54 protein-coding genes (1 of these 54 running past the window's edge) are annotated in these 57,671 nt (G+C 35.6%); 24 read left to right on the top strand and 30 right to left on the bottom strand.

Annotated features, from left to right (window positions below):
• The 3 genes from hisS to ACTJIP_RS11615 all read right to left on the bottom strand — a co-directional run.
• Positions 1-1,103, bottom strand: partial view of a histidine--tRNA ligase gene (gene hisS / locus ACTJIP_RS11625; RefSeq protein WP_077416863.1) — the 5' portion only. The gene continues 250 nt to the left of window position 1, outside the view; the window shows 1,103 of its 1,353 coding nt (coding positions 1-1,103); it begins with the start codon at positions 1,101-1,103; the stop codon falls past the left edge of the window.
• 123 nt (positions 1,104-1,226) lie between these two features.
• Positions 1,227-1,682, bottom strand: a complete 456-nt coding sequence (locus ACTJIP_RS11620) for an HRDC domain-containing protein (protein ID WP_228408807.1) — start codon at positions 1,680-1,682, stop codon at positions 1,227-1,229.
• A gap of 14 nt (positions 1,683-1,696) precedes the next feature.
• The gene (locus tag ACTJIP_RS11615) at positions 1,697-2,029 is read right to left on the bottom strand and encodes a single-stranded DNA-binding protein (protein ID WP_077416859.1); all 333 of its coding nucleotides are present in this window, start codon (positions 2,027-2,029) and stop codon (positions 1,697-1,699) included.
• A 511-nt stretch (positions 2,030-2,540) separates the two neighbouring features.
• Between ACTJIP_RS11615 and ACTJIP_RS11610 the strand changes: the two genes are divergently transcribed.
• The 12 genes from ACTJIP_RS11610 to ACTJIP_RS11555 all read left to right on the top strand — a co-directional run bounded on the left by ACTJIP_RS11610 (position 2,541) and on the right by ACTJIP_RS11555 (position 11,014).
• Complete coding sequence (locus ACTJIP_RS11610) at positions 2,541-3,446, top strand: arginase family protein (RefSeq protein ID WP_440704600.1); 906 nt, start codon at positions 2,541-2,543, stop codon at positions 3,444-3,446.
• Positions 3,447-4,049, top strand: coding sequence for an HPP family protein (locus tag ACTJIP_RS11605; RefSeq protein WP_047385329.1), 603 nt, complete (start codon positions 3,447-3,449; stop codon positions 4,047-4,049).
• 4 nt (positions 4,050-4,053) lie between these two features.
• Positions 4,054-4,398, top strand: coding sequence for a hypothetical protein (locus ACTJIP_RS11600; protein WP_047374313.1), 345 nt, complete (start codon positions 4,054-4,056; stop codon positions 4,396-4,398).
• Between the two features lie 24 nt (positions 4,399-4,422).
• On the top strand, positions 4,423-5,331 hold the full coding sequence (locus ACTJIP_RS11595) for a TIGR01777 family oxidoreductase (protein WP_180563887.1): 909 nt from the start codon (positions 4,423-4,425) through the stop codon (positions 5,329-5,331).
• Between the two features lie 4 nt (positions 5,332-5,335).
• Complete coding sequence (locus tag ACTJIP_RS11590; protein ID WP_219072796.1) at positions 5,336-5,926, top strand: Crp/Fnr family transcriptional regulator; 591 nt, start codon at positions 5,336-5,338, stop codon at positions 5,924-5,926.
• A 52-nt stretch (positions 5,927-5,978) separates the two neighbouring features.
• On the top strand, positions 5,979-6,338 hold the full coding sequence (locus ACTJIP_RS11585; protein ID WP_219072797.1) for a DUF4406 domain-containing protein: 360 nt from the start codon (positions 5,979-5,981) through the stop codon (positions 6,336-6,338).
• On the top strand, positions 6,325-6,906 hold the full coding sequence (nudK, locus tag ACTJIP_RS11580) for a GDP-mannose pyrophosphatase NudK (RefSeq protein ID WP_077416849.1): 582 nt from the start codon (positions 6,325-6,327) through the stop codon (positions 6,904-6,906). The genes ACTJIP_RS11585 and nudK overlap by 14 nt, the downstream gene beginning before the upstream one ends.
• Before the next feature lie 130 nt (positions 6,907-7,036).
• Complete coding sequence (locus tag ACTJIP_RS11575; RefSeq protein ID WP_180563889.1) at positions 7,037-7,708, top strand: DUF2306 domain-containing protein; 672 nt, start codon at positions 7,037-7,039, stop codon at positions 7,706-7,708.
• A 269-nt stretch (positions 7,709-7,977) separates the two neighbouring features.
• The gene (locus tag ACTJIP_RS11570; protein ID WP_180563890.1) at positions 7,978-8,358 is read left to right on the top strand and encodes a VOC family protein; all 381 of its coding nucleotides are present in this window, start codon (positions 7,978-7,980) and stop codon (positions 8,356-8,358) included.
• A gap of 209 nt (positions 8,359-8,567) precedes the next feature.
• Positions 8,568-9,332, top strand: a complete 765-nt coding sequence (locus ACTJIP_RS11565) for a hypothetical protein (RefSeq protein ID WP_077418048.1) — start codon at positions 8,568-8,570, stop codon at positions 9,330-9,332.
• Positions 9,333-9,524: 192 nt separating this feature from the next.
• Entirely contained in the window at positions 9,525-10,421 is an 897-nt protein-coding gene (locus tag ACTJIP_RS11560) for a retropepsin-like aspartic protease (protein ID WP_440704599.1), read from the top strand.
• A gap of 146 nt (positions 10,422-10,567) precedes the next feature.
• Entirely contained in the window at positions 10,568-11,014 is a 447-nt protein-coding gene (locus tag ACTJIP_RS11555) for a KTSC domain-containing protein (protein ID WP_047385336.1), read from the top strand.
• A gap of 352 nt (positions 11,015-11,366) precedes the next feature.
• On the opposite strand, the gene ACTJIP_RS11550 is transcribed toward ACTJIP_RS11555, so the two are convergent.
• The 4 genes from ACTJIP_RS11550 to ACTJIP_RS11535 all read right to left on the bottom strand — a co-directional run bounded on the left by ACTJIP_RS11550 (position 11,367) and on the right by ACTJIP_RS11535 (position 17,669).
• Positions 11,367-14,555 (bottom strand): efflux RND transporter permease subunit, encoded by a 3,189-nt coding sequence (locus ACTJIP_RS11550; protein WP_077416842.1) that lies wholly within the window; start codon positions 14,553-14,555, stop codon positions 11,367-11,369.
• A gap of 7 nt (positions 14,556-14,562) precedes the next feature.
• A complete protein-coding gene (locus ACTJIP_RS11545) occupies positions 14,563-15,624 on the bottom strand; it encodes an efflux RND transporter periplasmic adaptor subunit (protein ID WP_077416840.1) in 1,062 nt (353 codons plus the stop codon).
• A gap of 9 nt (positions 15,625-15,633) precedes the next feature.
• The gene (locus ACTJIP_RS11540; protein ID WP_077416838.1) at positions 15,634-16,986 is read right to left on the bottom strand and encodes a TolC family protein; all 1,353 of its coding nucleotides are present in this window, start codon (positions 16,984-16,986) and stop codon (positions 15,634-15,636) included.
• An 89-nt stretch (positions 16,987-17,075) separates the two neighbouring features.
• Complete coding sequence (locus tag ACTJIP_RS11535; protein ID WP_034695556.1) at positions 17,076-17,669, bottom strand: TetR/AcrR family transcriptional regulator; 594 nt, start codon at positions 17,667-17,669, stop codon at positions 17,076-17,078.
• Positions 17,670-17,848: 179 nt separating this feature from the next.
• Between ACTJIP_RS11535 and ACTJIP_RS11530 the strand changes: the two genes are divergently transcribed.
• Complete coding sequence (locus ACTJIP_RS11530; protein ID WP_175627248.1) at positions 17,849-21,874, top strand: T9SS type B sorting domain-containing protein; 4,026 nt, start codon at positions 17,849-17,851, stop codon at positions 21,872-21,874.
• A gap of 38 nt (positions 21,875-21,912) precedes the next feature.
• Here the strand turns inward: ACTJIP_RS11530 and ACTJIP_RS11525 are convergent, their stop codons facing one another.
• Positions 21,913-22,737, bottom strand: a complete 825-nt coding sequence (locus ACTJIP_RS11525; protein WP_180563894.1) for a CvfB family protein — start codon at positions 22,735-22,737, stop codon at positions 21,913-21,915.
• A gap of 136 nt (positions 22,738-22,873) precedes the next feature.
• Between ACTJIP_RS11525 and ACTJIP_RS11520 the strand changes: the two genes are divergently transcribed.
• A complete protein-coding gene (locus ACTJIP_RS11520; protein ID WP_077416831.1) occupies positions 22,874-23,320 on the top strand; it encodes a hypothetical protein in 447 nt (148 codons plus the stop codon).
• A 29-nt stretch (positions 23,321-23,349) separates the two neighbouring features.
• Here the strand turns inward: ACTJIP_RS11520 and ACTJIP_RS11515 are convergent, their stop codons facing one another.
• The 11 genes from ACTJIP_RS11515 to recQ all read right to left on the bottom strand — a co-directional run bounded on the left by ACTJIP_RS11515 (position 23,350) and on the right by recQ (position 33,969).
• A complete protein-coding gene (locus tag ACTJIP_RS11515) occupies positions 23,350-24,141 on the bottom strand; it encodes an SDR family NAD(P)-dependent oxidoreductase (protein ID WP_219072803.1) in 792 nt (263 codons plus the stop codon).
• Positions 24,142-24,173: 32 nt separating this feature from the next.
• Positions 24,174-24,755: a TetR/AcrR family transcriptional regulator gene (locus ACTJIP_RS11510; RefSeq protein ID WP_440704598.1), complete on the bottom strand. Its 582-nt coding sequence runs from the start codon at positions 24,753-24,755 to the stop codon at positions 24,174-24,176.
• A 59-nt stretch (positions 24,756-24,814) separates the two neighbouring features.
• Positions 24,815-25,735: a helix-turn-helix domain-containing protein gene (locus tag ACTJIP_RS11505; protein WP_440704597.1), complete on the bottom strand. Its 921-nt coding sequence runs from the start codon at positions 25,733-25,735 to the stop codon at positions 24,815-24,817.
• 17 nt (positions 25,736-25,752) lie between these two features.
• Positions 25,753-26,577 carry an SDR family NAD(P)-dependent oxidoreductase gene (locus ACTJIP_RS11500; RefSeq protein ID WP_180563896.1) on the bottom strand — a complete coding sequence of 275 codons (825 nt, stop codon included), beginning with the start codon at positions 26,575-26,577 and terminating at the stop codon, positions 25,753-25,755.
• Positions 26,578-26,705: 128 nt separating this feature from the next.
• Entirely contained in the window at positions 26,706-27,560 is an 855-nt protein-coding gene (locus tag ACTJIP_RS11495; RefSeq protein WP_077416821.1) for a DUF4476 domain-containing protein, read from the bottom strand.
• 121 nt (positions 27,561-27,681) lie between these two features.
• Complete coding sequence (gene lpdA / locus ACTJIP_RS11490) at positions 27,682-29,085, bottom strand: dihydrolipoyl dehydrogenase (RefSeq protein ID WP_077416819.1); 1,404 nt, start codon at positions 29,083-29,085, stop codon at positions 27,682-27,684.
• 130 nt (positions 29,086-29,215) lie between these two features.
• The gene (locus ACTJIP_RS11485; protein WP_139348529.1) at positions 29,216-29,602 is read right to left on the bottom strand and encodes a cupin domain-containing protein; all 387 of its coding nucleotides are present in this window, start codon (positions 29,600-29,602) and stop codon (positions 29,216-29,218) included.
• A gap of 50 nt (positions 29,603-29,652) precedes the next feature.
• Positions 29,653-29,997, bottom strand: coding sequence for a hypothetical protein (locus ACTJIP_RS11480; RefSeq protein ID WP_077416817.1), 345 nt, complete (start codon positions 29,995-29,997; stop codon positions 29,653-29,655).
• A gap of 66 nt (positions 29,998-30,063) precedes the next feature.
• A complete protein-coding gene (locus ACTJIP_RS11475; protein WP_077416816.1) occupies positions 30,064-31,143 on the bottom strand; it encodes a glycosyltransferase in 1,080 nt (359 codons plus the stop codon).
• Between the two features lie 94 nt (positions 31,144-31,237).
• A complete protein-coding gene (locus tag ACTJIP_RS11470; protein WP_219072808.1) occupies positions 31,238-31,687 on the bottom strand; it encodes a hypothetical protein in 450 nt (149 codons plus the stop codon).
• A 77-nt stretch (positions 31,688-31,764) separates the two neighbouring features.
• The gene (recQ, locus tag ACTJIP_RS11465; protein ID WP_077416812.1) at positions 31,765-33,969 is read right to left on the bottom strand and encodes a DNA helicase RecQ; all 2,205 of its coding nucleotides are present in this window, start codon (positions 33,967-33,969) and stop codon (positions 31,765-31,767) included.
• Positions 33,970-34,127: 158 nt separating this feature from the next.
• On the opposite strand from recQ, the gene ACTJIP_RS11460 reads away from it, so the two are divergent.
• From ACTJIP_RS11460 to ACTJIP_RS11440, 5 genes are all read left to right on the top strand, one after another.
• Positions 34,128-35,087: a KpsF/GutQ family sugar-phosphate isomerase gene (locus ACTJIP_RS11460; protein WP_077416810.1), complete on the top strand. Its 960-nt coding sequence runs from the start codon at positions 34,128-34,130 to the stop codon at positions 35,085-35,087.
• A gap of 134 nt (positions 35,088-35,221) precedes the next feature.
• Complete coding sequence (gene tatC, locus ACTJIP_RS11455; protein ID WP_180563900.1) at positions 35,222-36,049, top strand: twin-arginine translocase subunit TatC; 828 nt, start codon at positions 35,222-35,224, stop codon at positions 36,047-36,049.
• Between the two features lie 229 nt (positions 36,050-36,278).
• On the top strand, positions 36,279-39,239 hold the full coding sequence (locus ACTJIP_RS11450; RefSeq protein ID WP_180563901.1) for a reprolysin-like metallopeptidase: 2,961 nt from the start codon (positions 36,279-36,281) through the stop codon (positions 39,237-39,239).
• A 136-nt stretch (positions 39,240-39,375) separates the two neighbouring features.
• A complete protein-coding gene (locus tag ACTJIP_RS11445; protein WP_077416804.1) occupies positions 39,376-41,007 on the top strand; it encodes a M1 family metallopeptidase in 1,632 nt (543 codons plus the stop codon).
• Between the two features lie 132 nt (positions 41,008-41,139).
• On the top strand, positions 41,140-42,996 hold the full coding sequence (locus tag ACTJIP_RS11440; protein ID WP_180563902.1) for a M61 family metallopeptidase: 1,857 nt from the start codon (positions 41,140-41,142) through the stop codon (positions 42,994-42,996).
• A gap of 120 nt (positions 42,997-43,116) precedes the next feature.
• Here ACTJIP_RS11440 and ACTJIP_RS11435 read toward each other — a convergent pair whose 3' ends face one another.
• The 4 genes from ACTJIP_RS11435 to pepE all read right to left on the bottom strand — a co-directional run bounded on the left by ACTJIP_RS11435 (position 43,117) and on the right by pepE (position 47,307).
• Complete coding sequence (locus tag ACTJIP_RS11435; protein WP_077416800.1) at positions 43,117-44,283, bottom strand: sensor histidine kinase; 1,167 nt, start codon at positions 44,281-44,283, stop codon at positions 43,117-43,119.
• Positions 44,284-44,290: 7 nt separating this feature from the next.
• Positions 44,291-45,664 carry a D-alanyl-D-alanine carboxypeptidase/D-alanyl-D-alanine endopeptidase gene (gene dacB / locus ACTJIP_RS11430; RefSeq protein WP_180563903.1) on the bottom strand — a complete coding sequence of 458 codons (1,374 nt, stop codon included), beginning with the start codon at positions 45,662-45,664 and terminating at the stop codon, positions 44,291-44,293.
• Positions 45,665-45,760: 96 nt separating this feature from the next.
• Positions 45,761-46,615 (bottom strand): hypothetical protein, encoded by an 855-nt coding sequence (locus tag ACTJIP_RS11425; protein ID WP_077416796.1) that lies wholly within the window; start codon positions 46,613-46,615, stop codon positions 45,761-45,763.
• Positions 46,615-47,307, bottom strand: coding sequence for a dipeptidase PepE (gene pepE / locus ACTJIP_RS11420; RefSeq protein ID WP_077416794.1), 693 nt, complete (start codon positions 47,305-47,307; stop codon positions 46,615-46,617). The genes ACTJIP_RS11425 and pepE overlap by 1 nt, the downstream gene beginning before the upstream one ends.
• Positions 47,308-47,502: 195 nt before the next feature.
• Here pepE and ACTJIP_RS11415 point away from each other — a divergent pair, with 195 nt between their 5' ends.
• Positions 47,503-48,039 (top strand): tetratricopeptide repeat protein, encoded by a 537-nt coding sequence (locus tag ACTJIP_RS11415; RefSeq protein ID WP_440704596.1) that lies wholly within the window; start codon positions 47,503-47,505, stop codon positions 48,037-48,039.
• A 252-nt stretch (positions 48,040-48,291) separates the two neighbouring features.
• Here the strand turns inward: ACTJIP_RS11415 and ACTJIP_RS11410 are convergent, their stop codons facing one another.
• Entirely contained in the window at positions 48,292-48,780 is a 489-nt protein-coding gene (locus tag ACTJIP_RS11410) for a YdeI/OmpD-associated family protein (protein ID WP_077416790.1), read from the bottom strand.
• A 244-nt stretch (positions 48,781-49,024) separates the two neighbouring features.
• Here ACTJIP_RS11410 and fsa point away from each other — a divergent pair, with 244 nt between their 5' ends.
• Positions 49,025-49,678, top strand: a complete 654-nt coding sequence (fsa, locus tag ACTJIP_RS11405) for a fructose-6-phosphate aldolase (RefSeq protein WP_047385358.1) — start codon at positions 49,025-49,027, stop codon at positions 49,676-49,678.
• A 71-nt stretch (positions 49,679-49,749) separates the two neighbouring features.
• On the opposite strand, the gene ACTJIP_RS11400 is transcribed toward fsa, so the two are convergent.
• The 5 genes from ACTJIP_RS11400 to ACTJIP_RS11380 all read right to left on the bottom strand — a co-directional run bounded on the left by ACTJIP_RS11400 (position 49,750) and on the right by ACTJIP_RS11380 (position 54,577).
• Positions 49,750-50,616 carry a GLPGLI family protein gene (locus ACTJIP_RS11400; protein WP_440704595.1) on the bottom strand — a complete coding sequence of 289 codons (867 nt, stop codon included), beginning with the start codon at positions 50,614-50,616 and terminating at the stop codon, positions 49,750-49,752.
• Positions 50,617-50,636: 20 nt separating this feature from the next.
• A complete protein-coding gene (locus ACTJIP_RS11395) occupies positions 50,637-51,203 on the bottom strand; it encodes a sugar O-acetyltransferase (protein WP_077416786.1) in 567 nt (188 codons plus the stop codon).
• Between the two features lie 97 nt (positions 51,204-51,300).
• On the bottom strand, positions 51,301-52,191 hold the full coding sequence (locus ACTJIP_RS11390) for a GLPGLI family protein (RefSeq protein WP_440704594.1): 891 nt from the start codon (positions 52,189-52,191) through the stop codon (positions 51,301-51,303).
• Positions 52,192-52,262: 71 nt separating this feature from the next.
• Positions 52,263-54,206 carry a M56 family metallopeptidase gene (locus ACTJIP_RS11385; RefSeq protein WP_440704593.1) on the bottom strand — a complete coding sequence of 648 codons (1,944 nt, stop codon included), beginning with the start codon at positions 54,204-54,206 and terminating at the stop codon, positions 52,263-52,265.
• A gap of 5 nt (positions 54,207-54,211) precedes the next feature.
• The gene (locus ACTJIP_RS11380; RefSeq protein ID WP_047385363.1) at positions 54,212-54,577 is read right to left on the bottom strand and encodes a BlaI/MecI/CopY family transcriptional regulator; all 366 of its coding nucleotides are present in this window, start codon (positions 54,575-54,577) and stop codon (positions 54,212-54,214) included.
• 336 nt (positions 54,578-54,913) lie between these two features.
• Between ACTJIP_RS11380 and ACTJIP_RS11375 the strand changes: the two genes are divergently transcribed.
• Positions 54,914-55,495: a hypothetical protein gene (locus ACTJIP_RS11375; protein ID WP_440704592.1), complete on the top strand. Its 582-nt coding sequence runs from the start codon at positions 54,914-54,916 to the stop codon at positions 55,493-55,495.
• Between the two features lie 352 nt (positions 55,496-55,847).
• Here ACTJIP_RS11375 and ACTJIP_RS11370 read toward each other — a convergent pair whose 3' ends face one another.
• Positions 55,848-56,294, bottom strand: coding sequence for a GNAT family N-acetyltransferase (locus ACTJIP_RS11370; RefSeq protein WP_180563907.1), 447 nt, complete (start codon positions 56,292-56,294; stop codon positions 55,848-55,850).
• A gap of 173 nt (positions 56,295-56,467) precedes the next feature.
• On the opposite strand from ACTJIP_RS11370, the gene ACTJIP_RS11365 reads away from it, so the two are divergent.
• Both ACTJIP_RS11365 and ACTJIP_RS11360 read left to right on the top strand, forming a co-directional pair.
• Positions 56,468-57,181 (top strand): 2OG-Fe(II) oxygenase, encoded by a 714-nt coding sequence (locus ACTJIP_RS11365; RefSeq protein WP_077416776.1) that lies wholly within the window; start codon positions 56,468-56,470, stop codon positions 57,179-57,181.
• A 50-nt stretch (positions 57,182-57,231) separates the two neighbouring features.
• Positions 57,232-57,489, top strand: a complete 258-nt coding sequence (locus ACTJIP_RS11360) for an Ada metal-binding domain-containing protein (RefSeq protein ID WP_077416774.1) — start codon at positions 57,232-57,234, stop codon at positions 57,487-57,489.
• The last annotated feature ends 182 nt before the right edge of the window (positions 57,490-57,671 follow it).

The raw sequence follows: 57,671 nt of genomic DNA, 5'->3' as shown, positions 1-57,671 counted from the left end.
GCAAACAAATATTCGATCTTGGATGATGCTTCTTCAGGGAAAAGGTTCAATTCTTCCATTACCAGATAAATCCTGTCTAATCCGAATGAAATTCCTATCCCCGGAATATTTTTAACTCCAAATACTTCTGTAAGGTTATCATATCTACCTCCACCACCGATGGATCCCATAGCAACCTCATCTGCTTTCACTTCAAAGATAGCACCGGTATAATAATCCAGTCCTCTTGCCAGGGTAATATTGAATACAAGATTTTGCATATCAACACCAAGGCTCAGAGACTGTGTAAGAACATATTCAAGTTCTTCTACTCCTTTCAGACCAATTTCATTTCCTGCAAATTTTTCTTTCAGTTGAAGAAGGTTTTCCAGCGCATCGTCAGACTGGCTGAACAGGAAATCCAGCTTGTCAATAGATTCCTGAGAAATTTCTCTTTCCAGTAATTCTTTTACAACGCCTTCTTTACCAATTTTATCCAGCTTATCTAATGCTACAGTGAATTCAATCAGTTTATCAGTAATTCCCGCATATTCTGCCAATCCGGAAAGGATCTTTCTGTTGTTCATATGAATCGTAACAGGAACTTTCAGGTCTGCAAATGATTTTAAATATAGCTGAACCAGCTCTACTTCCTGCAATAAGCTTTCACTTCCTACCACATCCGCATCACACTGATAAAACTCACGGTATCTTCCTTTCTGAGGCCTGTCAGCTCTCCAAACCGGTTGGATCTGAGAACGTTTGAATGGAAATGTCAGTTTCCCGTGATTCATTGCCACAAATCTTGCAAAAGGTACAGTAAGGTCATAACGAAGAGCTTTTTCTGAAATCTGAGAAATAAGTTTCTGATGGTTTTTATTATCCCAGTCTTCCTGATTCACTTCAGAAGTATAATCTCCTGAATTTAAAATCTTAAAAATCAAACGGTCTCCTTCTTCTCCGTATTTCCCTGTCAAGGTAGAAAGATTTTCAAAACTTGGAGTTTCCAATGGCTGAAACCCGAATAATTCAAAATTATTCTGTAAAATATTGATGATATATTTTCTTCTGGAAACTTCCTGTGCCGTAAAATCTCTCGTCCCTTTTGCTAAACTTGGCTTCATTTTTTGTATGTCATTTTGATAAATGCAAAAGTACGGAATTGCATGGACTTTACACAGCATAAAAAGCTGAAGAAACAATCTTCCCCAGCTTTTTGCTGTTGTATTATCAATTATTCTGAAAAATCAGACGCTTTCAAGAATCTCAAGGATCTCTTCACCATAATTTTCAATTTTATGCTTTCCAAATCCTTTGATCTCCAGCAATTCTTCTTTCCTGGCAGGTTTATACTTGGCTACAGATATCAGCTCTTTATTGCTGGCGATGAAATATGTGGGAAGATTCTGTTCCCGGGCTTTTTCAGACCGCCAAAGCTTCAGTGCATCCAGTATCTTTTCTTCATCTGTATTCAGGAAATCATTCTCTGCAGAATATTTCACTGCTTTTGGTTCTTTAACTGTATTTTTTGTCAGTTTTAAATCTTCAAAATACAATATTACAGACCAATACCGCTCATCACTTACAAAAGCTGTTTCTACTTTCATAATCTCATTGGCTTCCAGGAAATCATCCAGCATTTTCTGATCTATATAGAGAAATTCTTCTGGAAGTCTTATTTTAAAAACTTTTACTTTCATCATTTGTGTTTTTAGAATTATTTTCCTCCTAATAATAGAATCTCGTCTACACGAATTTCTGTGACATAACGCTTCATCCCGTCTTTATCATCATAGGATCTGTAGGTAAGCTTTCCTTCTATGGCAATTTCTTTTCCCTTGGAAACATATTTTTCAAAAATTTCGGCCGTTTTCCCAAAAGCAATAAGATTGTGCCATTGCGTTTCTTCTACTTTTTCTCCTTTCGCATTCGTATAATGATCACTTGTTGCCAAGGATACGCTTGCTTTTATATTTCCGTTGTCGAAGTTTACCATTTCAACTTCTTTTCCTGTGTAACCAATTAATGTTACTTTGTTTCTTAGTGACATAACTTTTAGATTTTAAAGATTAATAATTCAGATAAGAGACGTTCACTGTTTTTCTCAAATCTCTGTTGCAAAGATTGCGATCTTATCAACCCTCAATCGGTTATAAACTATTTAAATCCGTTTGTAGTCGTTTGCAAATGGATAATGAAATAAATAGAATTCTGTAAAAAGCAGTATTTATCATGAGCAAAAGACAGTAAACATTACTTTTAAAGAAAAAAATATATGATAGAAAACTATATCCCAAAATATTTTTCTCTCTTTAAAAAACATTGAAAAATGCATGAGCAACGTTACAAATATCAACAATGAATTAAGCATAGAGATCATTAAAACAATACAGGAATATATTGGACTTCTAAAAGAGGAAATCGAAAGACTGAAAAAATAGAAAGCATAAAATAAACATATTGAAGTCAGAATAGAAAAATTCTATTCTGACTTTCTTTTTCTCATTCAAATCCTATCCATTTACAAACGGATATTTCCGTATCTTTGTTAAAATTCATCTATGAAAAGGAATATCAATATTTTTGAGTTTCCTCTCAATTTGGGACTTACAAAAAAGGAACATGAGACAGAACCCGGGGTTCGAAAACTTCCGGACTGGCTCAGGAAATTTGATTTTCATAGCAGAATTGCTCCTCAAAACGTTTTCAGGCTTGATGCTCCGGAATATTCCATGGACTTTGATGAGGAGTCAAATGTCAGAAATGCAGATCCCATTATTGAATATGCCAAAAAACAGTCTGATTATATTCTTAAGAATTACGAAGAGAATACATTCAATATTATCCTGGGCGGTGACTGCAGCATCCTGATTGGAAATGCTGTCGCTTTGAAAAAACTGGGAAACTTCGGGCTCTTTTATCTTGACAGCCATACCGATTTTATCCCTCCTGAACTTTCAGAAACCGGAGGTGCAGCAGGTATGGATCTCGCCATCATTACCGGAACCGGACATGAGAAACTGACCAATATTGATGGTTTAAAACCTTATTTATCTGAGGAAAATATTTTCTGCTGCGGAAATGCAGAAACAGATGATGATGAATATGTTAATCAAATCGTCAATTCCAATATTCATTACTATGATCTTTACCGTCTCAGAGAGAATGGTTTCAGGAAAACTGCTGAAGACTTTCTGAAAATGGTGAATGATAAAGATTTGGATGGCTTTTTCATTCATTTTGATGTGGATATTCTGAAAGATGAAATAATGCCGGCCGTAGACAGCAGAATGGAAGACGGAATTAGCTATGATGATCTCAGAGAAATGCTGAAGCCTTTATTTGAAAGTCCATTGTGTTTTGGGATAGAGATTACTATTTTAGATCCTGATTATGATGAAAACGGAACGTATACCCGCCCATTTGTAGAAAATTTAATTCAAATTATAAAAAATAAAGAAGACTAAATGAAGAAGACTATAAAAAGAACATTCAGAGTTTCCAAGTATGTAATCTATAAAGAAACGCTTGTTGATTACAAAGAACATTTCTGGTCATTTTTGGGTGCATTTTTCGGAATTGGAATCATTGCATTTATCCAGTCTCATTCGTTAACGGAAACTGAGAATATATTCCTGATCGGTTCTTTTGGGGCTTCAAGTGTTCTGATTTATGGAGCCATACAGAGCCCGCTGGCACAACCCAGAAATCTTGTAGGGGGACATGTACTGTCTGCATTGGTAGGGGTTACCGTCTATCAGTTTGTTCCGGATATTATCTGGCTTTCTGCTCCTTTGGCGGTAGCTTTTTCTATAGTATTGATGCAGTACACCAAAACCCTGCATCCGCCAGGTGGTGCTACTGCGCTCATTGCCGTAAGCTCTACCGGTAAAATTCCGGAATTGGGATATTGGTATGTAATTTCCCCTGTTCTTTCGGGATGTATCATTCTGCTGCTTGTAGCTTTGTTTTTTAATAATATTACTCCTAACAGAAGTTATCCTACCCACAGCAGGTTCATGAGGCTGTTAAGAAAAAGACATGCACATCCCCACAAAATAAAAAAATAAAAAGATGAATTGTCTGGAATGTGGCGAAAAAATCATCGGAAGGTCTGATAAAAAGTTTTGCAACGACGCCTGCCGAAACGCCTATAACAATAAGCAAAATAAGGATTCTAACAACCTGATGCGGAATGTGAACAACAAACTCCGCAAAAACTACCGAATCCTGATGGAAATTAATACTGATGGTAAAACAAAAGTAGCCAGGTCCAGACTGGATGGCTTAGGTTTTGATTTTGATTATTTCACCAATCTGAAGGTTTATAAAAACGGTTCTGAATACAAGTTTATTTATGATTACGGCTATAAACTTCTGGAAGATGATTTTGTACTGATTGTAAAGAATCAGGCATAACCCACACACCTTAAATAAAATAGTATGAAAGAAGTTGTTCTGATCACCGGAGCCAGTGGTATGATCGCCAAAGAACTGGCCAAAAAGATAGGCAAAGAATATGAAATCAGATTTCTGACCCGAAAAAAAGAACATGATCATGAATATGAATGGGATATCAGAAAAGGAAATATAGATGAGACAGCTTTGGAAAATGTTTCTCACATTATTCATCTTGCTGGTGCCAACATTTCAGAAAAGCGCTGGACACCTGAAAGAAAAAGAGAATTGATCTCGAGCCGTGTTGATTCAGCGGAATTACTTCGAACTGCTTTAAGAAAAAATAAACTCAAGCTTAAGTCTTTTATTTCAGCTTCAGGAATTAATTTTTATGGTACTGAAACTTCGGAAAAGATTTACACTGAAAGTGATCCTCCCGGCAATGATTTTTTAAGTGAAGTTGTGGTTTTATGGGAAAGGGCTGCAGATGATTTCAAAGAACAGGATCTGGCAGAAAGAGTGGTTAAAATACGAACGGCTGTTGTACTTTCCGAAAAAGACGGGGCCTTAAAGAAAATGATACCTCCTATTCAATATTATATAGGATCGCCTTTAGGAAGTGGCCAGCAATATATGCCATGGATTCATGTTGAAGATATTTGTTCTATTTATGAGCTAGCTTTAAAAAGCTCAGCAATGAATGGAGCTTATAATGCTGTTTCTCCCCAACATGCCACTAATAAAGATATTACAAAAAAGATTGCCAAAATACTTAAAAAACCTTTATTCATGCCCAATGTTCCAGGATTTGTATTAAAACTAATCTTCGGAGAACTAGCTACGGCTATACTGGAAGGTTCCAGAGCTTCTTCACAGAAAATCCAGAATGCCGAATTTCATTTTAAGTTTCCGGACCTGAATGAGGCTTTAGAAAATCTATTAAAGAAGCAATAACAGAATGGGGGAAGAAATTTTAATTCTAAAAAACATTTCCAGGCATATTTCGCTCACCAATCAGGAGCAGTCTTATTTTCTGTCTCTGTTAAAAGAAAAAAAGGTAACCAAGAAAGAATTGATTTTGCAACAGCAGCAAGTCTGTAAAGAGATCAATTTTGTTCAGACAGGAATTTTGAGAGCTTTTCATATAGATACTACAGGAAAAGAATCTACAATCATGTTTGCTGTTCCAGACTGGTGGATCACGGATATGTATTGTTTTATCAATAAGAAACCTGCGATGCTGAATATTGAAGCATTAGAAGAAAGCTGTATTTTGCAGCTTCAAAAAGATCATCTGGATGAACTTTATCACCAGATACCGAAATTTGAACGCTTTTTCCGGATCATGATGCAAAACGCCTACATCAGAGAACAGCTCCGGACGATTGAAAATCTTTCTTTACCGGCAGAAGAACGCTATTATAATTTTCTTCAGAAATATCCTGAAGCGGTAAAGCGTATCAAACAAAAGCAAATTGCTTCTTATTTAGGGATCACTCCCGAATTTTTAAGCCTTATAAAATCCAAACAAAAAAACAGTTTCTCTTAAGCTATATTATTTTTTTTATTCTGAAAGTTCTGTTACTTTACCCAAAAAAATTATGTTTATACTTATTGCAGGTCCTTACCGCAGCGGAACGAACGATGATCCGCAGCTTATCCAGCAGAATCTTCACAATCTTGAAGCTGTTGCTCTTCCTATTTTCAGAAAGGGGCACATTCCTATTATCGGAGAATGGGTTGCGCTGCCATTGATCCATCTTGCCGGTTCTACCCAAATAGGTGATGAAGCCTGGCAGGAAATACAGTATCCGGTAGCTCATGCCCTTCTTGAAAAATGTGATGCAGTGCTTCGTATAGAAGGAGCTTCAAAAGGAGCTGATGAGGATGTAAGAATAGCCAAAGAAAGAGGTCTGACCATTTATTATAACATAGAAGATATTCCTTATGCAAAACCCTGATATAACCATCCTTCATACCGAAGTCCTTTCAGACAACTGGTATACTTTAAACAAAGTCACCTATTCTGTTTTAAAAAAGGACAGAACTACAGAAACTCAGAGCAGAGAGGCTTACGACCGTGGAAACGGAGCGGTTATTCTTCTTTACAACAAACTTTCAGACACGGTTATTCTAACCAGACAATTTCGGCTGCCGACTTATATCAATGGCAATGAAACAGGAATGCTTATTGAAGCCTGTGCAGGGCTTTTGGATAATGACAACCCGGAAGATTGTATAAAACGGGAAACAGAAGAAGAAACGGGGTATAAAATTTCCAAAGTTGAAAAGGTATTTGAAGCTTATATGTCTCCCGGATCTGTTACGGAAATCCTTCATTTTTTTATTGCAGAATATTCAAATGAAATGAAAATAACGGACGGTGGCGGACTGGAAGAGGAAGGTGAAAATATAGAGGTTCTGGAATTACCTTTTGAGGAAAGTCTTACTATGATTGATACCGGGGAAGTTAAAGATGCCAAAACGATTATGCTTTTGCAGCACCTACGGATGAAAGGGATCATGTAGAATGAGAACATCATTGATAGTTGATTGATGATAAATGATGAGTAAAATGTATATTTAACAGATCAGAGAAGTTTTGGAAGATTAAATTCCAATCTACGAGATTTTCTACAATAATCCATGAATAATGAAGATGTTGGGAATAAAAATCATTAAAGTAATAGCTGTATTTTCAGTTTTGATCTTCAGTATTCTAATGCTGAAAACGATTTCCCAATATACATCATTTGATAAAAATATCGGATTTCTGGCCTTTAAGCAGCAGGTAGTTGGCAATCCGTACTGGATGACTTTTTTCTACATTCATATTTTTTCTATAACGCTTTGTCTTCTGGCTGGCCTTACGCAATTTTCTAATCGGTTTTTAGCGGAAAACAGAGACCTTCATAAGATCATTGGGAAAATATATATTTACAATATTTTGATCATCAATGTTCCGGCATGCTTTGTACTGGGATTGTTTTCAAATGGAGGTCTTATCGGAATTACAGGATTTCTGATTCAGGATGTTCTTTGGGCCTATTTCACTGTTGCTGCTGTACTTTCTATTAAAAAAGGAAATATTATCAGGCATAGCAATTATATGATGTTAAGCTATGCAGTAACCACAACAGCAATTACTTTCAGAATCATTAAAAATTTTTTGTATAATGAAACCCAGCATGATTACCAGCTTTTTTACGGACTGAATGTATGGGCTGCCCTTTTGATCAACCTTTGTATTGCTTATGTAATGATCAGAAAAAATACAGGATTACCTGGAAAAATCAACGGTAGAAAAAAAAATACAAAGACTGAGAAATGATACCAGAAAAAATGATCCGATAAATATTAATGTATTAAAAATCAATTCATACTTACTATTCTTAGTCCATTTACTGAAAAAACGCATTATCAGATAAGCGATTCCTCCAAAAAGAGCGATAATAAAAAGAAGAAAAAAATAATATATCATGGTTTTGTGTTAATTCATGTAAATCTATTATTTTAAATCTAAAAAAACAATCAATAACGGAAGAACAGATCTATAAATATCTTTATTTTTGATCAGAATTGATGCTTAAAAAATAATTTATGGAAATTAAAAACCTTGACCATCTTGTTTTAACTGTGGCAGACATTGATAAAACGATTGCATTCTATACATATGTCATGGGATTTGAGGCAGTCGTTTTTGGAGAAAACAGAAAGGCACTCATCTTTGGAAATCAAAAGATAAATCTGCATCAGAAAGGACATGAATTTGAACCTAAAGCACAGACTCCAACCTGTGGTTCTGCTGATCTTTGCTTTATTGCACAGACAGATATTCATGGGGTGATGGAAGAACTAAAGCTGAAAAATATAAAAATCATTGAAGGCATTGTAGACAGAACCGGAGCTACTGGTAAAATAAAATCGGTTTATTTCCGTGATCCGGATCAAAATCTTATTGAAGTGAGCAATTATCATTAACAAATATTCCTCTACATCAGCCTTTTACTATTCATTTTTAAAGATTTGATGGACTACAATTTTTAAAATAAAAAAATAGCAGTACAAAATCCATATAAAATTCGCAAAATCAATTGAGAAAATCTATTTATTCCTTTATATTTTGGATTTAAAGCCTTAATTTTGCAGTGAAATTCAGAAAATTCGGATTCTTTCAACAGGTTATGTACATGAAAAAAATGATGATCGGGCTTGCTTTGGCCTTATCCATTACTATTTGGGGGCAAAAAACTCCTGCAAAAGCAAACAATCTGACACCCTACAGTTATCAGACTTTTAATTGTGATAATAAAGGGTATTTTGATTCGGCTAAATATAAAAAAGAAGAAATAGACGGAGTCAATAAGCTTTTGTACCAATTCAATGGAGTTGTATTTGATACCCGACCTGTTTTTAAACTTTCCCAGCTTGAAGAAATCCGCCAAAACAGAGAAGCTTACTTACAGGACCTTGAAAAGCAGTATGAGGAAAAGAAAAAGGAATTATACAGCATTAAAGTTATTGATCTTCCAAGATGGAAAAAATTGATGGAAGAGACCATTGATTCTTTTGAAAATGAATATCAGTTGAATAAAGAAGAAATCCTTGCTTATTCTGATCCTTCCACCCTTAGAAACAGTAAATATTACAATACCTGCAGAGAACAGATTGATGCAATATCCTCTCCGGATAGAGAAAAGATGTTTGTCGCATGGAAAAACTACACAGAGCTTAAGAGTAAGAATAATGCTGATCCGAAAGGGGTAATGGCGAGATTTGATGCCAAAATGAATGATCCGCAGAAAGAAGATTATGCGTTGATAGACCTTATTGGTCTTGGATTTCACAACTGTGCCAACAGCAGTTTCAGACAGAAACGTGAAGATGAGGTAACCTCTTACAAGGATTTTGATAAGATCTTTACAAAGCTGAAAAGAACTTGTGATGAACCATAATATTGATTCAAAAATTGAAAGATTTAATTATTAAAAAATATAATGGCAGTACTCAGATTGGGTACTGTTTTTTATTTGCTGATCTTTTTATTGAGAACGGTTAAGAAACGGTTAAAAGAGGGTTAACAGCTTGTTATTTCTTTGTGGAAGCGACGATTACAATTATTTTCGTCTGCGTAAAAAACTAATTCCATGAAACTCATTGTTATTTTTCTGACCTTGTTATTTTCTATAGCAATATCAGCTCAAAAACCACCCACTATCCTTCCTTTTTCCCTGGAAAACAATTCCGTTTATATCTATTGTAAAGTCAATAAGACTGACAGTATAAAGTTCCTGTTTGATACAGGTGCCGATGGTTCTGTCATCAATATCACTGCAAAGAAAAAAGTATCACTTACTATTGATGGACAGTCTGAAAACAAAGGCTCAAACGGAGTAAATACCGTCGATTACAGCAGTCACAATACGGTGCAGTTTGGAAGCATTCAGAAAAATGATATACAGTTTACTCTTATTCCCTATGGTTCTGCCAATTTTGACGGGGTTTTCGGAACAGACCTGATGAAAGGAAAAATCATTGAAATTGATTATTATAAAAATGAAATCCGGTTTTATGAAGAAAATGATCTGTCCATTGATTTGACGGGATATGAAAAGGTGAAACTGCATATGGTCGACAACTACCCTGCTGTAGAAAGCAGTATTGTCATAAATGATAAAGAATATTCAGGACTTTTTGGACTCGACAGCGGAGCTGATGATGCACTTACTATTGCCTCTCCTTTTGCGAAAAACAATGCTTTGTCCAAAACTATGAAAACCATAGGAAAAGCTACAGCAAGAGGTTCTGATGGTTCTGTGTATGAAATGCCTGTTGTTCTCTGTCCGGCTGTGAAATTCGCTCACAAATATCTTTATAACCTCCCGATTACCCTTTCCGGCTCCACAGAAGGAATTGATGCTACGGAAAAAATAGCAGGATTTTTTGGTAATCAGTTTTTAAAAAGATTCAACACCATCATTGATTTTAAGAACGGATTTATTTATTTTAAACTTAATAAAAATCTGTATTCAGGGTTTAATTAACTGTAAGGGTTGACTATACAAATTCTACAGGTCTGTACACAGGGTAATTTTCACTTTATAGCCCACCAAATAAATTAATAATGAATAAGTTATGGTTTTTTAAATTTAATTGCTTAATTTTGCACCCCGAAAATAAGGGTTAGAATATGAAAAAAATTGGTGAGCACAGAACACTTCTTGGGGTAGATAAAAATGTTACTTTAAAAGAATTAAAGACTATTTACAGAAATGTGATGAAAGATACACATCCTGATAAATTCATTAATGATGAAGCCGGAAAAACAGAAGCTGAAGAAAAAAGCAAGTCTGTGATTGAAGCGTATCACTTTTTGGTAAGTATTAATTCTGAAACGCAGGATAAATATAAAGAAGAATACACAGAAACGACTACAAAATCTAACATTCAGGATTTCTATCTTGAGAAATCGATTTTGACTGTTCAACATTTGAATGGAAACATGTATGAGTATATGGGAGTTCCAAGAAATACCTACATCAAAATGGTCAACGCTGATTCACCAAGCCGTTTTGCAAGAAGACATATCTATGGAAACTTTATCTACAGAAAGTCTGGTGAGGCTATGGCAGATTAATTTTTTCACATTACAATATTTGAAGACTTTCGGTTTATTCTGGGAGTCTTTTTTTGTTTTTAATATTATGTTTCGGCTAAAGCCCGCTCCTTATTAATATCTATTGTACAATTGATGTCATTCTGAGCAAGATGAAATACAGTAAAGAATCTCGTGTTTGATTAAAAATGAGATTCTTCCTTCGTCAGAATGACAAAAGTCAATAATTTGACTTTAAAACAGCGGTTTTCCTTAACAAACATCATCCAGCGGTTTTATCGAAGCCTGCAAAGACATTAAGAATCTATATCAACGGCAAAAAAAAGCCGTATCAAAAATGACACGGCTTTCGGTTAATTAAAGATTGTTATATTTAGTCTACATGTTTTGTAGTAAATCCATCTTCACTTAGCTCTCTATGCTCATATTCAGCTTTCATTTCAGCTTCATAATCCACTTTTTCATGTTTGCCCATTCTTCTTAAGATAGAGTCAAATATTGAATAAACTACCGGTACAATAATTAGAGTCAGGAATAATGACGATGTCAAACCACCGATAATTACCCAGGCTAATCCATTGTTCATTTCTGCTCCGGCACCTTTTGCAATTGCAATTGGGATCATACCGAAGATCATCGCGATAGTAGTCATCAAGATCGGACGAAGACGTGCGTGGTTTGCCTGGATCAAAGCATCATGCGTACTTGCACCAGCCTCTTTCCTCATATTTGCAAAGTCGACAATCATAATTGCGTTCTTCGCTACCAAACCAATCAACATGATCATCCCCAGCATCGTAAATATGTTTAATGAATTTCCTGTGATGGCAAGAATAACCATTACCCCGATCAATGCCAGAGGAATAGAAAATAATACCACGAAAGGATATACAAATGAGTCATATAATGAAACCATTACCAGATAAACCAATACAATAGCAGCCATTAATGCAATCCCTAAAGTACCGAAACCTTCAGTCTGGTTTTCCATATCACCACTCCAGATGTAGCTTACTCCTGCCGGTTTAGTCTTTTCGTTATCCATAAATTTAGCAGCCCATTCATTGGCAACATCCCCTACAGGACGGCCTACCACTTTAGACTTTACCTTTACAGAAGGTGCTTTATCTCTACGTTCCAATAAACTTGGTCCTGAACCCATTTTTACTTCTGCAAACTGGCTCAGTCTTACCTGTTCTCCTTTAGGATTGGTAAACATAAGATTTCTTACATCTTCAATAGATTTTCTGTTCGCGTCACCAAAACGGATATTAATATCATATTCATATTCTCCGGCTCTGAATTTTCCGTCTGTATTTCCGTTAAATGCAGTTTGCATTGTTTGTCCTACACTAGAAAGATTTAAGCCTAAAGAAGCCATTTTATCTCTGTCGATATTCACCTGTACTTCAGGGCTTCCAGAGTCAGTTGATAATTCTGCATCTACAGAACCAGGAACTTTTTTAAGCAACTCAAGAATTCTGTTTGCCTCTTTATTTGCTGTTTCGTTATCCTGAGCTGTCACTACCATTTCAATTGGTGCATTGTCTGCTCCCATTAATCCAATTGGTGCTGTTTTAAATTCAACTCCTGTGAATTTTTCTTCTAAAGCTCTCTTGATTCTTGCGGATTTGATATCTGTGCTCTCATTACGTTCAGATTTATCTACCAAAATCACCTGAATCTCTGACTGGTACAATGTTGCCTGTGCTCCACCAAAACCTGATGACTGCTGACCAACTGTTGTGATCATATCTACAACATCTTTGTCTTCTCTCAGATATTTTTCAACAGCAAGAGTAATCTGGTTGGTTTTTTCTACAGAAGCATCTTTTGGCAATTCCATCTGAACAAGGAACTGTCCTCTATCCATTTTAGGGAAGAATTCACCTCCGATAAATCCAAATGCAACCAACATAAATGAAGAGATCAAAATAATAAATGTTACAATAACCGTCATTACTCTTCTTAATGTCGTTTTCAAACACCATTCCAGAATTCCTGTGATCCAGTGTGTGAATTTTTCCAATTGCTTTTCGAACCAAAGAATAAACTTCTCAAAAGGATTTTTACCTGAAAGGTGTACCAATTTACCATATCTTGAAGATAACCAAGGAATAATGGTAAATGATGCCAGTAACGAAAACATTGTCGCAATAACTACGGTAACGCAGAACTGTGCCAGGATATCAGCAACCAATCCTGAGCTCATTGCAATCGGTAAGAATACCACTACAATTACCAATGTAATCGCCGTTACGGTAAATCCAATTTCCGAAGCACCATCGTATGCCGCACGAATTCTGCTTTTCCCCATCTCCATGTGACGATAAACGTTCTCCAAAACTACAATTGCATCATCCACAAGAATACCAACAACTAATGAAAGTCCAAGTAAACTCATCAGGTTTAAGGTATATCCCATAAGATACATTCCAATCACCGTTGCAATCAATGACATCGGAATAGAAACCATAACGATAAACGCGTTTCTGATGTTATGAAGGAACAGTAACATTACCACTGCTACCAGGATAATTGCTAAGAATAAATCGAAAATTACATGGTCTGCAGCTTCAAGCGTAAAGTCTGTTGTATCATCTACAATATTTATTTTAATCGCCTGGGCTTTATAATTGTTCTGAACATCAGCGATTGTTTTCTTCACTAGTTCCGAAACTGAAACCGCATTGGCATCAGATTGTTTTTTAACCTGAAGTAAAATCGTTGAATTCTGGTTATATCTTGCAACTTTCTCCACATCTTTCTGTGTATCAAAAACGGTTGCAATATCAGATAAACGAACCTGAGCTCCATCTTTATTGGAAACTACAAGATTATTCATTTCAGCAACATTTTTATACTTTCCGGAAAGTCTGATCGTAGATCTTGAAGTTCTTGTTTTCAAAGCTCCCGTTGGGAAATCCAGATTTGAAGAAAGAATTGCCTGCTGTACATCTGCGATGGCAAGACCATATCCCTGCATTTTCTTTTCATCTAAACTTACCTGAATTTCTCTTTCCTGCCCACCTACAAGGTCTACCTGAGCAACACCGTTTACACGGGAAAAAATAGGCTCTATTTTTTTATCTAAAAGATCATAAAGATCTTTATTATTCAGGTTATTACTGGAAATACTCAAAGTCATGATCGGAAGATCATCCAATGAGAACTTTTGCAAAGAAGGAGGATCTGCATCGTCGGGAAGATCTGCCAAAATAGCATTTACTTTTCTCTGTGCATCATTCAAAGCATAGTTTACATCGGCACCGGTATTCAGCTGCACCATAATAACCGATAAACTTTCGTAAGATGAAGATTCTACTTTTTTCACGTTTTCCAAAGAACCAACAGCATCTTCAATTTTTCGGGTTACCGAAGTTTCCACCTCAGCAGGCGAAGCTCCCGGATATACCGTAGAAATGGTTACCATATTGGTTTCAAACTTTGGAATCAACTCATACCCCATCATGGAGTAACTTAATAAACCACCCAGCGTAAGTATCGTAAATAATACGATAACCAGCGATGGTCTTTTAATGGATATTTCTGCTAACTTCATCTTCTGCTTACTTTACGATATTGATTTTCGAACCGTTATCAAGATTAATCTGTCCGCTGGTAATTACCTGCTCGCCTCCATTCAGTCCGCTTAAGATCTGAACTTTGTCGCCGTATACTTTACCGGTCTGAACTTTAATTAATTTAGCAGTACCATTATTTACAATAAATAGCTGTCCTGAACTTACTCCGTTTACAAAAGCTTCTGCAGGAACAGTCAACATATTTTGAGTTTCAGCACCGTGATTTGTTTTAAATGTAGCAGTTGCATACATCCCCGCTTTTAGGTTTCCTTTATTCTGAACCTCAATTTCAACCGGGAAATTTAAAGTAGCATCACTTTTAGGAGCAATGAATGTAATTCTACCGCTGAAAGAATCTTCCGGTAAAACATTCACATTAATTGGAACTTCCTGACCGAGTGCAATTCTGCCAACCTGGCTTTCGTCTACCAATACAGAAAGTTTAAGGCTGTTGATATTAACAATTTCAAACATGGAAGTCCCTATAGAAACTACTGTTCCCGGCTCAACCATTTTCTTGTTGATAGTACCACTGATACCTGCACGGATGCTGGTGTCATTCACTCTTACTCCCTGAGCTTTCACAGCTGCCTGTGCATTTTTCAGTTGAAGTCTTGAGTTATCAACCTGTTGTTTTGTAACCCCTCCTGTTTTAAAAGCATTTTCGTAACGCTGATTATCGATAATAGCATTTTGCAAATTATTCTGAGCCTGTGTAACATCCACTTCGATAGCATCTCTCTTGATAGTTGCCAACACCTGACCTGCACTTACTCTTGATCCTTCTTTTACCAAAACGCTTACAATACGTCCGGCAATTTCAGAAGACTGGTTCATTTCCTGCTTAGGAATGAAAGTTCCGTTGGCAGAGTAATCTGTATCAATATTTTCTCTTGTAACGGTTACAATATTAACGTTGATTTTATCTACCTGCTTGGCAACTTCTTTTACTTCCTGCGTCTGCTTTTCTTTGTTCCCGGCAATCTTATAAGCGGCTAAACCTATCAGTACTGCTGCTACGATGATATATATTAAAGTTTTTTTCATTTTAGTTTATTATAAGTTTTGTAGTGTGTTTAGTTCACCCTTAGCTTTTATCAGCTTGATCTCGGCCTGTTTGTAATCCAGCAATGCATTAGAATAGTTCTGTTTTGCCTGTGTTAAAGCATTTTCAGAATCCAGCACCTCTGTAAGGGTTGCTAACCCATATTGATAATTTGACTGGGTATTTTTCTGAACTCTTTCTGCCAATCCTACATTATCTTTCATGCTTTCGATATTAATCAATGCATTTTCCATATTGGTGATTGCATTTTTATAATCTAAACTTAAGCTCAACTGAGTGTTTTCAATATCAACATCAAGATCCTGAATATCTATTTCTGCCTGATTGATCTTCGCTTTTGTAGCTCCTCCTGTGAAAATAGGAATATTTACATTCAATCCAATTGCCGAATAATCACTCCAAAGAACGCCTTTACTAAGACCGTTTGTCAACGGGAATTTTGCTCCGTTTGCTCCCCATCCGTAGTTCGCAGTAAGATTTACTGATGGATAAAGATAAGCTTCGGTTGCTTTTTTATTGAAAACCAAAAGTTCCCTGTTTTTATTTAAAACTTTGATCTCTGTACGATCATTAAGATTTACGTTGCTTGCAATCAGCTCAGGCTTTGGTTCGATCTCTTTTTCTTCAAGCTCAATGTCTGTAGAAATCGGGATTCCCATATAAAACTTCAGAGCATTTTTTGAAAGTTCAACAGAGTTGATTAAAGTCTGCTTATTGGAACCAATATTCGTAAGCTGAACATTTGTCCTGTCTAAATCGATTGATTTTGCCAAACCATTATCAACCAAGCTTTTAATAACATTTCTTACTTTTTCAGTGTTGGCATAGCTGGCGGTTACCGTTTTAAGATTTTCCTCCTGTACAAACACCTGATAATAAGCTGTTGCTACATTTTCAATAATCTGTTCATTGGTCAATTGAGCATTCAGTACATAAAACTCTCTTGTTGATTTTGCAGCTTTAAGTCCTGTAAATACTCTTTGATCAAAAATTGCCTGCTGAAGTTGTACAGAAGCTGTAGAACCCCAAGGCTGCCCAAACTGCGCTCTGATTTTCTCTCCTCCAAATTCCAGCAAAGACTCCTGAATAATCGGGTTATAAGTTAAACCCGCCGTTGCACTGACCTGTGGAAGAGCACCGGCTCTGGCCTCATCAATCTTGTATTCGGCTTTTTTTATCTGTAAAGCAGCTTTTTTGGCTTCTGCCTTATTCTGAAGTGCCTGTTTTATAGCTTCCTGCAGGGAAACCTGCTGCTGGGCAGACATCAATGTAGAGCCGAAAATCATAAATGCTGAAGCTATCCCAATTTTTAGCTTTGTAGCAGTTATACGTTTTCTATTCATAATTTTATACTTCGTTTATTTTTTATTTAATTTTCAGTCATTATTTATTTCTAAATGACGAATCATTTTCAGAAATACTTTAGTTTTTTTTAGTTTTTGAACAACATATTGATAATAATCTCTTTTCGTTCAGAAATAATCTTATCATATTCTTCATCATTAATTAATAAATTTTCCATAAATAATGGTCTTATGGCACTTGGGAATACTAATAGAGCTACCATATTAAGAATAAACTGAACAGGTGCCATTTTTTCTATATTTCCCAATTCCATTTCTTTTTCGATATCCTTATACATATCATTCAGGATATCTTCTTCAATTTCTCTTTGATGGCAGGTCCCTTTATTGATCTGTGATACGATATACGTTTCCAGATACGGATACTGAAGACTTGTAGAAAGGCTGCTTTCTATGAATTGGCTGATCTTTTCTTTAAAAGGCAGATCAGAATTCTGAATGATCTTCGATTTTTCCTGTTCTACTCGTTGCGCTTCATCAAAGATGATCTGAATCAGCTTATCTCTTGAACGGAAATAGTAATTAATAAGGGTCCTGTTCACTCCTGCTTCATCTGCAATCTCCTGCGTAGTAGCATCAAATTTTCCTTTCACAAAGAACAAATTCTTCGCTGTCTCCTTGATCAATTCCTGTGTTTGGTCTTTTTTTGCTTGATTTGACATTTTTGTTAAACAAATTTGTGCAAATTTATACTAAATTTTATTTTTGACAAAATTGTTAAACAAAAAAATTAAACATAATTGTTATGACATCCATCATGTTTCTGACCTGAAGTTTGCTATTACTTAATATATAATGAGAAAGCTATTTTTATATCTTTGCCGCAAAAATTAATAACCTGATGAAGAAAATTCTTTCGCTGTTCATGGTTTTGAACGCGGTACTTCTATTTTCACAGAAAAATATTTCTGAAGAAAACTCCTATTATTTTTATGAAAACAAAGGTCAGATTATTGATCAAGACGGAAAAGAAAATAAAAATGTAAAATATCTTTTCCATTCTAATGGTCTGAATGTACAGCTGCGTTCTAATGGATTTTCTTATGATGTATATCAGGTAGAAAAAATAAGTACACCAGATAATCCTAAAACCCCAAAATCTTATAATCAAAAAGAGGAAAAGGTTAAATACAAATATCATAGAATAGATATAGACTTGGTTAACTCTAATATCAATTCTGAAATAATTCCCGAAGAAAAGTCTCCTGATTATGATAACTTTTATAATATTCCTGGAAAGCCGGCCGGGATCTTAAATGTGTATCGTTTTAAAAAGATTACTTATAAGAATATCTACAATAATATTGATCTTATTTTCTTTAAACCAAAAGATACTCTGAAACCTGTTGAATATAACTTTATTGTAAGACCCGGCGGAAAAATTTCAGATATCAAAATGAAATTCAACGGAGCAGAGACATCATTAAAAAATAAAAAAATTGTGATGAAACTTCGTTTTGGAGATATGTATGAAAATATTCCTCTTTCCTGGATTACAGATGGAAAATCTAAGCATGAAACCACTATCAATTATAAACATATTGATGAAAACACTTATGGTTTTGCCGGGACACAGGATTCATTCACCAAAACTTTAATTATTGATCCTGTACCTACCCCCTTATGGATTAAAAATCACCCAAACTGGGTATGGCAATCCAATACATATTATAGAGTATTGGCCAATTCCAATCAGGAAGTTTATACTGGATTTACTACTATTGCAAGATATAATATTGCTACCAGTACTTATACAATAATGGACTCTAACTCTCAGAACTATGGTTATATCTGTAAATTTGATCCGGCAGGAAATAAAATATGGGGTGTGTTTTTAGGAAATCATCAATTCAATTATGGAGGGGATGAAACCAATCTTCTGAAGGATATTACCATTAATAATAACAATGAAATATATGCTATTGGCCAGGCAAGAGATTCTCAGGGAGGTACAAACAATATAACAACTCCCGGTGCCCATAAAGAACATACAAATTACCAGGGGCAATGGATGGGATATGACATTGATTCTTTCATCATGAAATTTAATGATAATGGTATAAGAATATGGGGAACCTATTTCGGAGGAGATCAATTTGACACAGCAAATTCTATTGTATTAGATTCAAACCAGAACTTAATTATCGGGGGACTTTCCACCGGAAACAATGGGATTGTAACAGCTAATGGAAATATTCAAAATAATCCTAATATTTATAATGGGGTTTCTTTTATCGCAAAGTTTTCTCCGAATGGTCAACAAATGTATGGCTCCTATTTTTTTTTAAAAGAGTCGGGAATTAAAAAAATTGACAGAGACAGTAATAATAATATCTATTTAGCCGGCGATGTTTACCAGGGGTATAATATTACCGGAAATGGAACAGCAGGTACTCATCAGCAAACTTTGATTGGAGAAGGCAATACATTTCTAGCCAAGCTAGACAGTAATTTTCAATTTTTGTGGGGAACTTATTATGGCGGTAGAAACGCGTATGGTATTCAGCACAATTATAATGAAGGGAGAACAATAGTAAGAGATTTAAAAGTTGACAAAGATAACAATGTAGTTTTATTAGGAAATACGGATGCTAATGAAAGAATATCAACTTCAGGAACACATCAGCCAATACGCACATCTAATCTTGGTGATGATATCTTTTTAACAAAATTCAATCCTGCAGGAAATCAAATTTGGGGAACTTATTTCGGAGCAACAACAAGCAATGCTGTAAATGATGATCAGGCCTTCGGACTTTCCGTAGATGACAATAATAGTCTTATATTTTCAGGGCAGACATCAAACGCAGTTCAGATAGCAACTCCAAATGGGTATATGCCTGACAATAATAATGGTTATCGTTCAGGTTTTTTTACTAAATTTAATCCGGCAGGTAATCAGGTTTGGGGAACTTATTTTTATTCATCCGTTCATTCCATCTATGCAAAAAGTAATAATATATATACTTTAGGAGGAGCCCAGGTTAATAATAATTTCGCTAAATTTTATGATTGTGTTGCAGGAATATCTGTCACATCAAACTCTCCGGTTTGTATCAATTCAACTGTTCAGCTTAACGCTACAGGAGGAACAACCTATCACTGGACTGGACCTAATGGCTTTACATCAAACCAGCAGAATCCAACAATACCTAATGCAACAACAGCTCATTCCGGTACATATACCTGCCACGTTTCGGGGTCGGGAGGCTGTGATGGAACTTTTACTGTAAACGTCGTTGTGGGTGACAATATGGCTCCGGTTCCGAACGTTGCTTCTCTAGCAGACATTACAGGAGACTGTCATACAACAATAACAAACCTGCCTACCGCTACAGATAACTGTGCTGGTACAATTACTGCAGCCACTACAGACCCTTTATCTTATTCGATCCCTGGAACTTATGTTATTCATTGGACTTATAACGATGGGAATGGAAATACAGTTACTCAAAATCAAAATGTAATTGTAACCTCCCCCTCTCTTCCAACTGCTGCAAATGTCCAGCAAACTTTCTGCGCTATCAACAATCCAAAAGTTTCTGATATTCAGATTACAGGACAGAATATAAAATGGTATGATGCAACAGGAAATATTTTACCTGCAACAACTACTCTTGCCAATGGGCAAACCTATTATGCTTCTCAAACCATTAATGGCTGTGAAAGTAATAAAACGGCTATTCAGGTAACGATAAATACCACTCCTAAACCGATTGCAAATATTAATCAGGATTTCTGTGCTTCGGCAAATCCTACGCTGGAAAAGCTGGTTGTATCAGGAACAGCTCTTAAATTCTATAATGCGGCAGGAAATGTGATTCCGATGACAACTCCTCTGGTAAGCGGACAAATCTATTATGTAACCCAGACTTTAAATAATTGCGAATCTGAAAAACTGGCAATTACTGTAACGCTGTCCACAGATAATGTACCTGCAAAAGATATTACACAAGTACAATGTAATACAACCACAGCAAACTCAATGGTTGTTAATCTTCATTCTTATGAAGCCAGCATTATTAATAATCCAGGAAATTATATTTTCACGTATACTGATACTGCAGGAAATCCTATTTCCAATCCTTCCGGTTATACTTTAAATGTAGGAACAACACTTATTCACGTAAAAGTAGCTACTCCTGACGGATGTTTTAAAACAATAAGATTAAGCCTTACTTTAAATCCTAAGCCTTTTGTTCAGCTTCCTGATAAACTTGATTTTTGTGAAGGCAAATCGGTTGTTTTGGATGCAGGACCAGGATTTAAGTCTTATGAATGGAATACCGGAGCAACTACTCAAACCATTACAGTATCTACCCCAGGAACGTACACCGTGAAAGTAACCAATATTTTCGGATGCGAAAGTACAAGCTCCACTCAGGTGAGTTATTCTGTTTTAGCCCATATTGTTTCTGTAAATATTACCAATAATACAGCGACAGTTATTCTTTCTCAGAGCGGAAACTATGAATTTTCCTTAGATAATTTCACATGGCAGAATTCTAATATTTTCACCAATTTAAATATGGGAGAATATACTGTTTATGTGAGAACAAAATCCGGATGTATTATCGGGCAGAAGAACTTCTCTATATTCAATATTCCGAATGCAATCAGTCCAAACGGAGATGGGATCAATGATACATGGAGAATCGCAGGATTGGAAAATTATCCGGGAACAGAAATTTATTTATATGATAGAAAAGGAGCGATAATCTATAAGGAGCTTATTAAAAAGAAACCTTTCCAATGGGATGGAAAATATGAATCACACCCTATTTCTACCGGAAATTATTGGTACACTATAAAAGTTTCTGACGGAAGAGTCTACAGCGGATGGCTTCTGATCAAGAACAGAGAGTAACAAAAAAACGAGCAGAAATTTCTGCTCGTTTTTTTATTTTATAATAATTTGATTTTGTCGTCCAGGATATCGATGATTTTATCTTTATAAAGTCCTCCGATCGCTTTTTTAAAGTTTTTCTTACTCATCTGAAATTCATTCTTGATCTCTTCAGGTGAGGATTTATCAGATACATACAGAAGTCCGTAATTTTCTTCCAGTCTGTTAATAATCTTCTGTTTGAACTCGTCAATATTTTCAAAACCGTCCGGCTGTAAGGAAATATCTATTTTCCCATCTTCACGAATCATTTTAATATAGCCTTTTTCTTCTGACAGTGGATAAAGTTTTTTGAAAACATCAGAAGCGTATATCAAACCTATGTACTGCTTGTTGATAACCACGTTCCAGCCCAGTTCACTTTCGTTCATCATAAGCAGATCTACTTTGTCTCCTTTCTGAAATGGCAGATCATCATACTGTGGGTTTCTCTTGAACTTTGTTGTCCCTGTAATCAGCTCCATATCTTCATCTACATAGATATAAACCAGATATCTTTTACCTTCTATAATTTTGGTTTTCTGCTGTTTGTAAGGGATAAATAAATCCTTAATGATTCCCCAATCCATAAAAGCTCCGCTAGGAAGACTCTGTACACAGCTCATTACCGCAAATTCACCAACTTCAGCCAATGGAATTTCAGTAGTTGCCTTTAATTTATCGTCATCCTGGTATACAAAAACTTCAACTTCATCACCTGTTTCTTTTTCATCCTGAATAAAGATTTTAGGCAGAAAAGCTTTTTCTCCGGATTCGTCCACGAGGATCCATCCTGAATTAATTTGTTCTGAAATTGTTAGAGTCTGAGTTTTTCCGAGTTGCATTGATGATAAAATTAGCTTACAAAGGTACGGAAATTTGAAGATGCCAACCTAGTCAATACCATTATAATCTTTGGATGATTCTTATTAACCTTTTATAAAGACCGTAAAACATGTACATTTGAATAAAAAACAAAACATGAAACAATATTTCATTCTGCCTTTGCTCTTTTCGGTTGTCTTTTCAAAAGCTCAGCTACTGGAGAAAACAGCGGTAAATATTTCTTACCGATACACCGGAAGAAATGTTCTGCAGGCAGGATTAGAATATAGATTTGGAGACAGCTATGATGGTTCTATTATTCTGGGACCGTCTCTGCTTTATACCCATGTTAATAACACAGATAAATTTATTCCGGAGATGAATATCAACTTTCTACGTGCCGGATTGCTGTTTGGAATATCCGGCAATCCCTATTCGTTAGAACCAAGAATAGGGATCTCATTATTTAATGCTATATTTCTGAATAGCGGATATGCTTTTCCTATTCACAGAGATAAATATTTTAAAGGAGTAACCTTTGGAATACAATTCAATATTGCTCCGAAACATTCTAAGTTTTACGATAATCTGAAAATAATGTAAAAGAGCAACTGAAGATATATTTTTATGGGTTATATTATCTTTAAAACTCCACTATCTGCTCTTAAGCTTGCTCCATTTACCGCAACAGAAAGAGGGCTGGAAAGGTAGACTGCCAGGCTTGCAATTTCTTCCGGATTAATAAATCTTTGTAAAAGAATATGTGGGTTGGCGGTCTGGATAATGATTTCTTTCATTTGATCCACAGTCAGATGTTGAGCTTCGGCTATTTGCTCCACAGTAGCAGCAACCCCATCGCTATAAGTAGGTCCACCTAAAATGGTATTAACTGTAACGGCACTTCCTTTTGTGAGTTTGGATAAACCATTACTTAATGCCGACATCGCAGCTTTTGTCATTCCGTAATGAATCATATTTTCAGGAACATTGACTCCTGATTCACTGCTGATAAAAATAATTCTGCCCGAGTTTTTTCGGATCATCCCTGGAAGCAGCTTTCTTGATAACCGCATCCCACTCATCACATTGATTTCAAAATAATGATACCAGTCTTCATCCTGCAATTCATAAAAATCACTGATTCCGAAAACGCCTACATTATTAATAAGAATATCAATATCCTCCAACTCCTCCAGTAGCTTATTAAGATCTTCTTTTTTGACAAAATCTGCGGCAATTCCAGACACATCTGCATCTGGAAATTCCTCCTTGAGTTTTTTCTTCGCCCATTCCGTTTTCTCTTCACTTCTGCCATTGATAATTACGGACGCACCTTCTTCCAACAATTGTTTTGCTATTGAAAATCCTATTCCCTGTGTGGATCCGCTAATAAATGCTTTCTTTCCTTTTAGTTGTAAATTCATTGTTTTATTTTTGTAATGATCGTTAAAAAAATTTAATGCAATACCTGCAATTGCAATTCAATCTGGGTTTTCAAAATCCTCCTGTCCGGGTACATTCTACGAAGAGAATTAATACCACACCAAAACGTGATCAGGTACTTACCCAAAACCTCTGCCGGAAGTGTTGATTTCAGAGTTCCTTTATTTTGTTGTTGCTGAATAACCGAAGTATAGAGTTTTTCTGTTTCCTTTAGTATCTCGACAGCCTCTTCTTTCAAACTTTCCTCTACGAATGTCATTTCAACAAGTGTATTGGCAACAATACAGCCTTTCATATGCTCATTATAATCAGCATTAGCGATATTTAAAAAGAAACTTTTAATAAGTCCAATCGGATCTTCGCTTTTATTCAATCTTTGCTTGAAGTTTTCAAAGTCTTCTCTTCGCTGCTCTAGGCTTTTTTTAAACAGTTCTTTTTTGCCTCCTTTGAAAGAGTTATATAAACTTCCAGCTCCTGCTCCAGTTGCGACAGTCAAATCACTGAGCGAAGTTGCAGTAAAACCTTTTTCCCAGAATAATTTCTGAGCTTTTAGAATCAATTCTTTATCCTGATGGATATTGGGTCTTCCTTTCATTTATTTTTGTAATGATTGATACAAAAATATAAAAAAAGAAATTATCTGACTTATTTTTTTTAATTAAAAGATTTTCGGAACTCCAGTGGAGTTTGTTTTGTAGTTTTTTTGAATAATTTACTAAATGACTGAGGATATTCAAATCCGAGCTGATAAGCAATTTCTGTAACGGTTAAGTTGGAAGCAGTTAATAATTTCTTAGCTTTTTCAATTAAATGTTCATGGATATATTGTTGAGTATTCTGTCCTATTGTATTGCGCAGCAGATCTGTCATATAATCGGGCGAAAGGTGAAGTTCACCAGCAAGAAAATGCACTGTCGGCAGCCCTTGGGTAAGAGCTTGTTCGTTGTTAAAATAATCCTTCAAAATTTGCTCAAGTCTAGTGACAATATCATTATTCACTAATTTTCTGGTAAGAAACTGTCGGTTATAAAAACGATTGGAATAACTCAATAAAAGATCCAGGTGAGATACTACAACATCCTGACTGTAATGGTCTATATTATTCTTCAGTTCCTGTTGTAACTGTTTCAGTAAAGATGAAATTACAATATTTTCTTTTTCTGAAAGATGCAGTGCCTCTGCTATGGAATAAGAGAAAAAACCATATTGATCTATATTTTTCCCTAAAGAATATGGACGGATTAGCTCCGCCTTGAATACTAACATATATCCTTTAACAGGATTATTTTTTATTGATGTTACTGAAAATATCTGTCCTGGTTTTGTAAAAGTCATCATCCCTTCATCAAAATCATAATCTTTAAGACCATATTTAAAATTCCCGTTACTGCCTTTTTTAAGAACAATGCAATAAAAGTCATTAGTAAAATGATTCCATATATCGCTATGCTGATAGCTTAATGATTCAAAATCAATTACACTTATCAAAGGATGATCCGGCTGAGGAAGAGCAAACAAACGATGCAGTTCTGAAATAGATCTTATCACATAAGGTCCTGAATAAGGTTTTTTCATTTATTCAAATTTACACATTATTTAAAATCCGTAGAAAAGGAAAGATGTTTCCATTGCTCTAGTTCTTCAGTTTCATTTTTTCTATGTTCAAGAATTGATTCATAACTATCCTTTCCTAAAATCAGATGTAAGGGCGGATTGCTTAAAGTACTAATATTATAAAGTATTTGAGCAAGTTTCACGGGATCACCAGGCTGATAACCATGGAAGCTTTGAAGCATGTCAATATGCTTGTCCAAGTGATAATCCTCAATCCTATTTTCTGCAGCCGTCAAAGTTGCCTCACTCATAAAACCTGTACGGAACATTCCGGGAGCCACTACTGTCACATTCACCCCGAAAACTTTGACTTCTTGTGCAAGAGCTTCTGAAAGTCCTATGACAGCAAATTTTGAGGCATTATAACTGCCTGTATTGGCATAACCAACATATCCCATATTGGAAGAAATATTGATAATATGTCCTGATCTCTGTTTTCTTAGAAATGGCATAGTGTGTCTAATAACATTAACCATCCCAAACAGGTTTACATCCATTGTTTTGCGGAATTCTTCATCCTTTATTTCTTCTACACTGCCTGCTAAATAATAGCCTGCATTATTAAGAACCACATCAATGCCACCAAAATGCTGAATACCTTTTTTAATAGCATTTTTTACATCCTCATCATTCGTAATATCAACCTGTAAAGAGAGTAAATTTTCTGTATCTCCATTATTTACATGTTGTATGTTCCGGGAAATGGCTATTACTTTATCTCCTTTATGTAAAACTTCTTTTACCGCTTCAAGTCCCATTCCTCTTGATGCTCCGGTTATAAACCACACTTTTTGCTTATTCATAATATATATCTTATTAATGATGCAAAGTTCGGATTTCGGAAAGATCAGGAAGTGTTCAAATCACCGTTTATTGTATTCAAAAGCAGGATATAAATTATTCTAGAGAGAGAAAGATAAAAAAAGTCTTATTACAAATTTGAAATATAATCCATCAGCTCCCGCTTACTGCTTTCAAAATCAAAAGCATCATACACCATAAAGTATCTGTTTTTATCAACGCAGTTGCGATACATAGATTTAGCGAGTGCTAATTTTTTATTATCAAAACTGATAGCTTTTACCAGATCTCTTATTTGTGCGGAAGTAAACATTGAAGTGCGCATCTGCTGATTGATCATAGCTATTTTACCATCATCAAACTTCTCATTCCTTATCATCATATCAAAAAACTGGCGGAAAGAATTATTATCCATTACATTACCCTGATTATATCCATCTCCGGACTGGTTTCCGTAAGGATTGTTCCATACATCATTCCAGTCATTGAAGCCATATTGGCCCTGAACAGGATAAGAATCCAGAAGATATAACCCTTCATTGGTAAAAAAATCCAGCACCATTCTGTTATTATTGCGAAGCATAAGCGTGGTTCTGTAAATCAGAAAACCATTTTCGTAGATAGAAACAGGCATTCTTCCTGACGACAAATCAAAGAACCTGTATTTCCCGGAACCATTGGCTATCATCTGATCTCCAATTTCAACAGTGAAAAAGCCTTGCTCAGGAATTCTCAGAAAAACTTCCGCATAGCCATAGTTCCTGTTCCACTGATAATTTGGATGGGTATTTCTATTTCTCTGAGGAATCGTATTATTTCCAGGTCTCATCCCATCAGGAGTTTTATTTCTTTCATTTAAACTTTTGGGAGATCTCATTTCTGAGGTAGAAGCTTCATTCTTTAATAACTCTCCAACCTGACCTGCTTTCTGGGCAAAAGAGCTGATCCCCGCTAAAAGCATCCCACTGATAAAAATCTTTTTCATACTTGAAATTTCAAAAATCAATCTCCATTTTCATGCCAAAAGCCACATAAAAAAGGCTGTCTCAAAAAGAAACAGCCTTTAATTTTTAAATATTTAAATGATTAAATTTTTTAATCAATTATTACATATGAATTGGTCTTTTCCCTGTAGCATCCAATGCAGCTTCCTTAATAGCTTCTGCATAAGTTGGGTGAGCATGAGAACTTCTTGCAATATCTTCAGCACTTGCACGGAATTCCATAGCAATTACTCCTTCAGCAATAAGGTCAGCAGCTCTGGCTCCGATGATGTGCATTCCTAAAACCTCATCTGTTTTTTCGTCTGCAATAATCTTAACAAGACCATCAACATCACCACTTGCACGGCTTCTACCTAATGCTCTCATTGGGAAAGAACCTACTTTGTAAGCTACTCCTTCTTCTTTCAGCTGCTCTTCAGTTTTACCAACTCCTGCAACTTCCGGCCATGTATAAACAACACCAGGAATCAGGTTATAGTTGATGTGAGGTTTTTGTCCTGCTAATGTTTCAGCAACAAAAACTCCTTCTTCTTCAGCTTTGTGAGCCAACATAGCCCCTTTGATAACGTCACCAATAGCATAGATATTCGCAACATTCGTTTGTAGGTGGTCGTTTACTTTTACTCTTCCTCTTTCGTCAAGTTCTACCCCTGCTTTCTCAAGGCCAAGCCCATCTGTGTAAGGTTTTCTTCCTACAGAAACCAAGCAGTAATCTCCTTCTACTACTACTTCTTCTCCTTTTTTATCTTTAGCTGTGATTTTTACAGTATCTCCGTTTCTTTCAACCGCAGAAACCGCAGTAGAAAGCATAAACTTCATTCCTTGTTTTTTAAGAACTTTAGTCAATTCTTTGCTTAAAGCTCCATCCATTCCAGGGATGATTTTATCCATAAATTCTACAACAGTTACCTGAGCTCCTAATCTTAGGTATACAGAACCTAGTTCCAGGCCGATAACACCACCTCCGATTACTACTAAATGCTTAGGAATTTCTTTAAGGTTTAAAGCTTCCGTAGAAGTAATCACTCTTTCTTTATCTAAAGAGATGAAAGGCAATGCAGATGGTTTAGAACCTGTTGCAATGATTGTATATTTAGATTCGATAGTTTCAGAAGAACCGTCGTTTTTTGTAACTTTAATCTGAGTAGCAGATTCGAAGCTTCCCACACCTTCAAAAACAGTAATTTTGTTTTTGTTCATCAGGTAGCTGATTCCATCTGTATTCTGCTTGATCACTTCATTTTTACGTTCGATCATTCTTGTAATATCCGCTTGCGGCTCATTGATGATGATTCCGTGACCTGCAAAATTGTGTTTTGCATTTTCGAAATGCTCAGAGCTGTCAAGAAGCGCTTTTGACGGAATACATCCAACATTAAGACAAGTTCCGCCTAAAGTTGAATATTTTTCAATAATTGCTGTTTTGAAACCTAACTGTGCTGCACGGATAGCAGCAACATAACCACCGGGACCAGAACCTATTACGGTAACATCGAATTGACTCATGTTATTTTATGAATTTGTTTATTATTATCTATCTTAATTCTCACAAATTTACATATAAATTACTAAGCACCAAAGTGAGTTTTATCAATTTTAAAAATGATAATTATATGCTTTTGTTTTATGAAAAATGTTATTTTATGAATTTTATATTTTCCTCATTCCCCTCTTTCAAATAAATTGCTGTAAAGATGAGTGGTTTCTCTGCTGATGCATTATCAAAATGGAGAATCGTAGTATTTTTAGGTTCATAGAAAGCATAACCTTCCCGAAGAAGAACGCTTTTCTGCCCTTGTATCTGAAAAATAGCTTCTCCGGACTTTATGATTCCTACTACCGGACATTGATGCACATGTTTGGGAGCGGCCAGTCCTGCAGCCATTGTTATTTCCTGAATTTCTGCTGATTTAACACTCTGATCAAGAGCAGTTTTTAATAATTCTTTTCTGGAGATGGTCTTCTGCTGAGCCATGATTACAACAGAATTCAGCATCAAAATAGCAATTATAAATGGTTTCATTGATTTGGTATTTAATTCTACTGCTTGTTTTTATTAAATCAGCTAAAATATCACACATCCAACTTTCCTTGTCCAAATGTACCTGTACTTTCAAAAAATGAACCTCCATATACATACCATTCAAGGCTTTCCAGATACTCTACTGCATTTTCCGGGGTTATCTGTGAACGATCTTTTTTTGAAACAATTCCTTTGTACCATCTTCCCGACTTGGAAAAACTTTCATTTTCAACAAAATAATGAATCCATATTCTCTGACACAGTTTGCATTGTTGAATGGAAACTTCTCCATATCTTCCGTTCGTATGGTCTATACCTAATTCGGAACTTCTAAATTCTGTATAATTGAAGTCAGGTTTTTCACAAGCGCATCCTATTTTTGGGATTTTATTCATTACGATCTATTTTATCACCCCAAATCTAAGAAAATAAAACCCCATAAGACAAATAGTCCGGCAATACTACTTCATTAAATCCAGCAATACCCTTTCGTATTTATCCAAAATAATATTCTTTGAAAACCTTGATTTAATAGAGTTTCTTATTGCATCTTTATTATAATTGTTCTGCAATACTTTTACAATCTGTTGTGCAAAACCATCATAGTTTTCAATATTGGCAACTTCACCGTTTACATTATGCTGAATAATTTCATTGATTCCTCCGGGGCAGTTGTTGGCTAGAGAATAAGTTCCGCAGGCTCCCGCTTCCAGAAGTACATTGGGAAAACCTTCATACCTTGAAGAAAGTACAAATAAATCTGCATATTTCAGATATTGGTAGGGATTATCCTGTCTGCCGTGAAAAATTACTTTTTTTAATCCTAAGAGTTCTTTGGTCTGATATAAGATCTCCTTATCTTTTCCATCACCCAGAATATGAAGCATAATATTTTCATTCTTCAGTCTGGAAAAAACCTTCAACAGGTTATCAAATCCTTTTCTGGATGATAAGTTGCCAATGGCCACTACGTTTTTATAGTTGTATTTGAAGCATTCTGGTTTTAAAGAGAGTGCCATTTTATCTTCAATAAAATCAAAGTCTACAGGATTATTGATCTTGACAATTTTTTTCTTTTTAATATTAAAATTATCAACAAGATCCTTCATCATATCATCACTCTGCGCAATGATTCTCTGATAGTTATTGTAAAAATTATAGAAAAACTTAATCTCTTTACGGGTTACATGCTGGGTAACGACATTGGTTTCCCGGGCAATGAATTTGGTTCTTGGAAAGAGTTTGATGAATAAGGATAAGTAAGCATTTACCTCTCCGAAACCTGAAAAAACAATATCTGGTTTTCTTCGGTAGATTTCACCTAAAATAGGCTTTAAAGAATGTCTTATTCTTTCGGTATTGATATCGATAATTTCGACGTCTTTTTTCAGAAAATTCAAATATCCGCCTTGTTTACGTAACAGCAAAATCTTGGGTTCAAACCGATCTCTGGAAAGATGATTCGCAATAGTAGTAACAATTCTTTCTGCTCCCCCGGTTTCTAAGTCCGGCAGAATAAATATGACAGATATCTTTTTCATCAGTGTAAAGTTAGTAAAAAGTTTGGTTATCTTTCAAATATTCCTTTCTTACACTAAAGAACAAAAGTAAGCAAAGTATAAAATTATTGTTACCTTAGAAATAGTTTTCAAAGAAAAACCCTGACCCTGGGATTGAGTCTAATTTAGATTGAATAACAGGATAACGAGAAACCCATCTATGCAGCTCCAAATTACTTTTTATACTATCATTAACAGGAATAGAAACATATAGTATATTATTATAAATATTATGTTTTAAATACAATACTAAAAACCTTTTACCTATATTTTTCTCAGCTTCAGAAAATGACAAATCTGTCGTAGATCGTCCTTTATAATTCTTATTCCCTACTTTAAACGAGTATAAAAAATAGAAACCAGTACCTCTTCCATATCCTTTAATGCTATTTATTTTGCCAATTGCATATTCTCCTTGATTCTTATAATTTTTTTTTAAGTTCTGTCTTAGTGAAAAATCAAAACAAATGATTGCTATTATTAGAAAAAATAAAATTACAGGATAATATTTTTTAAAAAAATCCATTTATCTCTATTTATAAACTTTTAAATACAATAAAAGCCCTTATAAACAGGGCTTTTATTGTGTTCTGATTTGTTCTTTTAGTTAGCTACATCGCTGATAAATTTAATCCTCAGCATTCTCACTTCTTCATCGGACAGTTCATCCCCAAATTCATCCAGTAATACCTTCATGCTGTCACTTTCAGATTCGTTCATGAACTCCATGAAGCCGTCTACGATATCTTCATCAAAATTATCTTCAATATAATAGTCGATATTCAGCTTTGTTCCCTGATATACAATTCTTTCCATTTCTTTCAGGAGTTCATCCATAGAAAGGTTTTTGGCTCTTGCAATATCTTCAAGGTCAATCTTTTTATCAGTACTCTGGATAATGAAAACTTTATGGCTCGATTTATTGGCCACCTGTTTCAAAACCATATCCTGAGTACGTTCTATATTGTTGTCTTCTACATATGTTTTGATGTAATCAGCGAATTCTTTACCATACTTTTTAGCTTTTCCTTCGCCTACTCCATAGATTTTGGTAATTTCATCTACTGTAATCGGATACTGAACGGTCATATCCTCCAAACTTGGATCCATAAATACAGTATATGGTGGAATTCCATGTTTTTTGGCAACTTTCTTTCTAAGTTCTTTCAACAGATTAAAAAGGTTCTGATCCATACCTCCGCTAGCCTGCTGCTGTACCTGATCGCTCTCAGCTTTTGCCTGGGTAAGGTCAAATTCTCTGTCTTCAGCGATTAAAAATACGTCTTTAGAAGTACCATTCAGGACCGTTTTTCCTTTTTCTGTAATTTTTAAAACACCGTAGGTTTCAATATCCTTTTGCAAACAATTCTGAACGGTTGCCTGTCTCAGGATTGTTTTCCAGTAATTATCTTTTTCTTCTTTTCCAAAGCCAAAATAAGAACTTTGCTCAAGTTTGTAAGATTTTGTCACTGCATTTTCTTTCCCCACGATAACGGAAATCAAATCTTTAGACTTGAATTTTTCTCCTGTATCATTAATGAGTTCCAACGTTTTTTTCAAGTCTGCAGTGGCATCCTTTACTTTTGGAGGATTGGATGAGTTGTCACACATATTGGCTCCGTCTCCTTTTACAGGATCGAAATTTTCTCCAAAATAATACAGGATATATTGTCTTCTGCTCATTGAAGTCTCAGCATAACCTACCACTTCATTTAAAAGTTGCAATCCGATTTCTCTTTCTGAAACGGGTTTTTGTGCCAGAAATTTTTCTAATTTCTCAATATCTTTAGGATCATAGAATGCCAGACAGTGGCCTTCACCTCCGTCTCTTCCTGCTCTTCCTGTTTCCTGGTAGTAGCTTTCCAATGATTTTGGAAAGTCGTAGTGGATCACAAAACGTACATCCGGCTTATCAATTCCCATCCCAAAGGCAATGGTAGCAACAATTACATCTACTTCTTCCATCAGGAATTTATCCTGATTGGCAACTCTCACTTTCTGGTCAAGACCTGCGTGGTAAGGAAGTGCATTGATTCCGTTTACCTGCAGAAGCTGGGCAAATTCTTCAACTTTTCTTCGGCTCAGGCAGTATACAATTCCTGATTTCCCTTTATGCTGATTGATAAACCTAACGATTTCCTTGTCTATATTGATTTTAGGACATACCTCATAATATAGATTAGGACGGTTGAAACTTTCTTTGAACACCAATGCATTAGTCATTCCTAAAGTCTTCTGGATATCATCCTGAACCTTAGGAGTAGCAGTAGCCGTTAAAGCAATCACCGGTACATTGGCGATTCTGTCTATAATCTGTTTCAGATTCCGGTATTCTGGTCTGAAATCATGTCCCCACTCTGAAATACAGTGGGCTTCGTCGATAGCAAAGAAAGAAATTTTCACATCTTTCAAAAAATCCAGGTAATCATCTTTTATTAATGATTCAGGAGCTACATACAGAAGTTTGGTTTTGCCGCTTTTTATATCGTCAAAAACCTGCTTGGTCTGCGTTTTGTTTAATGAGGAATTTAATACATGCGCTACCCCATCCTCAGATGAAAGGCCGTTCACTGCATCTACCTGATTCTTCATTAACGCTATCAAGGGCGAAACGACGATTGCCGTACCTTCCGAAATAAGTGCCGGAAGCTGATAACATAATGATTTTCCACCACCCGTAGGCATTAAAACAAATATATCTTTCCCATTCAATAGGTTGTCTATAATTTGTTCCTGCTGGCCCTTAAATGTAGAAAACCCAAAATACTTTTTCAATTCGCCTGATAAATTGGCTTTTTTTGCGCTCATCTAATTTTCTATTGCTAAATTTGCATCACACCCAAAGTTATAAAAATTTCGCTTAAAATAAAAGCGAACGAATTTATAAAAAATAAAACTTATATTAAATATTCTTTTTAAAATATAACGTTTTTAAAGAACTTTTTTGTATACCTTATCATCATAAAATGGATAGAACCAACATTATATCAATTGCAAAAACCACTTTAGAAATAGAGATTTCTGAACTCGAAAAATTAAAAAACAGAATAGATGACCAATTTGCGCAGGCAGTAGAGATCATCAACCTGGCAAAAGGAAAGCTTATTGTGGTAGGAATTGGAAAATCGGCCCATGTAGGAAATAAAATTGTAGCGACCTTAAACTCAACGGGAACACCTTCACAGTTCTTGCATGCTTCAGAAGCTATCCATGGGGATCTGGGAGTAATTCAGAAACAAGATGTTGTTTTGTGCATCTCAAATTCCGGAAATTCTCCTGAAATCGCCAACCTGGTTCCTTATTTAAAAGACTATTCTTCCGCTTTGATCGGGATGACGGGAAATAAAAAGAGTAAACTGGCTGAGTTTTCTGAAGTTATTTTAGATACTCACGTTGACGTTGAAGCCTGTCCGAATAAACTGGCACCTACCAGCTCTACTACAATTCAGATGGCTTTGGGAGATGCTTTGGCTGTTGCTTTAATGGAGCTGAATGATTTCAAAGCTAATGATTTCGCCAAATTCCATCCTGGAGGAAGCTTAGGAAAAAACCTGACTTCTAAAGTAGAACAGTTTCTTTCTTCTCAAAAACCTCAGGTTACTGAAGATTCATCAATAAGAGATGTCATTATCTCAATCAGTGCATCAAGCCACGGAATTACAGTGGTAACTCAATCGGATCAAATCATTGGTGTGATCACAGACGGAGATTTGAGAAGGATGCTGATGAAAGAAGAAGATATCAGTAAGGTATCGGCTAAAGATATTATGTCTTCTCATCCAAGAACTATTGAGAAAGATGCGTTGGCCAAAGAAGCTATGAAAACGCTGAAAGAAAATAATATCGGCCAGCTTATTGTAACGGAAAACGGAAAGTATTTCGGGATTATAGATCTGCATAAACTGCTGGACGAGGGGATTAATTAGAAAATATAATCCAAAGTTTAGAGATTAATACATGAAAGATGATTTGCAGATCAAGAGTAAAATTTAACTAATAATCTGCAGACGCTTACTTCTGTCATTTTTTTTATAAATTTGCGCTTTAAAAATTGAATTCTGTGAGTGATGGTAAAGACATGTCCTTTCTTGGGCATATAGGAGAATTAAGAGGGCATCTGATCCGTTCGATTATTGCTATCATAATTGCGGCTTTTGTGGTTGGCTTTAATATCAACTGGATTATGGACCATATCTTTTTTGGGCCCACCAGAAATGATTTCCCAACCTTCAGAGTTGTTAATCATTTTTCAAGAATGATTTTAGGAGAAGACAGTATTCATCTTCCAAAAGAGTTTCCCGTTCGTGTACAGAGATTGTATCAGCAGTTCAATGTAATGATGGCTGTTTCTATTTTTGGAGGAATGGTAGCAGCATTTCCTTATATTGTATGGGAATTATGGCGTTTTATTGGTCCTGCTTTACATCCGAGAGAGAGAAAAAATTCTATTTATATTATTAATGCGGTATGGATTCTTTTCATGACCGGAGTATTATGTGGTTATTTTCTAATCCTTCCGTTTGCGGTTAATTTTGGGGTTATTTTTAAAATTTCAGACATTATCGTTCCGCTTTATGATTTAAGTGATTATACCACCTTATTTTTACAGGTAGTTTTAGGGATGGGTGTTATTTTTCTTTTCCCGATTCTGATCTATTTCCTTACCAGCATCGGAATTCTGACTCCAACATTTATGAAAACATATCGTCGTCACGCTATTGTTTTGATTATGGTAGTTGCTGCAATCATTACTCCGGCAGACGTTTTAAGTATGCTGATGGCTGCATTCCCACTGCTTATTTTGTATGAATTCAGTATTATGATGTGTACATTCACGTATAAGAAGGTACAGAAAAGCAACGGAAATCTTCCGGCAGTACAGAAATAACCAGTATTTTTTTACTAATAAAATTCTAAGCGCTACTATTCACCCGAATGGTAGCGCTTATTTTATATAAAAAAATTAACCTTAATTGTATTTATTCTTAATTTAATTTAAAACAATGATAAAATTTAATTAATAATATAAAGTTGGGAACAATTAACACCGTATTGCTAATATATTTTTTAATAAAATACACTATCTTTAAAAAAATCAATTACAACCAATAAAAAATATGAAAAGGAAAATTATTTTTGTGTGTGCACTAGCTTTAAGTCTAAGCGGTTTAAAGGCACAACGCTGGGAACCGGTCTCGGAAAAAATCACACCGGTAAGAAAAGAAGTTAAGGTAGAATATGCCTATAAGTTTGATCTTTCTGCATTGAGAGAGCAACTGAAGAATACTCCTGAAGCAGGAAAAGGAGGAAGCCCGGTTATTGTTTCTATTCCAACAGCAGACGGAAGAATTGAAAAATTTTCAGTGTACAGCTCGCCTGTAGTAGAAAAGTCTATGGCAGACAGATACGAATTGGGAGCATATTCCGGTATCGGACTGGATAATCCACATAAACAAATCCGGTTCAGTACTGCACCAAACGATTTCCAATCTATGACATTCGACTCTAATACTGGGAAATACGAATTTATAGAGCCCATCAACAAAGAAAGGGATGTATTTGGAGTCTTTTTTAAATCTAATAAATCCCAGGAAGATCCTTTTGAGTGTAAAACTTCTGAGCCTGAGAAGGCAAAGAAAGAAATGAATAAGCTTCTTAAAACAAAAAATGTCTTAAACGGGCTCGGTAATGTTAATAAAAGTAATGAACAAAAATACAGAACCTATAGAATCGCAATCTCCGTAAATGGTGAATACACTCAGCTTGCCGGAGGTGTGCCTGCAGCCGCAGCCCGTATTAATGCTACAATGAACCGTGTAAATGGTGTTTTTGAAAAAGATTTTGGAATCCATATGATTGTACAGGATCTTCCACAGCTTATATTCGCAGATCCTGCGACGGATCCTTACTCTAATGTAATAGTAAATCCAAATGGCAGCTACAGTGCTCCCGGCGCATGGAATCTACAACTTCAGCAAACTCTTTCCAATACTGCTGGTGTAGGTAATAATGCCTATGATATAGGACATTTTTTTGGCCACAGAGGTGGTGGTGGAAGTGCCGGAGATGTAGGAAATGTCTGCAGAAATCCTGCCAGCAACAATGATGCTACTTCTAAAGGTGCAGGAATCACGTCACCATCTACTCCGGATCAGCCTTTCGGAGATAATTATGATATAGATTTTGTAGCTCATGAAATCGGTCACCAGTTCGGTGCAGCACACACAATGTCTATTGCTTTGCACGGTGCCCACATGGAGCCGGGATCGGGATCTACTATTATGGGATACGCCGGTATTACCAACTATAATGTTCAGATGCATTCTGATGCTTATTTTCATACCAAAAATATTGAAGAAGTAGGAGCATATGTGAATGCTCAGGATTGTGGTATTATTACAGCAGTAGCCAATACACCTCCTTCTATACAGCCATTGGCTAATAAAATGATCCCTAAAGGAACTGCTTTTGTACTGACAGCTTCTGCTGCAGATACACAAAATGATCCAATGACTTACACATGGGAACAATATGATCTGGCTACTTCTACTTTTGGACCAGTAAGTGCAACCAGAAATAATGGTGCGAACTTCAGATCTCTAATGCCTACAAACTCCCCTACCCGTTATTTCCCTAAATTGGCAAATGTTCTTAATGGCACTCTTACCAGTGCTGTAGATTGGGAAACAGTATCCAACATACCAAGAACTATGAATTTCAAGGTAACGGTGAGAGATAATAATCCGGATGCTGCACAACAACAGACCCAAAGCAGCCTGATGAAAGTGGATATAGGCAATGAAGGTCCATTTAAAGTAACTTCAACTACGGTTTACAATAATACACCTGGAGCTGTTGCCTGGGATGTAGTGAACACTAATAATGCACCGTATAATGTACAGAATGTTAAATTAGACTATACTACAGACAATGGAACTACATGGACGGTTATTACTCCTTCCACACCTAATGATGGAGCTGAGCCGTTTTCGTTCTCTTCTTTGGCAACAGGTGCCAGCGTAAAGATAAGAGTAAGCGCCATTGATAATGTATTCTACGCGGTTGGGAATGCCACAGTTTCTGCATCTGCAAGTGCCTGTGCAACATCTGCTCCGGTGGGGATTACGGTAACAGGCATTACAAGAACCTCAGCATCCGTAAACTGGACAGCCTTAGTAGGAGCAACTTATTCTGTAATGTACAGAAAAGTAGGAACGGCAACATGGACTACTGTTCCTGTTTCAACAAACTCTTATAACATTTCAGGTCTTACAGAAGCAACTCAATATGAAGTACAGATAGCCAATGTTTGCGGATCTTCTGTTGGCTCTTATTCTGCATCAACGAATTTCACAACGACTTCATTTGCTAAATGTTCCATAACCGGAACAAATGCAGCTGATGAATATATTTCCAATGTGACGGTAACTCCTTCGGGAATGCCTCCTGTTTCAAATAGCAGTAATAATACACCGTATACAGACTACACTACGGATCCTACAAAACTAATCACCCTGATGTCCGGATCTTCAGGTAACAATGTAAGTATTACCAAAGCATGGACAGGTTCACAATATAATGACGGGGTAACAGCGTGGATAGACTTCAACAAAGACGGAGTATTCTCTTCATCTGAAATAATCTACACCAGCGCACCTAGTATAGCAACTCCTGTTTCAGGAACATTCTCAGTACCTGCAGATGCTTATACCGGAGGAAATGTGATCATGAGAGTTGTATTGGGATATGAAAGCCAGCCAAACAGCGGATGCAGCAACCAGCAATATGGTGAAGTAGAGGATTATCCGGTACTTATCCAGCAGCAGCTTTCTACCAATGAGACAGTAAAAGATAAGAGTTCAATTCAGATCTACCCTAACCCGGCAAGTGATGTATTAAATGTAACTCAGATTTCATCTAAAGCTCAGTTTATCATTACTAATATGGCAGGTCAAAAAGTAATGAGCGGCCATATTAATGATAATAAAATCCAGGTTTCAAAATTAAGTACTGGAGCTTATATTATTTCAATTGAAGATAAGGGTACCACTACAAACCTGAAATTCATCAAAAAATAAAACCTAACAATTTTTTACTGCCCGGCATTGACCGGGCTTTTTTTATGCTTTTTCAAAATCTACATTTTATTGTATTTCCGGTATGTGCTATTAATTTAATTTTATACTTTTGAAAAGATTATTAATAAAAGTTTAAATGAAAAAGTTGTCATATACACTCTTATTTGCATCAGGACTGGTTTTCGGGCAGTTCTTTGAAAAGGGTAAGGTTTTCACCAAACAGGATACTTTAAAAGGCTCCAATACTGAGTTCAGAAATTTTTGGGATGTCAAAAAATATGATCTTTCCGTAGAACCGGATTTTGAGCAGAGAAGTATTAAAGGAAATAATATAATCAGCTTTGAGATTATAAAAGATATTACCAACCCTGTTTTCCAGATTGATCTTCAACAGCCTATGAAAGCTGATAAAGTGGAAGGAAATTTCCCTATTGAAAATTACAAGCAGGACGGGGATTTCATTTTGGTTACAGCGAATAAAAAATTCAAAAAAGGCGAAAAATATACTATCAATGTTATCTATTCCGGAAAACCTACCATTGCTAAAAACGCGCCATGGGACGGAGGCTGGGTTTTTACTAAGGATGAAAAAGGAAATCCATGGATGACTGCTGCTGATGAGGGAATAGGAGCTTCCATATGGCTTCCTACCAAAGATATCTGGAGCGATGAACCTGATAACGGAGTCATTATGAAAATTGTAACTCCTAATGATCTGGTAGGTGTAGGTAACGGCAGACTAACTGATAAAAAAACAACCGGCAGTAAAACTACTTATACCTGGGAAGTTAAAAACCCTATCAACGCCTACTCCATTATCCCGAGTATAGGAAAATATGTAAATTTTAAAGATGTATTTGAGGGTGAAAAAGGAAAACTGGACCTGGATTATTGGGTCCTTGACTATAATCTAGACAAGGCAAAAAAACAATTTCAACAGGTAAAACCTATGCTCTCAGCGTTTGAATACTGGTTTGGTCCGTATCCGTTTTATGAAGATTCATACAAACTTGTAGAATCTCCTCATCTTGGTATGGAACATCAGAGTAATGTAGCCTATGGAAACAAATATCAGAACGGCTATCTTGGAAGAGATCTTTCAGGGACAGGAGTTGGATTAAAATGGGATTTCATTATTATTCATGAAAGCGGCCATGAATGGTTCGCCAATAATATTACAGCAAAAGACCAGGCTGATATGTGGATCCATGAAAGTTTCACCAATTATTCCGAGACTCTTTTCACGGAAAAATATATGGACAAAAAATCTTCTGAAATCTATGTTCAGGGGATAAGGAAATTGATAGATAATGATGTTCCTATTATTGGTCAGTACGGCGTAAGAAATGAAGGCAGCGGAGATATGTATCCAAAAGGAGCCAACATGATTCATACGATAAGACAGGTAATTAACAATGATGAAAAGTTCAGACAGATTCTGAGAGGACTGAATAAAGATTTTTATCATCAGACTGTTACCACCCAGCAGATTGAAAATTATATTTCATCAAAATCCGGCATTGATTTCTCAACTGTTTTTGATCAGTACCTGAGAACGATAAAAATACCAACTTTTGAGTACACTCAAAATGGTGATACTCTAAAGTTCCGTTATACAGATGTGGTAAAAAACCTGAAATTACCTATAATCATCAACGGTGATCAGACTATAAATCCTACGGAAGAATGGCAGACCGTAAAGCTTAAAAAGAATGATCCGGTTGAATTAAACCCCAACTATTATATCAATTATTACAATAATAAATAAAAGAAAAAGGCAGATTTGCAGACCAGCAGATTTGCCTTTTCGCTTTTACATTGAAATTTTAAGAAAAGTTTAATACTTCTTCCGTAACAAAATGATAAAAAGAACAACTATTTAACTATTAATGTAAACCTAATGAGAAAAACAGTACTTAGTCTCGGTATTTTTGCTTCTTTTTTAGCAAATGCTCAGTCTATAAAAACAACCATTGATCTAGTCAATGTAAAAGATGATAAAGTAGCCGTTACCATGGAGTTTCCGAAAATGAAATCAGGAGATGTTAAATTTCATTTCCCTAAAACGGTTCCGGGTACTTATTCTGTAGACGATTACGGAAGATTCATCGAAGGGATCAAATTTTACGATAATAAAGGAAAAGAACTTACTTTCACTAAAGTAAATGATAATACCTATTCATTGAAAAATGCGCAGGGTCTTTCCAAAATTTCTTATCTTGTGAATGACAGTTTTGATGATGAATTAGATGCATCAAAGCATAAAGCGGTATTTTCTCCGTCAGGAACAGATATTGAGGCAGGTAAAGTATATATGATCAATACCCACGGATTTATAGGATATATTGATAATATGCAGGATGTTCCTTATCAGCTGATCGTTCAGAAACCAACAGATTTCTACGGAACAACAGCATTGGTAGACCAGGACAAATCTGATGCTACAGATACCTATACCCTTGCGAACTATGCTAAGGTAACAGATTCTCCACTTATGTATACAAAACCGGATTATATTACCTTCAATGCAGGAGGAATGGATCTGGTGCTGGGAGTATATTCTCCAACAGGAAAATACAAAGCTGCTGATTTCAAAGAGAATCTGGAAAAAATGGTGGTTGCTCAGAAAAAATTCCTGGGTGATATGAATACCAATAAAAAGTATGCAATCATGCTTTATCTTTCCGGAGGTGACGGACCTAAAGTAAAAGGTTTCGGAGCACTGGAACACCATGAATCTACAAGTGTGGTTCTTCCTGAAGGAATGCCGAAAGATGCTATCGACAATACCATTACAGATGTGGTTTCTCACGAGTTTTTCCATACAGTAAATCCTCTGAAGACGCATTCTGAAGAGATTCACTATTTCGATTATGCAGATCCGAAGATGTCTCAGCACTTATGGATGTACGAAGGTGGAACAGAATATTTTGCCAACCTGTTTCAGATTCAGGAGGGTCTTATCAATAAAGATCAGTTCCTTCAAAGAATTGGTGAGAAGATTGCCAACTCCAAGAGTTACGATGATACGATGCCGTTTACGGTAATGAGTAAAAATGTATTGGTTGAACCTTACAAGGATCAGTACAGAAATGTTTATGAAAAAGGAGCTCTTCTTGCAATGTGTCTAGATATTGAGCTTAGAAAACTTTCCAACGGACAGATGGGATATCGTGATATGATCAGAAAACTGTCTCAAAGATTTGGAGAAAACAAACCTTTCAAAGATGATAAACTGATTGACGAGCTGGTAACGGTAACCGGATATCCTCAGGTAAAAGATTTCTACAATAAATATATTGCAGGAAACCAGCCCACTCCTTATGCAGAATATCTGAAAATGGTAGGTATAGACATTCAAAAGCAGGAAAGCCATCCTCTTTTCTGGTTTATCAAAGACCCGAACCAGACAGGTTTTGATGAAAAGAACAATGCTTTTGCTTTTGATGAAAACTCTGCTTTGTCTCCTTTTGCAAAAAGTATCGGATTTAAAATTACAGACCAGGTACTTGCTTTAGATGGAAAAACGGTAGACATCAAAAAAGTACAGGACTTTATTGGCTATACCAGAACCATCAAAGACGGGCAGGACGTTACAGTAACGATTCTAAGAGATAATGCCGGTAAGAAAGAGAAAATGACGTTGAAAGGAAAGGCTATTCTGGATAAGATGACAATGGAAACTCCTACCTTCAAGGCGAATCCAACTCCGGAAGAACTGAAATTACAAACACAGTGGCTCACTGGTAAAAAATAATAAGAAAAGCGGGGAAATTTTCCCCGCTTTTTATTTTTAAATCTGAATAAATAAGATCTTGTATTTTTTTATTCAACCCTTATTGGTTTATATTTTTAAGATTATTTTCTGTAACAACCTTTATTCTTTCTTAATTGTAATCCTAAAAGTACTTCCCTTTCCTACTTCAGTTTGAGAAATCTTAATATCTCCGTTGTGATATTCATGAATGACTCTTCTTGCCAATGACAATCCTAATCCCCAACCTCTTTTTTTAGTAGAATATCCGGGATTGAAAGCATTTCTTGCCTGCTGTTTTGTCATTCCGCTTCCATTGTCTTTTACTTCGACCAGAATATTTTTATTTCTTTCAAAAATTGACATCGTAATAGCACCTTCCCCTTTCATGGCATCCACAGCATTTTTTACCAGATTTTCAATCACCCAGCTCATCAGAATTTTATTGTGCGGAACCAACACGGTATAGGTCGGAAGATTCAATGTAAAATTGATTTTTTTGGAAATTCTGGTTTTCAAATAATCATAATTCTCCTGAATTGTTTCATTGAAATTCCTGTCATTCAGCTCAGGAATAGAACCTATTTTTGAGAATCGTTCTGAGATCGTTCTAAGTCTTTCAATATCTTTTTCTATCTCGTGTACTCCTTCCGATTCAGGATTATCAAGCTTCATAATTTCCATCCACCCAATCATGGAAGATAAAGGTGTTCCGATCTGATGCGCCGTTTCTTTAGCCAAACCTGCCCAGAGATAACCTTCATCCGTTTTTTTGATCGTCCTGAAAAACCAGAATGAAAAACCGAAATACAGCAGAATAAACAATCCTAAAATATAAGGCGAATACCGAAGGTTATTAAGCATACGCGAGTTGTCATAGTAGACAAACTGATTGTTCCCATCCGGCACCTTAATCTCAATAGGATCATAATTTTTCTCCATATTCCGGATCAGGTCCTGAAGTTTTTCAGGGTTCTTTATAGTAGCTTCAGGGATATTTCTGTAATATCCGAGATCAAGAATAGGGTTTTTATATTTATCTGTTACAATGAACGGAATGGTATTGTTGATATTAAGGATATCCGGCAGCAGATCCAGAACATCCGTATCCGGAGTCTTTACTTCCTGCTGTATTCTTATCGCTTTGGAAAGAAGGCTGATCCTTTTGATCTCCTCTTTTCTGAGAAAATTAATGAGCGATGTCGAAGCCACTACAATAGCGATTACCAAAGTAGTCATGACAACAAAAATGATCCAGTTATTCAGTCTGGTAAGTATGGATTTTCTCAAAGTTATTTTATTTTAAAACATTCAGAATTTTCTGCAGTTCTGCATTTCCACTTCCCTGGTAGTTGTTGATAATAATCGAAAACACATATTTTTTGCCATCTTTCGCGGTGTGATATCCTGCAAAAGATTTGGTATCTCTCATCGTACCGCTTTTCATCTTCATTCCATTCTCCTGAATTGGGAAACCATCATAGTACGCTTCAAACCATGATTGCTTTTTAGCATATAAAAGAGCCTGCACTTCTGCTTTTGCCGCTACATAATTCTGTGGTGAAAGTCCGCTTCCGTCAGCAAAATTGATCATATTAGGATTAATTCCTTTTGATTTCCAGAATTCTTTCAGATAAGAAACCCCGCTTTTAAAACTTGAATTTCCTTTTTTCTCTTTTCCTAAGGTTTTAATCAATGTTTCTCCATACAGATTGATACTTTTCCTTAGAAACCAATACACAATTTTATCCAGCGTCGGAGATTGGTAAGTCAAAAGAATATTATTTTTAGGAGTTTCCAATGCCTGTTTTCCCTCTATTTCAAGCTGTGAATTCGTTATTGCTTTTCCTGAAATCTCAATTCCCGATTCTTTCAGCCATTGTTTCACTTCTGCTGCGAGCTGTAAGGGCGGATTAGGCGTAGAGCCGGAAACCGTAACCGTTTTTCCTGCCGGAAGCATTCCGTTAATCAACGCTACCTCGGAATGAGGTGCGGTAAAGATAAGACTCTGATCAGAACTTCCTCCGGCTTTCAGATCATTCAGCCATTTCACTCCTTCCAAAGGATAAGAAAAGTTTTTAAAATCTGTTCCGTTAATATTAATATCAAACTGGTTTTCTTTCCAGTTGATTCCCCACACACCAGCTCCGTAATAATTTCCAAGATCATCCCAAGGCCAGCCACCGGGAATCGTCTGATGATCAAAATAAGAATCATCAATCACAAGATCTCCTGATATTTTTGTAATTCCTGAGTTTTTAATTGCCTCAATCAGCTTCTTTTTAAAATTCTCAGGTTTATAGGCATCATATCTCCAGCTTCCTAATGTAGGATCACCATTGGAACTGATGAAAAGATTTCCGTTCAGTGTTCCTCCGGCAATGTTTCCGGAATAGCTTGAAGTGGTTGTAAAAGTATAATTTTTGCCCAGGGTTTCCAGTGCTGCACCAGCGGTAAAAATTTTCTGTGTAGAAGCAGTAGAAAGTCCCTTACTTCCCTGATATTCGTATATAAAGTTGCCATTTTCATCTGAAACATAAAATGATAAACTGGAAGAAACCGTTCCTGAAGAATCCATGAGATCCTTGGTTACTTTATCCAGTTTCTGAGCAATATTCTGCGCAGCAACCATCTGTACAGAGAGTGTGAGAACAGCAAATGTTTTTTTCATTAAATTGTTATTTGGTTCTGAATGCAAAGAGTTCCCATACAGTTCATGACCAGTATCTGAAACTTTTTCATTGATTTAAATTCTAATCAAATATAGTTAAAATAAAAGCTTTTCATACGCCCTGAGATCATCGGAGCTGAAAAGTATCTGATGATCAGACGTTTTTTCAAATGACTGATCATAGGTGAAATATTTCTCGTAATCCTCTTCATCTATAAAAATATCCATCTGGCATTCTTTTATATAATTTGATTTTTCTCTATAATCTTCTATAAAATATCCGGATTCATTCCATTGCTCATGATGACAGCGCAGACAATTTTTTTGATGCACAGCTTTATATCCGCATATCTCACAATTCTGCAAACTTTGGAATAACGTTGAAATTTCACTCCGTCTGTCTTCCGGAAAAAGAGAAAGAGGAATTGTTTTTAAAAGCAGATAATAATTAGGTTCCTGCCATGAGAAATAAAACATTTCTCCTTGTTCTTTTGTATGAATCCATACGCTTTGAAAGTCATATTCCAGGTCGGCTTTTACGATATTTTTGATATTCAGAATGGTTTTATTACTTCTCCTGATATTCTGTTGATGATCAATTTCAATAAAAGGCTGCTGTTCCAGAAAATGATTCAGGCACAGCGTGGTTTGCCACGAACCTATTACCCTCATTTTACCTTCACTGCCACAGATTTCACAAGTCTTTACAGACAATTCTGAATATTTATCTTTGATGGCTTTAAGCTTATTATTAAGTGCTTCGTCCTCGGAGTATGTGTAACACCTCAACCCACCGAATTTTTCCTTTCCAAAAACACGGTGCTCCATATTCCAGCCTGCAATAGCAAATTCAAAGAGCAGGTTCCGGATCAACTGTTCCCATCCGGTACTGTTCACTGAAAAATTGCTCAGATTATGTTCTACAAAAAGATTGATCTCTTCTTTGTTCATTAAAGTCTGCTTCCTGCTTCTATTTCGTAAGGTTCTTTACCTTTTTCAAAAATTCTTGTCAGCTCATTTCCTTCCACAGTAATGGAATCTGCTGTTCTTCTGATCCAGTTTCCTTCTCTAAGACCTACTACTTTAATGTCATTTTGGGTAAGAAACTCCTGAATACGGGTTTCTCTGGTTTCTCCATTATGCTTCAAATCCGGGTTAGGATCAAGATAATGTGGATTGATATTGAAAGGAACCAGTCCCATACAGTCAAAACTTGGAGGATATACAATTGGCATATCATTCGTCGTTTTCATATTCTGGCCTCCGATATTGCTTCCTGCACTGCATCCAAGATATGCTTTTCCTCCTGATACATTTTCTTTTAGGGCAGACATCAATCCTTCTTCATGTAATGTTTTGACCAATAAAAATGTATTTCCGCCTCCTGTAAAGTATCCTTTTGCCTGATTAAGGGCTGCTGTTTTATCTTCAAATTCATGAAGCCCTTTTACTTTTATATGGATGGTTTCAAAGAAAGAGCGTGCTTTTGCTGTATAATCGTCATGGGAAATTCCGCCTGGCCTTGCGAAAGGGATAAACACAATTTCGTCAATTCCTTTATAAAGTTGGATTAATTCTTCTCTTAAGTATTCCAGATATTCTCCACCAAAAAGGGTGGATGTTGAAGCTAATATGATATTCATACCACGAAATTATATTTATTAATAAAAAAATGAATGACAAAGATAGCTTCAAACATTAACGAATCAAAAATTAAACTAAAAAAAACATGTTTCCCGTTAATATTTTCTAAAAAAACTTAAAGCTTCTAAAATTTAACTTTTTATGGAATTATTATTGAATTTTAGATTTCGAATTTAAAATATAAGATTATGAAAATGAGTACAATTAATAGTAGAAATCTATTTTTAGGTTTGATACTGGCGGGAAGTGTAAGTTTTGTAAACGCTCAAACGGCTCAACCGGAAACTTCGGCAGCGACGAGTCAAACAACCAATCCAACGATTGATGGTCTTAAAAAACAGATTGAGGCCAATCCAAAGGATACAGAATCCTTAGCAAAATTAGCAGCAGCTTATCAGGAAGCTTCAGACTGGCCAAATGCCATTGATACCTGGAAGAAAATTTCTGCTTTATTACCGGACTGGGCTCCATCTTACTACAGCCAGGCTTATGCTTATCAGTCTGCAAAAGATGATGCCAATGCAAAACTGGCTTATGAAAAGTATATTGCAACCGTAAAACCGGAAGAAGTAGAGCAAAATAAGAAAAATCTGGCCTATGCCTATTTCTATATTGCCTTTGCAGAACAGCAGACAGATCCTAATAAGGCAAAAGAGCATATTGCTAAATCGATACAGTATGACCCTACCAATCAGGACGCTGTAAAGCTTAGCAAAACACTAAATTCTTAGTAAAAGAAAATGCCGGAAAGTTTTTCCGGCATTTTTTATTTATCCAATCTAGTTTAAATTTAACGCAAAGGTCTATTTTTACTTACTTTTTATTTTAAGGGAGCAAAGTTTAAATCAACTTCGTTGATTCTTTCTAAGCGTATGTATATCATAAGCTTCATCAGCAACTTTTTCGCTTTCTTAACTTACTTAACAATAAGAAAATTTAATTTGGTCTTTGCGTTTTTAAAATTCTTTTTAGTTTCTGTTCACCTATTCAATCACCTTTCCGAAAAAATCGGTTTCACCATGTAAGTGGCGGATGATTTTCTCGATATTCCGCTGGATGCTGGCTTCAGTTTTTAAATTGTTGATATAACGAACCAGTTCATGTCTTCTTGAAGGAATCAGATTTTCAAAATTTTCTGTTGCCAGAGGACTTTCTTTAATCGCTTTTTCCAAATGAGGATGCATAGAAATACTTCTGTCAGAATCATCATATTCCAATACAACTTCAATGATTTCTCCAATTCTCTTCGGGGAATTTTTTAACATTGTCAGGTTCACATACAGTCTCCATTCTCCCAGATATTTCATCAGGTTTTGTTTAAATTCCAGTCCGTTCACTGTTCCTTTTACCGGAACCGGACTTTTATTTCTCCCTGATTCATCAAAAATCCTGTCCAAAATCTCTTTCGGAATAAATACAAAAGGATTAATTCCAATGATTTCCAATGTGGCTGTGAAACTGTTGCTTTTCATGGATGATATTTAGGTGTTAGGTGCAAAATTAACTATTTGTTCAAGATCAATATAAATTATTTTTTTTACTGTATATAATTCATCCCATTCCCAAACCTGAAACTCTCAACCCCTCCAATTCTACAACGCGTATACCCAAAATCCCGAACCTCGTAACTCGAAATCCCGAACCCCGTAACTCAAAATTCATATCCCAGAACCCAATTAATTCCCTATCTTTGTATCAATAAATCTATTTAACAAAATGAAATTTTTTATTGACACAGCTAATTTAGAGCAAATCAAGGAAGCTAGAGATCTTGGAATTTTAGATGGTGTAACGACCAACCCTTCATTAATGGCAAAGGAAGGTATTCAGGGATCTGAAGCAATTAAAAACCATTATAAAACGATCTGCGAACTTGTAGACGGAGATATTTCTGCGGAAGTTCTTTCTACAACGTATGAAGAAATGATTAAGGAAGGAGACGAATTGGCTGCTATTCACCCTAATATCGTTGTAAAGATTCCGATGATCAAAGACGGTATCAAAGCTTTAAAATATTTTTCTGATAAAGGGATCAAAACTAACTGTACACTGATATTCTCTGCAGGACAGGCTCTTTTGGCCGCAAAAGCTGGAGCAAATTATGTTTCTCCATTCTTAGGAAGATTAGATGATATTTCTACAGACGGTCTGAACCTTATTCAGGAAATCAGATTGATTTTTGATAACTATATGTATGAAACTGAAATTTTAGCGGCTTCTATCCGTCACTCAATGCACATTATTGACTGTGCTAAAATCGGAGCTGATGTAATTACATCTCCACTGCCTCCGATCTTGAGCTTATTGAAGCACCCATTAACAGACAGCGGATTGGCTCAGTTTATTGCAGATTCTCAGAAATTAGCATAATAACTGATTCTTATTCAGATATAAAAAACCCGGAACAATGTTCCGGGTTTTTATTTTTATAATGAGTATTTTTATTTCAGCAGATCCAGCTCAAGGATATTATTTTGCTTTTTCAGATCATTCTTCCTTTTTATTTCTTTATCTTTTTGTGCTTTATCAGCAGGAATCAATTTTCCTGAATCATCCATTTCCTGAATTTCAATTCCCTGGGCCAACATCTGTTTTTCACTTTTCATAGGGTCAGCAAGATAGTCTTTAAAAGCTTTTCTATACCTGGTTTCATTCACTGTAACAAGAGCATTAAATCGTTCTTTTTCTTTGGTATTCTTCCATTCATAGCCTTCAGGGAGTTTTTTATTTCCTTTTAATTCGAAAGAATGGGTATGGGAAGCATCTTCAAGTTTTACAATTAATCCCGGAAGCCCATGAAATTTATAAGGACCATCCTGAATAGGAAGATCAGTGGTAAACCAGGCTGTCCATTTTCTTCCGGCAAAGTCACCAATTGCTTTTTGTACTTTAAATCCACCTATCTCTGCTTTATCTGAATAGATTTTCCATTCTTGTTTTCTGGCATCCTGTACCATATATTCGTCAGCCGCAAGATTGGTAAAAAAGTTAACTGAATAATCCGGATACACCTTTTCAACACTATAACTTATTTTGCCTTTGAATTTGATTCCTGAAAAATCTAATTCCTTAACTCCCATCTGAAGCTGTTTTTCCATAGCAGATGTCATAAGAGAATCAGATTCAAAAGAATCCTTACTGTAAAATTTTGATCCTTTTGCAGCAACATCTAAAAGCATAATTTCTACTTCCGGCTTATCTTTAGCTATGGAATCCAGAACATATTTGTATTCATAAATAAATCTTTGATTCTGGGCATTAGTAATTACAGCCAATATAAGACTCAATAAAATGATCAACTTTCTCATGGTTAGTTTGATATAGTTTTTTAATTCTGTTCTGTAATTTTTTTAACAACTTTACACGGATTTCCCACAGCGACAACATGATCCGGAATATCTTTCGTGACAACACTTCCCGCACCAATCACCGAGTTATTTCCAATGGAAACTCCGGGAAGCACAACCACATTTCCTCCCAGCCAGACATTATTTCCTACTTTAATCGGATGTGCATATTCAAGACCTTCGTTTCTCTGTTTTGCATCAACCGGATGGCCTGCTGTATAGAAACTACAGTTTGGACCGATAAAAACATTATCACCAAACTCTACTTTAGCACAATCTAAAATAATAAGGTTATGATTGGCATAGAAGTTCTCTCCTACTTTTATATTGTATCCGTAATCACACCAGAAATTGGGTTCTATGCAGATATTTTCTTTTATATCGCTAATAATGCTCTTAAGTATTCTGTATTTGTTTTCTGCCTCAGAGTTTTTCAGTCCATTGTACTCCTGACACAGATCTTTGCAGGCAATACGCTCCTGAATCAGTTCTTTGTCGTAATTGGCATTGTATAAAAGTCCTGCTGCACATTTTTCTTTTTCTGTCATACTATGGAATTTAAAGTCCCGGATAAAGATACACAATACAAAAAAAATACAGTAAGATTATGATAACCTTACTGTATTTTAATCAAATAGAAACTGCTTATTGATAAAGCTCCGGTTCTATTTTATTGTTATTTTTTAGCCGTTCTTCTTTTGCTCTTTTTTCAATAGCCCTATACATTTCATTCGTATCAATACTTTTTCCATCCTGATTTTTCATCTGTACAACAGCTCCTGCAGGAAGAGCACTCATGGTTTGTTTCATGTCTTTTGTAGGATCAACAAGGTAATCCTTCCAGGCTTTTTTAAACTGTTTTTTAGTTATTTCTATTTCTTTACCTCCTAAACCGATTGTAGTAAGACCTGGTATTTGAATATCTTCTTCTGAGGCAGCTTCTGTTTTTTTGTTACCTATTAAAGTCATGATATGTGATCCTGTTTTATCTTCAATCTTAATGATCAGTCCCGGCAGTCCATAGAATTTATAAGGACCATCCTGAAACGGGATATCTGTAGAAAACCATGCTGTCCAGCTTCTGCCTCCAAAATTTGTGGTTGCTTTTTGGGTATTATATTCTCCAATTTTTTGTTTTTCTGGTAAGATTTTCCATTCAGGTTTTTGGTCTTCAGGCATCTTATAAGTAGTATTCCCTATATTTTCTGAGAATGAAACACTGTAATCAGGATATTTTTTTGTAACAGTTGTATTAATTGTTCCAGGTTTTATATTCCTTTTAATATTAATACTGCCTCCGAATCCTCCTTTCATTTGCTTGGCGATATCAGCTTTCATTGTTGAATCAGCAACAAACTTATCGCGGCTGTAATATTTTGATCCATTCTTATCAATATCCAAAAGCATAACATCACTTTTCACGTCTGCTTTATTGGTAGAATCAGAAACATATTTGTAGTCATAAAAGAATCTGTTCACTTGTGCATTCACAAACACACTTAACAGTGCTAATAAAATGAAATAACTTTTTTTCATAATTTATGTATTATCCGGATATTAGTAAAAAAGCTCTGCCAATTGAATACTGACAAAGCTTTTTGGAACTTTTATTTCTTTGTCTCAATTCTTACTTCTCCTCTCTTCACTTCCCCATTCTTCTGGCTGTTGACCATTACTTTTGAAATATTGGCAGAATTCAAAGCATTAACGTCATCTTTAGATACTTCTCTTCCGTCAATAAAATACTTGTATTTCAGGTCATCACTGCCATTTATGCTAAACTTTTTCACCCCATTCATGGCGATGTTTCCGTTGCCGTCTTTTTTGATGAAATCAGCATTCATTACCATAACATTAGGAGCAGAAGTTGTCATGGTAAAGTTACCAGCTCTAAAACTCTGTGCTGTTTTTTCTGCTTCTGCACGTATTTTTTCGCTTTCCTTTCTTATTCTCTCTCCATCAATCCTTATGATCACATTTTTTTTTCTGATTCGCTCTCCTTCTGCTCTCGCATTGTCTCCCTGTATGCGAGCTATAGCACCTTCTGCTCTTGCCTTCTCTCCTTCTTTTCTGGCTTTTTCGCCCTCAATTCTAGCTTTTTCTCCTTCAATTCTGGCTTCCTTCATCGCATTTCTGGCTTCTTTCATTGCCTTACGTACTTCATCTTTTTCTTTAGAACTAAGATCCTTATAATAGACTGTATTATTATTTTTAAAATAAATTACTTTCGGAGCTTTGGGTTCTTTTGGCTCTTCCGGTGGAGCAGGAGGAATAGGCAGTTTTTTTACCATCCTTGCAGCTTCTCTTCCCGCTTTTTTAGCCTCTCTTTCTATTTTACGAAGCTCTTTTTTATCAAGAGTATCCATATTTTCAAGTTCCTTCATCTGATTTTTCCATTCAGCAGAATTGAAATATTCATCCACTTCAACTTTGGAAGCTATCTCTCCTATCTCTGATGCGAGGTTACTTATTTCTTCAATTTTATCACTGAAGGCATCACTTTCCGGATCCAATCCTTTCAGCTCTGTCTCTTTTTCTTTTATCTTTTTCTCAAGCTCAGCCACTTTTGTATGATCTTCCGGTGAGACAGGTTTCAGATCTGTAATTTTTTCCTGACCCGATGGTCTTACGGTATCTTTTTTGATTTCTGAAACTACTTTTTTAATGGAAAGATTGGTTTCTTCAATTTCTCTGTTTTTTGCATTTACCAGATAAGCAAAAGCTACGGTAAATAACACCGGCAATGCAAGAATTCTTCGCGCATATCCGAACTTGGTTTTTGGTTTTTGTAACATTTTAAGTCTTTTTTTAAGGTTTGAACTTAGAAACGGACTGGCAGCAGGCAACTGTGTTCCGGAAAAGTGGCTTGCTAAAAGCATCTGCGCAAATGCTTTGGTGTCCGATTGTTGTACGGCTTTTTTATCAGCCAGGTACTCGTGGATGAGATTAATTTCTTTTTTGATGATATGAAAAAACGGATTGAACCAAAAAACAGAAGTAATAATCTCGATAAAAATCTTATCAAAGGAATGTTTCTGCTCAATATGTACCATCTCATGCTTTAAAATCTGTTTTCCGATATCAGAATGCAGGGTGATAGCATTCTTCCAGAAAAGATTCTTAAAGTATGAAAACGGAGCTTCACTAAGGTCTGTACGGTAAAAGTTGATCCCGTCAAAACTTTCTTTCTGAAACTGTTTTTTAAACTGCTGGATTTTGAAAATCCCATAGATAAGCTTCCCTAAAAAATAGAGAGAAACCAGTCCCAGAGCTGAAAAAATAATGTTAAAATAAAGGTTACCATTGTTTATATTTTTTTCTGAATTAAAATTCTGAATCTTATCAAGAAGCATATACATATCACTATTTACCTCTATCGTAAAATCATCTATTCTGATGAGTGGCAGCAACAGTGACATCACGATTGCGGCCAACAGATAAAATCTGTTATAATGATGGAATGTCTTGTCTTTTAAAGACAACTGATAATACAAAAATGTTACACCTGAACATAAAATTGTTTTCCCAAAGTATAAAAGTATTGCTTCCATAGATACTAGTCTTTATTTTTGAGTTCGTCCAATAACATCTCAAGATCTTCTACTGTCATTTCGTTTTTTTCTACCAGAAATGAAACGGCACTTTTGTAAGAGCCTTTAAAATAGTTTTTCACAAGACTTTTCATGGTTTTCCCAGAATACTGTTCTTTTGAAACCAGTGGAAAATACTCATGCTGTCTTCCATGTACACGATAGTCTACAAATTCTTTGTCTTTCAATACTTTTAAAATGGTAGAGACCGTATTGGTATGTGGTTTTGGATCCGGAAAAAGATCAAGAACATCCTTTAGAAATCCTTTTTCTATTTTCCATAAATACTGCATTACCTGCTCTTCTGCTTTTGTTAAAGTCTGAATTTTCATATCCTGTTCATTTATCAATTATCGTGATATAAAAGTCATCCTATTCTATATCACTAAGAAATTAGTTATACAAATGTAGAAATAAAAATGAATCAAACAACTATTTTTTTAGTGATAAACATAGATAATAATACAACTGTTTGAAAATCAATTATATAAAATTAGTTAAAATATATTAATCTTTTAAAGGAGTGAAATATCCACCTGCTTAATCCACACAAAAAGAGTCATTTCAGGTATAAATTCTTAAAACTTGTTAAATTTTATTAAATAAAATTAAAATGAATTTGTTTTAACCGGGAAATTATATTTATTTTAGTGCTTTAAAAATTTCTCATGAAAAGATATAATTTATTGATTGTACTATTACTGCTTATTTTTAACGTTACTACAGCACAAAAGAAGGGTTCTCCTGCTGCCGATCTGAGCATATTAAAGGATACAAAATCAAAAATCGAAGCTACCGTTCCATTGGTTATTCAGCATCTTCAGACCATCTCCACAAAAGAAGGGGATAATAATATTGTGAATAATGGGAAGATTGCTGTGGGCAGAGAATATGGTATTTTAGAATCTGAATGGTTTTTATACAGGAACAATATGAAAAACTGTATCCTGAACAATTCTTCTAAAAAAGCTAAGAAATGTATGGAATACCATAACAATATGTTTAGAGGTACAATGATCAACTACAATAATTATATTACCAACCTTACAAGAAAGAACGGATATCTGGGTGTAGAAGGTGATACTAAATTTGATTTCAAGCCTGCTGATATTGCTACAAAATTGAATGAAGCTTATTTCAATGCCAACGATTCTGCAGGGAGAATGAAAGCGGATCAGAAAAGAGACTTTTTAGGACAGACAATGTCTGATGACAACAAGCTTACTTCTTACGCTCAACTGGCTCAATAATATCTAAAATCATATTAAAAACATAAAAAAAGAGAACTGCAATTGCGGTTCTCTTTTTTATTTAAAAGCAAAAAATCTCCGCCGGAAAAAGCAGTTTTGTGGTACTAATCATAAAACTCTTGGGGAAAAAGTAGAAAATTAGGCAGAGATTTTTTTGCATACACTCTACAGATCAACTGTCCTACCCATGATCTGTAAGAGCTTTACAAAAATAGAACTATACCTTTCCATTAGCTGAAAATTCCTGTAGAATTAAACGTGCACAATTGTAGAACTAATACTACTTTTAAGAAAAATGCTGGGAGTTTCCTGCCCCAGCCTCCAGCCTAAAAATCATCGTTCCCTTTTGTACCTATTTCCACCATTGGTAGTAATTATGAAGTCCATCATACTCAAATCCACAACGCGGGTACAGCGTATTTCCAATATCATTTGTTTTTTCTGTTTCCAGCATCAATCCGCATGCCCCTGTTTCTTCACACCATTGTTTACTACGGTCAATTAATGCTACGGAAAAGCCTTTTCCTCTGTAATCCGGGTGAACAAATAAATCACTTAGCAGCCACTGTTTCTGTAGTTTGGTATAATGAAAGAGCTTGTAAAGTTGTACAAATCCTACAGCCCTTCCTTCAGCAATCACAAGAAAGATATCCGATTCACTGTTTAAAAACCGTTCTTTGAGAAAAGCTTTTCCTTTTTCAATGTCTGATTCCTGTCTGTAAAAAACACGGTAAAGATTGAATAATTCTGCTGTTTCATTAAGATCTTCAAGACTTGCCTTTTTAATAATGTAATTCATAGTTATGTTTATTTTATTAACAGGACAAAAGTAGTCTTAACCAGGACCAGACTTATAATCCAGATTCATATTATACTCATAGTCCAGAAGCTTCAGTCTGAAGATAAATACCACATGTTTCGGATTTTATTATCCTGAACAACTTCGGATTTTTGCAGTATAAAATAAAACCAATGAAAGATATCATTCATAAAATAAAAAATACAGATTGGCAGCACCTTACGGAAACAATGCATGAAAACGGATATGCTGTAATTTCTAATCTGTTATCAGATGAAGAATGCGAAATAGTAAAGACAAATTATGACAATCCCGGTTTTTACCGAAAAACAGTGATCATGGCAAGACACCGTTTCGGCCTTGGTGAATATAAATATTTTGATTACCCGCTTCCTGAAATGATTCAGACCCTACGAACGACTATTTATCCGTATCTGGCTCCGATTGCCAATTCCTGGTTTAAAGCCTTACATATTGACACTCAATTTCCTTTAGATCATCAGGAATTTTTACAACAATGTCATACCAATGGCCAACAAAAATCTACTGTTTTAATTTTAAAATATAAAGAAGGTGGTTTTAATACTTTACACCAGGATTTATATGGCGATGTGTACTTTCCTATCCAAATTGTGTTAATGCTCAGCGAACCTGATAAAGATTTTACAGGTGGAGAATTTGTACTTACCCAGCAGATCCCGAGAGCACAGTCAAAAGCTATTGTTTTAAAACCTAAGAAAGGAGATGTACTCATTTTTACGACTCAATTTAAGCCAGAAAAAGGTGCCAAAGGCTATTACAGGGTCAATATGAAACATGGAATAAGTGAGGTTCAGGAAGGAAACCGCTATGCTTTGGGAATTATTTTCCATGATGCAATCAGCTAATTTGAGTTGTGCTAACTGTGTTAAATTTCAACTTTAAAATTTCAATTATAATGCTCTCACATTCTCAAATATCAGCCAAAAGTCTGAGAAGTAAAATTCATAGCAGAGAAGTTTGTTTTGGAGGAAATAAAAAACTGAAAATCTATGGACTGCTCAGCTGCCGGTCAGGAAAAAGAATGAAAATAGAAAACAGGGTCTTCTTTACAGATGAAAAAGAAGCTCTACAAAATAATTATCGTCCTTGTGGACATTGTATGAGAGAAGCGTATCAACAGTGGAAACAGAAAATATTTACTCTTGGCTCTTAAAACGATTCTATAATACAATTATAAACTTGCGTCTCTGCGTTACTGCAACCTGAGATTGCTTCACTTTGTTGGCAATGACAGGCTAACATAAAAAAATCGGTATAACTGTCGTTATACCGATTTTTAGTTTAGTAGCGGGAACCGGACTCGAACCGATGACCTTCGGGTTATGAGCCCGACGA

Origin of the sequence: Chryseobacterium sp. 22543, assembly GCF_052044565.1 — a bacterium.
GTDB lineage: Bacteria > Bacteroidota > Bacteroidia > Flavobacteriales > Weeksellaceae > Chryseobacterium.
This window is presented reverse-complemented; position numbering and strand designations above follow the sequence as displayed.

Coding starts and splice junctions, on each gene's coding strand:
- ACTJIP_RS11505 (WP_440704597.1), bottom strand. CDS start 25,735: ATGAAAAAACCTTATTCAGGACCTTATGTGATAAGATCTATTTCAGAA.
- ACTJIP_RS11535 (WP_034695556.1), bottom strand. CDS start 17,669: ATGTCAAATCAAGCAAAAAAAGACCAAACACAGGAATTGATCAAGGAG.
- recQ (WP_077416812.1), bottom strand. CDS start 33,969: ATGAGCGCAAAAAAAGCCAATTTATCAGGCGAATTGAAAAAGTATTTT.
- ACTJIP_RS11530 (WP_175627248.1), top strand. CDS start 17,849: ATGAAGAAAATTCTTTCGCTGTTCATGGTTTTGAACGCGGTACTTCTA.
- ACTJIP_RS11445 (WP_077416804.1), top strand. CDS start 39,376: ATGAAAAAGTTGTCATATACACTCTTATTTGCATCAGGACTGGTTTTC.
- ACTJIP_RS11560 (WP_440704599.1), top strand. CDS start 9,525: ATGAAACTCATTGTTATTTTTCTGACCTTGTTATTTTCTATAGCAATA.
- ACTJIP_RS11570 (WP_180563890.1), top strand. CDS start 7,978: ATGGAAATTAAAAACCTTGACCATCTTGTTTTAACTGTGGCAGACATT.
- ACTJIP_RS11600 (WP_047374313.1), top strand. CDS start 4,054: ATGAATTGTCTGGAATGTGGCGAAAAAATCATCGGAAGGTCTGATAAA.
- ACTJIP_RS11440 (WP_180563902.1), top strand. CDS start 41,140: ATGAGAAAAACAGTACTTAGTCTCGGTATTTTTGCTTCTTTTTTAGCA.
- ACTJIP_RS11375 (WP_440704592.1), top strand. CDS start 54,914: ATGAAAAGATATAATTTATTGATTGTACTATTACTGCTTATTTTTAAC.
- ACTJIP_RS11590 (WP_219072796.1), top strand. CDS start 5,336: ATGGGGGAAGAAATTTTAATTCTAAAAAACATTTCCAGGCATATTTCG.
- ACTJIP_RS11425 (WP_077416796.1), bottom strand. CDS start 46,615: ATGAACAAAGAAGAGATCAATCTTTTTGTAGAACATAATCTGAGCAAT.
- nudK (WP_077416849.1), top strand. CDS start 6,325: ATGCAAAACCCTGATATAACCATCCTTCATACCGAAGTCCTTTCAGAC.
- ACTJIP_RS11575 (WP_180563889.1), top strand. CDS start 7,037: ATGTTGGGAATAAAAATCATTAAAGTAATAGCTGTATTTTCAGTTTTG.
- ACTJIP_RS11620 (WP_228408807.1), bottom strand. CDS start 1,682: ATGATGAAAGTAAAAGTTTTTAAAATAAGACTTCCAGAAGAATTTCTC.
- ACTJIP_RS11485 (WP_139348529.1), bottom strand. CDS start 29,602: ATGAAACCATTTATAATTGCTATTTTGATGCTGAATTCTGTTGTAATC.
- ACTJIP_RS11500 (WP_180563896.1), bottom strand. CDS start 26,577: ATGAATAAGCAAAAAGTGTGGTTTATAACCGGAGCATCAAGAGGAATG.
- ACTJIP_RS11450 (WP_180563901.1), top strand. CDS start 36,279: ATGAAAAGGAAAATTATTTTTGTGTGTGCACTAGCTTTAAGTCTAAGC.
- ACTJIP_RS11410 (WP_077416790.1), bottom strand. CDS start 48,780: ATGAAAAGCAACAGTTTCACAGCCACATTGGAAATCATTGGAATTAAT.
- ACTJIP_RS11595 (WP_180563887.1), top strand. CDS start 4,423: ATGAAAGAAGTTGTTCTGATCACCGGAGCCAGTGGTATGATCGCCAAA.
- fsa (WP_047385358.1), top strand. CDS start 49,025: ATGAAATTTTTTATTGACACAGCTAATTTAGAGCAAATCAAGGAAGCT.
- ACTJIP_RS11360 (WP_077416774.1), top strand. CDS start 57,232: ATGCTCTCACATTCTCAAATATCAGCCAAAAGTCTGAGAAGTAAAATT.
- ACTJIP_RS11605 (WP_047385329.1), top strand. CDS start 3,447: ATGAAGAAGACTATAAAAAGAACATTCAGAGTTTCCAAGTATGTAATC.
- ACTJIP_RS11415 (WP_440704596.1), top strand. CDS start 47,503: ATGAGTACAATTAATAGTAGAAATCTATTTTTAGGTTTGATACTGGCG.
- ACTJIP_RS11400 (WP_440704595.1), bottom strand. CDS start 50,616: ATGAGAAAGTTGATCATTTTATTGAGTCTTATATTGGCTGTAATTACT.
- ACTJIP_RS11525 (WP_180563894.1), bottom strand. CDS start 22,737: ATGCAACTCGGAAAAACTCAGACTCTAACAATTTCAGAACAAATTAAT.
- ACTJIP_RS11555 (WP_047385336.1), top strand. CDS start 10,568: ATGAAAAAAATTGGTGAGCACAGAACACTTCTTGGGGTAGATAAAAAT.
- lpdA (WP_077416819.1), bottom strand. CDS start 29,085: ATGAGTCAATTCGATGTTACCGTAATAGGTTCTGGTCCCGGTGGTTAT.
- ACTJIP_RS11365 (WP_077416776.1), top strand. CDS start 56,468: ATGAAAGATATCATTCATAAAATAAAAAATACAGATTGGCAGCACCTT.
- ACTJIP_RS11470 (WP_219072808.1), bottom strand. CDS start 31,687: ATGGATTTTTTTAAAAAATATTATCCTGTAATTTTATTTTTTCTAATA.
- ACTJIP_RS11565 (WP_077418048.1), top strand. CDS start 8,568: ATGAAAAAAATGATGATCGGGCTTGCTTTGGCCTTATCCATTACTATT.
- ACTJIP_RS11380 (WP_047385363.1), bottom strand. CDS start 54,577: ATGAAAATTCAGACTTTAACAAAAGCAGAAGAGCAGGTAATGCAGTAT.
- pepE (WP_077416794.1), bottom strand. CDS start 47,307: ATGAATATCATATTAGCTTCAACATCCACCCTTTTTGGTGGAGAATAT.
- ACTJIP_RS11495 (WP_077416821.1), bottom strand. CDS start 27,560: ATGAAAAAGATTTTTATCAGTGGGATGCTTTTAGCGGGGATCAGCTCT.
- ACTJIP_RS11610 (WP_440704600.1), top strand. CDS start 2,541: ATGAAAAGGAATATCAATATTTTTGAGTTTCCTCTCAATTTGGGACTT.
- ACTJIP_RS11385 (WP_440704593.1), bottom strand. CDS start 54,206: ATGGAAGCAATACTTTTATACTTTGGGAAAACAATTTTATGTTCAGGT.
- ACTJIP_RS11545 (WP_077416840.1), bottom strand. CDS start 15,624: ATGAAAAAAACTTTAATATATATCATCGTAGCAGCAGTACTGATAGGT.
- ACTJIP_RS11460 (WP_077416810.1), top strand. CDS start 34,128: ATGGATAGAACCAACATTATATCAATTGCAAAAACCACTTTAGAAATA.
- ACTJIP_RS11550 (WP_077416842.1), bottom strand. CDS start 14,555: ATGAAGTTAGCAGAAATATCCATTAAAAGACCATCGCTGGTTATCGTA.
- dacB (WP_180563903.1), bottom strand. CDS start 45,664: ATGAAAAAAACATTTGCTGTTCTCACACTCTCTGTACAGATGGTTGCT.
- ACTJIP_RS11520 (WP_077416831.1), top strand. CDS start 22,874: ATGAAACAATATTTCATTCTGCCTTTGCTCTTTTCGGTTGTCTTTTCA.
- ACTJIP_RS11390 (WP_440704594.1), bottom strand. CDS start 52,191: ATGAAAAAAAGTTATTTCATTTTATTAGCACTGTTAAGTGTGTTTGTG.
- ACTJIP_RS11475 (WP_077416816.1), bottom strand. CDS start 31,143: ATGAAAAAGATATCTGTCATATTTATTCTGCCGGACTTAGAAACCGGG.
- ACTJIP_RS11585 (WP_219072797.1), top strand. CDS start 5,979: ATGTTTATACTTATTGCAGGTCCTTACCGCAGCGGAACGAACGATGAT.
- ACTJIP_RS11515 (WP_219072803.1), bottom strand. CDS start 24,141: ATGAATTTACAACTAAAAGGAAAGAAAGCATTTATTAGCGGATCCACA.
- ACTJIP_RS11480 (WP_077416817.1), bottom strand. CDS start 29,997: ATGAATAAAATCCCAAAAATAGGATGCGCTTGTGAAAAACCTGACTTC.
- ACTJIP_RS11370 (WP_180563907.1), bottom strand. CDS start 56,294: ATGAATTACATTATTAAAAAGGCAAGTCTTGAAGATCTTAATGAAACA.
- ACTJIP_RS11395 (WP_077416786.1), bottom strand. CDS start 51,203: ATGACAGAAAAAGAAAAATGTGCAGCAGGACTTTTATACAATGCCAAT.
- ACTJIP_RS11540 (WP_077416838.1), bottom strand. CDS start 16,986: ATGAATAGAAAACGTATAACTGCTACAAAGCTAAAAATTGGGATAGCT.
- ACTJIP_RS11615 (WP_077416859.1), bottom strand. CDS start 2,029: ATGTCACTAAGAAACAAAGTAACATTAATTGGTTACACAGGAAAAGAA.
- ACTJIP_RS11510 (WP_440704598.1), bottom strand. CDS start 24,755: ATGAAAGGAAGACCCAATATCCATCAGGATAAAGAATTGATTCTAAAA.